The sequence below is a fragment of the Shewanella sp. BF02_Schw genome (assembly GCF_014596695.2).
Lineage (GTDB): Bacteria > Pseudomonadota > Gammaproteobacteria > Enterobacterales > Shewanellaceae > Shewanella.
In genome coordinates this window covers 1,557,129-1,614,799 of sequence record NZ_JABKAW020000001.1, presented here as the reverse complement: position 1 = coordinate 1,614,799, position 57,671 = coordinate 1,557,129, and the positions used below count along the sequence as shown (strand labels likewise).

Genomic DNA, 57,671 nt, shown 5'->3' with positions numbered 1-57,671 from the left:
AGCGTTAGCCATTAGAGATAAGTTCGTTACAACAGGCGCAGATGAGAATGTGTTTCAAATTACCCGCTTATGTCATTTAACCACTTTGTTGGCGCATCCTGCGTTATCAGGAGTCGTTGTTGATAGTCACTGCGGCCGAAAAAATTATATCAGTGACAGATTAGCCGAACGTCAAGGGGCAATTTTACCAATGATCAGTTCAGAATATTTTGATAATCTCATTCAACGTTTATTAACAGAAAAAGCCGTTAGCATTGATACTACCGCATCTGGTGGTAACACGTCGCTGATGACTTTAGATGAAGATAACTAACTATTTTTGAATGTTATGTTTAAACAAAAATTCAAAATATTTATAAATCATCAACTGAAAAGTTGATGATTTATTCCCCTAATGTTTCGGTTTATTTGTCATAACTGATAAAAGTGCTAATGAGTGACAACAGATAATACTTTCGGTGCGAAGCTAACTTGATGGAGTTTATATTGTTTTTTACATTTCATTTTGGCAAAAAATTAAGCCTGATTAAATGAGTGAACGACCAAGCCAACAGGATTAAGCGACCACCCAGCTAAGGTCTATTCGCAGTAGGTTACGGTGATGAATCTATTCTTATTGCGATTAATAAATCTTTATTCAATATCTCCATTCCTCATGTTAATCCACTAGCCATTATTGTTGGTTCGATATCGCACAGAGCTTAAGTCCGTAATGGAGTAAAGTGTTGCTTGGTGTTACGGGAAAATACTTTTCTTACTCTGCTTTTATTTCAGTAAAGAATATTAATACTCGACCATGTCATTTCGTCTTGGTTTAAGGAACGACGTTGAGCTTTATTACTGGGACAACGATCAATCACCTACGCTATACAATATAAAAATTAATACATGTAAGGAATAAGTGCTAGCTGGATTTTTAAATTCAGCATTCAGCGTTCAGAAAAATCAGTATGAATATATCCATTAATAAACTAAAAGGAAATTTAATATGAGCAACATTAATATTGGCATTGATAAAAAAGATAGAAGCGAAATCGCTGAAGGGTTAAAGAAGTTATTAGCCGATACTTATACGCTTTATTTACAGACGCATAACTTTCACTGGAATGTGACTGGGGTGAGGTTTAGGGAGCTGCACTTGATGTTTGAAGAGCAGTATATGGAATTGGCCATTGCTGTAGACGATATAGCCGAACGTGTTCGAACTCTCGATGTTGCTGCGCCAGGCACTTATAAAGAATTTTCCAAGTTAAGTTCAATCCATGAGGTAGATGGTGTTCCCAATGCAACGGAAATGATGGAAGTATTACTCGTTGGTCACGAAAAAATTATACAGACTGCTCGCGATGTTTTAAAAGTGGCCCATCAATCAGACGACGAATCAACGGTATCTCTTGTATCTGATCGAATGCGAATACATGAAAAAACATCGTGGATGTTGAGAGCTTCAAATAAGTAGATTGAGCGTTTCAAACTACCAAGTTTTTGAAATTAAATGGTCAGATTATTAACGTTATTTACTTATTATATATTAACTAAAAAGGATACAGATTGGATGGGCACTTTCTCACGCTTCGCAATTGCTATCGTTCTGCTCCTTGTCGTCATCGGCAGCATCTTCGGCTACAAGTTCTATCAAATTAACCAAATGCAGGCCAAATTCTCTCAGCCACGCCCCGCAACTGTCGTTGAAACTACAGAGGTCGCTAGAGTATCTTGGCAACCGAGTATCCAATCAATCGGTGGCATCAGAGCTATCAACGGCGTCATGATAGCCAATGAATTGCCCGGTGTAGTGACAAAAGTTTTGTTCAAATCGGGTCAATCCGTCAAAAAAGGCGATATCCTGATCCGCCTAAACAGCGATATAGAGCAAGCCGCTCTTACAACACGTCTAGCTGAGGCACAGCTTGCTTCGAAAGCATTTCAACATAACTCAGACTTGATTTCCAAACGGGCTGTGTCACAGTTCGCCTTAGATGAAACAAAGGCTGCGCTGGATGTAGCCAGAGCACGAGTAAAAGAAGCCGAGGCCCAGTTTGGTAAAAAAATACTCACGGCTCCCTTCGACGGCATAGTAGGGCTACGTCTAGCGGATATAGGTGAATATTTATCTGTGGGTACACCTGTCGTTGAAATCAATATGCTTAATCCAATTCTGGTCGAATATACTCTGTCTGAACAGGAACTGGCCAGCGTTGATATTGGTGATCTCGTTGAAGTCACTGTGGCGGCAACTGGCTCAGAGGTATTCAAGGGAACAATTACCGCAATTAATAGCTCTATCACGCCAGAGACACGCACAGTTAAGCTGCGCGCCCAACTTCTAAACCCCCAACAAAGCCTCAAACCGGGTATGTTCGCTACCATTAGAACCATGGCAAAGGGTGAAAGGCAGGTCATTGCAATTCCAAACATAGCACTGTCTTTCAACACCTACGGCGATTTCGCCTATGCATTAACTAAAAATGAAAAAGGCCAGCTGGTCACTGAGCAGCGGACATTGGAAACCGGCGTTACACGGGATGGCATGACTGAAATTAACAAAGGGTTAGAACCCGGTGAACGTATCATTGCCTCTGGTTTGCTGCGCTTGAGGGCTGGTCAGCGAGTGAAAATAAAGCAAGATGACAAGATTGCAGACAGTACAGGAGTTAAATAAACATGCGTTTTACAGACATTTTTATACAACGGCCAGTGCTGTCCATTGTTGTTAGTCTACTAATATTACTGGTTGGGATTCGCTCTATTATGGAGATGGAGATCCGCGAATACCCTGTATTGGAAAACACTAAAGTCACCGTTACTACTGCATATCCAGGCGCCAGCAGTGAATTGATCCAGGGATTCATTACCCAACCTTTGCAGCAGGCTATTGCCGAAGCAAAGGGCATAGACTTTCTGAGCTCATCGAGCATACAAGGTTTTTCAACCATCGAAGCACAGATGGAACTCAACTACGATGCTAATGACGCACTTGCGGAGATTCAATCTAAAGTTGCCAGTCAGCGTAACGAGTTACCTGACGAGGCTCAGGACCCTGTTATCAACTCGACGACGGGAGAAGGTCGTGCGCTCATGTACATCGCTTTCTTTAGCGATACCATGAAAGTCCCACAGATCTCAGATTATCTTGCCCGAGAAGTACAGCCAAAACTACAAGCCCTATCCGGTGTAGCCAAGGCCGAACTGCTGGGGCGTCGCTTTGCGCTGAGAGTCTGGCTCGATCCTCAAAGACTTGCAGCGGTTAATCTCACCTCGACAGATATTGCTCAAACCCTGCGTCAGAACAACTATATTTCAGCAGTTGGGCAAACCAAAGATGAATTCATCAAGATCAATCTCACTACGAATACTGACGTTGGAAACACCAAACAGTTCGAGAATCTGATAATTAAATCGACCGAAGATAGTATCGTTCGTCTCAAGGATATCGCCATGGTAGAGCTCGGATCACAAACCTACGAGAACATAGCACTGTATAAGGGTAAACCCTCAACCTACGTAGCCATTAATCTATCTCCGGGTTCTAATCCACTGTCTGTGGCTGAACGTGTTAAGGAACTCCTGCCGGATATAAAGTCTCAGCTGCCCTCGGGTCTGCAGGTCGAACTCCCCTACGATGCATCAGCATTTATTGATGATTCAATTAATGAGGTGATCAAGACGCTTATCGAGGCAGTGGGTATCGTTCTTGTCATCGTGTTTCTATGCCTAGGATCTCTGCGAGCGGCAATCATTCCCTCAATAGCGGTACCGCTCTCGCTCATCGGTGGAGCCTTCATCATGCTGGTGCTGGGTTTCTCGCTCAATTTGCTTACGCTGCTCTCACTTGTGCTGGCAATAGGCTTGGTCGTCGACGATGCTATTATCATAGTCGAGAACATACACCGGCATATCGTTGATGGTAAATCAAAGAAGGACGCGGCGTTGATCGGTGCTCGAGAAATGGCTAATCCAGTTATCGCCATGACGATAACCTTGGTTGCAGTCTACGCGCCTATTGGTTTCATGGGTGGGCTGGTTGGTTCGCTTTTTACCGAGTTTGCTTTCACGCTTGCTGGTGCCGTCGTCATTTCAGGCATCATTGCCTTGACGTTATCGCCTATGCTGGCCAGTAAGGTTCTCAAACCACATGGACAGTCGACCCGCTTCGAGAGTGCAATTGAAAGTTTGTTCGACCGACTCGCCAATACTTATCAGCGCTCGCTGGCTATCATGGTCAAGGCCGTCTCACCTGTAATTATGTTTGCGGTAGTCGTACTAGTGTCGATCTTTTTTATGATGATGCTAAGCCAGAAAGAGCTTGCACCGACTGAGGACCGTGGCATCATTTTGTTTCAGGGTAAAGGACCGCAGACAGCCACACTCGAATACCTGCAGAAGTATGGCACAGAAATGCAGACAGCCTTCGAGCAGGTACCAGGTTACGACGAGACGTTCATGCTGGTTGGTATGACGAGTCCCAATGCGGTGTTTGGCGGTTTCAAAATGAAGCCTTGGAGCGAACGAGATATATCGCAGTTTGATATCATGCCTCAACTGCAGGCTTCTGTGGCAGGGATTACTGGTTTGAAAACAGCTTTATTCCCAATTCCATCCTTGCCTGGTTCGAGTGGCGGTCTACCCTTTCAGTTTGTGCTAACTTCGGGCAGTGATTTTACTCAACTCGATCAAATAGCAGATGAATTCGTAGGGGCTGCCATGCAGAGTGGCAACTTCACATTCGTGCAGAAATCGATCGACATCGATAAGCCCGTCACCCGAGTAAAGGTCGACCGCGAACGCGTAGCCGATCTCGGTTTGTCGATGCAGGAAATTGGTCAGGCGCTTGGCGGTATGCTTGGCGGCGGGTTTATTAGTCGTTTCAACATGGAGGGGCGCTCGTATGAGGTTATTCCCCAGGTTGAGCGCTACGCGCGCCAAACAGCAACGGCGCTCAACGATTATTTCATCCGCGCCGACTCTGGCGATTTAGTTCCGCTCGGCTCGGTCGTTAGCTTCGAGCATGATGTAGAACCCTCATCCAGAACACAATTCAATCAGCTGAATTCGGTCACGATCGAAGGCATTCCAGCGCCATCAGTGTCGATGGGAGATGCCATCAGTTTCATGAAAACCAAGGCGGTCGATATCCTACCTCGGGGTTTCAGCTATGATTTTAAGGGCGAGTCTAGACAGTTCGAAAATTCTGGCAGTGCGTTAATCGTGACTATCTTTTTATCGCTACTCGTTATCTATCTGGTGCTTGCTGCGCAATTTGAGAGCTGGCGTGATCCTCTTATCATTTTAATATCGGTGCCGATGTCAATTGCAGGGGCAATGGCCTTCATTATGCTTGGTTTTGCATCGATGAATATCTACACACAGGTTGGTCTGATAACATTGATTGGCGTGGTCGCGAAGAACGGTATTCTTATCGTGGAATTTGCCAATACACTTCAGGAAAGGGGACGCAACAAGCGCGACGCGGTAATCGAAGCCGCAGCGATTCGACTTCGCCCTATTATCATGACTTCGCTGGCGCTTATCGTCGCCATGATCCCGCTGTTAATTGCAGCGGGCCCAGGAGCAGAGTCGCGCTTTGCGATTGGTATAACCATTGCTACAGGACTCGGTATCGGTACTTTGTTAACTATGTATGTGTTGCCTGCTTTCTATATCGTCCTGGCGAAGAAGATTGATACTTCAGATCTTGAGGGGCAGGGTAATACCGCTGATCAAACTCCGACTTAAACAACGAACATGTGATTGTCGTACTCATATTTTCGTAGCGTTCAGTTTTGATTGGCGCAGTCACCCTAGATTTGGCTAATCTTATTGATTGAAAACATTGCAAAAGAGGACTTGGAAATGCAGTCTGTTCGTTGCCGAACAGACTGCATTTAGTTTTATGGGTATGATTTTATTGTGCGATTGGGAACATTAAGTAACCAATAATTTCAGTTAAAGTCCAAGACAATTCCGCTTTCTGAAGCTTGTCAGATGACTGATTGCTCATTTATAAATAGAAGGGCTTGCACTGAGCTCTGAGGGGAAACTATGATTAAAACCAACCAAATTAAACCTGATATGCCTGTTGTCTGCTCCGAAGATGGTCAATTTGCTACTGTAGATCATATGGAGGGCACTGATACCCTCAAGCTTAAAAAAGACAAGGGCGGTCAACACCATTACATTCCATTAAGCTGGGTAACCTCAACTGAGGGCGATAAAGTGAAAGTTGATCGTCCAGGAGACCAAGCTATGCAGGAATGGTCTCAAACTCCGCCAACAGGTACAGGACACTAAAGTCGTGTTGTAGTGCTAAACAAAGGTGGCATTGTACTCATGCCATCTTAAGACTTGAGCGGGAACCACGGTTTTATATCCCGCCTTTACTTTTCCCCAACAATTCACGTGAAAATGATAGACATCAAAAACAGTGTTCAAGTTTTAGCTTTCGCGCCGTTCAAAATGGCAGGAGACTTGCGTAATGAGTTTCGCATTCAGCAACTAACATGATAATGGCTGATCTCCGCGACAACATGCCCCGTCCGTCATGGCCAATAAGCATGGCGAAAACAGCAACACGGTTTAATGTGGTCTATTTTGCTGCTCAATATACTGCTTAACAACATTGATAGGCGCAGCCCCCTACGTTTACAGCAATGTAGCTAAGGCTCCATAACGCATTTTCATGTATGCAGGCGCTATGAGTTCAGGGTCATGCAGTTTTTTCCGTAAAGCGTTTTTGTTCAATAAAGTAGTTATAAAACAATCGAACAAACGCAATTTATAGTATTTGTTCGAACTCCTAAAGCCTAAAAATATTTTCTACTCTGAAGATAAATATACTTCTTAGGCGAGATGATGACAGGTGATTAATATGGCAAACGAATCTAAAAATATATTGCAGCGTGGTTTGGAATATATGCACGAACCATTTTCGGGTTTTATTCGAGCGCAGACTACCTCCAGTCTGTTTCTTCTGTTATCGACAATCTTGGCCCTATGGTGGGCAAATTCAGCCTATTCTTCTACCTACTTAGATCTTGTGCACACCCCGATTGGAATATTTTTGGGTGATGTTGAGTTAAGATCTTCACTTAAACACATTATTAATGATGGTTTAATGGTGATATTTTTCTTATTGATTGGACTTGAAATCAAACGCGAGGTGCTAGCCGGAGACCTCGCTAAACCGGAAAATCGGCGCATGTTGATTATTTGTGCCATAGGCGGAATGATTTTACCGGCTACGATCTATACCCGTGATCATTGAAAATGCTTGATTTTGTCCCAAATGGGATCATCATAGCCCCATGAAACAAATTACACTCTCGCCAGAACAAAAAGTAGCATTGGAAACTCGACATAAAAGCTCGAGTGATAGGCGTGAGTGTGATCGCATTAAAGCCATTTTACTACGCGATGAAAATTGGCCAACGCCAATGATTGCCCAAGCGTTACGTATTCACGAAACGACCGTAGTTCGATACATTGATGCCTATGCTCACGACCAAAAACTCACGTGTAATAGTGGCGGCTCCTTAAGTTATCTGAGTCAAGAGCAAACTGAACTATTGATTGCACACCTGTGTGAGGTGACCTACTTGCATAGCCATCAAATAGTCGCTTATATCTCAGAACAATTTCAGATTAAGTACACAGTGTCAGGCCTCAATAAATGGCTGCATAAACATCAGTTCAGCTATAAAAACCCTAAAGGGGTTCCTCACAAATTTGATGAAGACAAACAAACGGCTTTCATTGAATATTATGAGCAACTAAAATCCTCGTTAACCCCTGATGAACCGTTATTATTTATGGATGCGGTTCATCCGACCCAAGCCACAAAAATCACCGCAGGCTGGATAAAAAAAGGCGTTGATAAACCGATAGAAACGACGGGAAGCCGAACCCGTATTAACGTGGTTGGTGCAATCCGACTTGGTCACTTAACAGAAGCGGTCATTGAGCAATATAGCAAAACGGTTAACGGTGCATCCATCATCGATTTTTTAAACCAAATTAGAGCGCGTTACTCAACAAGTGGTGTTATCCATTTGGTGCTTGATGGCGCTGGATACCATCGAAATGCCTTAGTAGTTAAAGAGGCTAAAAATCTGAATATAACATTGCATTACCTGCCGCCTTATAGTCCAAATTTAAACCCAATAGAACGATTGTGGAAGGTAATGAATAAGCATGCGAGGAATGGGCAATACTTCGCAACGACAAAAGAATTCCGACGAAAAATCACTGACTTTTTTAGCATCACCCTCCCCGATATTGCCGATACACTCGGTGATACAATTAATGATAACTTTCAGAAATTAAAACCTGCAGTTTGAATTCACTTGAGTATATACCTTGTTCAATTGGGGACTTGATTCACAGATCGGTTGGGGTATCCCAATGGCAACCGATACCGCGTTTGCGCTAGGTGTACTTACCATAGTGCGAAAATACATACCTGCCAGTCTTTTGGCTTTCATAGTTGGGCTCGCCATCGTTGATGATGTTGGGGCGATACTCGTTATTGCACTATTTTATACCCAGGAAATATCCGTAATCTATCTGTTTAGCGCATGTTCACTTATTACTTTTTTGGCAGTAGCTAACTACGCGGGCGTAAGACAGCCAATTTTCTATATTATCATCGGTATTGCAACCTGGTGGATGATGCTCATGTCTGGTGTTCATGCCACTGTTGCTGGCGTTGCAATCGCATTGACGGTGCCAGCACGGCCGAAGTTGGCGTCGGCAAAGTCGCTTGATAAGGCTAAAACAACAATCAGCTCTCTTCAGCAAGAAATAGAAAAGGTGGACGTTCTTGGTAGTCAGGAGGACCATAAACAGGTACTGGAAGTGCGCGATTTAGCAGAACATGCTGGCACTCCCCTGCGTCGTTGGGAAGATGTACTGCATCTACCTGTAGCACTCTTCATCTTACCGCTGTTTGCATTGACTAATGCTGGCGTAGTGTTTAGTTTTAGTTCGTTTATCGACAGCCTCCAATACCCTGTTGGATTAGGGATTATTTTTGGCCTTGTAGTCGGTAAATTTATTGGCATTTCCGGCGCGTGCTGGCTGGGCCTGCACTACAAAATAGGTAAATTACCCAAGGGAGTTAATATTCAACACATTATTGGTGCTTCACTGATAGCCGGGATAGGCTTCACCATGTCCACATTTATTGCGACACTGGGGTTTGACGGGCAACCTGAACATCTCCATAACGCAAAAACATCCATCTTGGTCGCATCGGTTATGTCTGCATTTTTGGGTGCGTTATATCTTAGATTCATTGGTTCAAACAAACGAAAAAAATGACTCAATGAGTCATCATAAGTCGGTTAACATGAATGATACCGATATTGCAGCATCGTTTACGTTAATAGAAGAGTATTATGTGGTACTTGAGCGGGTTAATACTTTTAGTTTAATGCATCGGGGTTATGGCATTAAAAAATGTTTTTTATTGCCTAGTAATATTCATTCTACTGGTTTACAAAACAGGTATAAATTAATTTTATTATGCTTAGATTATGCTTAGATTATGCTTAGATTATGCTTAGTGTTTACAGCACAAAACGTTTTTGAGTCTCCAAAAAAGCATTACCCGCAGTGATACCGGCAAGATAATCATGTTGTAAATCCATATCAGTACTCCCTAACAATTTACTTTGAAGATTGTCTTCCGCAAAAATTTGAATAATTTCGACATCTTCAGGAGGGTTAGTGATAAAGGCGAGTTCTTTTTGATAAGCTTGCTCATGCTGTACCAAATAATCAATCATTTTTGGGCAATACCCAGACACGTAAATCCATGACTTAAGTTTACGTACCCAAGCAGCCTGAGTATGACAGTCGGCATTCACCGTTCGAATAACCACAATTTTTTTAGCACCACGGCGATAGGATTCTCGCACAGGTAAAGGCTCAGCAAGTCCACCGTCAAGGTAGATGTCTGTTTTATGGTCATCAACGTTTGCTTTGGCCTTATTTGTTGAGCTAAAGGCCTGCCTAGGTGTGAGTTTAACCCCTTGTTTATACAAAAAAGGAAATGCACTCGAGGCTTTAAGTAATTGGCGCCAGTGACTTGTATGACCGTTTGGGCTTAAGAAATAGCCTTGTCTATCGCGTGAATTCGTTGCGCTGAACAATAATTCTCGTTGACCCAATGATTTAGTTGCTGTCGTAAAGTCTAATGCAAAACTACCTTGAATGGTTTTATCAAAGTACCAATCCAAATCAATAGCATTGCCACCTGCTAATCCACGGCCTAGTTTGTAAAAATTATTACGACGTGTTAATTCACCAATTAATCTCTTGGCATAACCTTTCTGACGAGATAAAAAGCTTGTAATATTTTGTGAGCCTGCAGACGCCCCTATAAATAAATCGAAAGGATCAAAATCATTCTCTAACCACGCATCTAATACACCGGCTGTGAATATTCCTCGTTGCCCACCACCTTCTGCAATAAGTGCCATTTTAACACATGACTCTTCACAAGGATTAATTGGGGGGGGTGATGTAATGACTTTCATAGCAGGCCTTTTTATAAAAAATGCTGAATAAAATAACGTCGTAGAACTTGCGATTACATATCTGTTGGCAGTAACAATGACCTCAGGTGTTTAAGCAGTACAGTTCCGAGTTCGCTAACTTAACCGCGCGAACAGAAGGGTCGTACCATGAACGCGAGTCCTGTTAGGATCTTGACATGGTGTTTAACTATAGTGTTTCACGATAGCAGGGCATTCGCTGTGGATTAGATTCAGCGCTTACTCACCGAACAGGAGTTTATGCCTAGGAGCGAATATAGAGGACACAAGCCTACCGCTCCTGTAAGCAGCGGCACAACGCCAATATAGCCCCATATGCCAATTGTGTCGGTGGCAGCAAGTCCAATAAGAACTAGCCCGGCGGTAACGCGGAGCGAGCGATCGAGCATACCTTCATTCGTCTTCATCGTATTTCTCCTTTGTCGAGTCACTGGGCCACTCTGCTAAGTTACAGATAAGATCGAATATCGTTCCAGCCTTACGCGAATCGATTAGATGTCTCTAAGCATAAATCGTAACTGTTCCCGGCGTCTGTTCGCCAGCGCACGCGAGATAATTTTCAGGAATGGTTAAATCGAGCGACATGGCGAATAGGCTAAATTATTTTCTGCTAGGGTTTATCATTTGAGATAACGTTACTTTAAAAAACGGTCAATTGTATTTAACTGGTCAACATTCGTGAGAAAGCAAAAGCCAGAGGGTACGGTGACGCACAGAGTCAAAGTTCGTAGCACAGTATGATGTGTTATTGGATCTTAAATAAACAGTTAACCATTAATAAAATGCTATTAAATTCAGTAACCTATTAATTTTGCTTAATTAAGTGTATTTCGTGAAGCTTATTTTAAACGGAGAGAGATATTTATGGCTGCAATAAAAAAACGCAAAGTTGTCGATCATATCGTAGAGACGATTTATCAATATGGTGTCCGTCATGTCTTTGGCATTCCAGGGGATGCTATTAATGATTTGATGGACGCCATACGCCGCCATGGAGAAATCGAATTTATACAAGTTCGCCATGAAGAAAGCGGGGCATTCGCAGCATCAGCCCAAGCAAAATTAACCGGTAAACTTGCCGTTTGTGTTGGTACTGCTGGAGGTGGGGCCATACATTTGCTCAATGGTCTGTATGACGCTAAGCTCGACCATGCCCCCGTTCTTGCAATAACTGGACAGTTACCACGCAGTGAAATCGGTAATCACTCGCATCAAGAAATTAATTCATCAGCTCTGTTTTCTGATGTGGCTGTGTTTAATCAAACCTTATTTGCCTCTGATCGTGTTCCCGAGATTATTCAGCAAGCGTGTAATAGTGCGCTGATTGAAAAAGGGGTTGCTCATATTGCTTTGCCTGCTGATGTTGCCACTGAGCAAGTTGAAGCTGACATTACGGGTCATCCAATAGCGGGCGCTGAAACGGGACCAACTAAACCTTTAGCATCAGCATTAAACAGTGCAATTAGCTTAATTGAGCAAGCTGAAAAAATTGTTGTTCTAGCGGGTGTTGGGGCTATACCAGCACGTCAACAGTTACTTACTTTGTTGAAAAAATGCAACTCCCCACTTATCAGAACACTAAAAGCCAAAGTACTACTTCCGGATGAGCATGAATATTCCTTAGGAGGGCTTGGCCTACTTGGTACGCGGCCATCTGTTGATGCGATGAATAATTGTGATTTACTTGTGATGCTGGGGACTGATTTTCCCTACAAAGAATATTATCCAGGAAAAGCCAAAGTTATTCAGGTGGATAAAGAAATTCGACATATTGGTCGACGTTGCCCTGTGGATGTATCGATAGTCGGAGATGTAAGTGAAGTACTAGACCAATTAATCGTTGATTTACCTCAAAAAGAAAACGACAACTTTCTTACTGAATGTCGGCGTCAGAAAAGGAGTTGGTCAGAAGAGCAAAGCGAAGCAGAAAACTCGCAAGATATGCCAATAAAACCCCAGTGCCTGGCTCGAACCGTCGGCGAGCTTGCGAACAAAGATGCCATTTTTCTCTGTGACACGGGTACAGTGACCGCATGGGTCGCACGACATCTACCCGTTACTGAACAACAATTATTTACCCTATCAGGCAACTTGGCCACAATGGCATTTAGCATGGCTGGTGCGATAGGCGCGCAATTAAAATTTCCTGAGCGGCAGGTGGTCGTCCTTATTGGTGACGGTGGTTTTAGCATGTTAATGCAAGAGTTTATTACTGCAGTCAATCTAACATTACCCATAAAGGTTATTATTTTTAACAACGCCAAGCTAGGGTTAATTCAACTAGAGCAAGAAAGCAGCGGTTACCCTAATTATAAAACAGCATTAAAAAATCCAGACTTTTCAGAGTTTGCTCGCTTATGCGGTGGTGAAGGTTGGAGTGTAGATCGCCCTGAGCTGCTAGTAAAAGCGTTGGGAGAAGCATTTGCTAGCAAAAATGCCTGTCTGATCGATGTCCATATCGATCCTAATGAACTCGTCATGCCGCCAAAGCTCGAATTGGCTCAAGCGGTAAATTATTCGATTGCTAAAGCTAAGGAGTTTTTAAATTCAAATGACTGATTTAAAAATATGTGGGAACGATTCCGAAATACTATTACCTCAGTTTATGAGTTGTGCAGGCTAGTAGAACTATTGTGCAGGCTAGTAGAAATATATCATCCTCAAGGTGAATATGCCGAAATAGGTCAGTCTTGAAATGGTTAAGAAATGTTGGCTAGACCGTTAGTCGTTAGGGATACATTTTCTCATATTTTGAGGCTACATTTAGTTGATAACACTAAAACGTTTATGTCCACAAATGGGTTAAGGGCTTAACCCATTTGTGCTCATTTAAGTGTTAGTCGATGATATTGTCAGCTCAAAAAAATTCGTTTCAGCGTACAACATCCAATCAGATTATCAACAGAGATAAATCTTACTTTACCTTAACGTTACGTTATTGCCTGCAACACTCGAATAATTCGGAGTTTACTCTATGGCTTGCACCATGCTTGCGGCATAATGGCGTTAAATATTTAACAGAGTCGTTATAATGGATAAGCAGCAAGACAGTTACATGACCGAAGAAACACTAATCGAAGTAGTCGAAAATCAAATCGCCGACGGTGAACCCAAAAAGGTAAAAGAAACCTTGATGCGTTTAGTCATGACAGGTACACCGCGTGACGAAGCTATTCAAATGATGGCTTGCGCGTTGGCTATCGAAGTTTCCGATGTCATGAAAAATGGTTCCTCTTTTAACGAAATACGATATGGCCAGCATTTGAATGCACTACCGAATATGGATTGGATGGAAGATTAATAGCAGCTCATAAATTCGTGTTTTGTTAATCCCGATAAGTGACATTATCGGGGGGCTAATTGAAAAGTCTAAAGAAAGATGTTGGATTTGCACCTTCGATGAGCAGTGTTGGAGCCTGTTTAGATCTCCTAATCGCAACTTACAAGAGACTTAAACGGTTTAAAGCAGTTGGTTTTGTTCGTGCATCAAAAGTACAACCAACTGTGTTAATACGCTTAGTGCGATATTAGCTTGCTGCGTCATTCGTTTGATCACTACAACTATCCTCACACTGGGGGCGGCTATTTAACAAGGAGTGGCAAGCTTAGTCTTTATTATGCTGATTTTGTTCTCTATTTATATAAAAGTAAGTTCACAGGTCAATGTAAACTAACTTACGAAGATTCAAATGGGTTATTAATGCTTAGATTCGAACACTGTAATGTTAAAACTTGTACTCATGAATTACTCGCCTTGGGTCAGGCCGACATGAAAATGTGGTACATTTTTGAGTGGTTAGATAAGCACGAGGAATTACAAAACGGGACTCAAGCAGAAATAATTAAACTTTATGTAAATGATGAATTGGTAGGGTACAGTCTTTTTGAAAACTTTGAAGCCCGTGCAGACAAAGTCACTTGTCATCAAGGCGTGACCTATAAAGAGTTGGGTATTATTCATTTCGTAACAGTCATAGAGCATCGTAATAAAGGTTATGCTACGTTGTTGGCTAATGCGTTGCTTAAAAATATTATTGAACCTATGTTGGCACGTTATAAAGATTTTCATGTTTACGTCATTGCGACGGGTCGAGCGGTCCCATTAATGGAACGGACTGATATCCCTTCAAAATACCAAATCAAGCAATTCTATTCCGATATATCGTTTGAAGAGAAAGTAGTAAATTACCTAAGAAAACAAGAACAAAATGTATTGAATGCAGTTACTTGTGAAATTTAAAATAAACAGCTAACAAGCCAATCTAAAGCATACTTATCATAATACGAATAGTGAGTGTTAGAGCGTATGCGCTAACACGATTTGGTCTAGATACGCTTTGTCTATTCGAAATAAAATGCACCAAACCTCGAAAAACATGATCAGTTTGGGCGGTAAAGTAAGGCTAATCGATTTAAGATTCTTCATCAACATCAAACAATCGCAATGTTTACGCAAAATCACGTTTTAACATTTTTAAGTTCTGTATCTGTATGTAATCATTGGTGTTAACAAGGTTATGTGGCAAACTTAATATTATTGCCGTTTGCAATCGCGCTAGAAGGATCTAGATCTCGTATGAGTATCAATAAAGCCAAGCTTACCGAAACCGATATTATCTCTAAATACATCATGCCAGCTATCAAAAATGCTGGGTGGGATGATATGTCGCAAATTCGCCAAGAGGTGAAATTGCGTGACGGTAAAGTCATTGTGCGTGGTCAATTGGGTGTGCGCAAAACGGTTAAGTCTGCTGATATTGTGCTGTATCACAAACCCAGTATGCCGCTGGCTGTTATTGAGGCTAAAGCCAATAAGCACGAAGTGGGTAAAGGCATGCAACAGGGGCTAGATTATGCCCGTTTACTTGAAGTGCCTTTTATTTTTGCCTCCAATGGCGATGGCTTTATCTTCCATGATAAAACCAAGTTAGGAACACCTGAAGAAAACCAACTTGAATCAGAGATCCGCTTAGAAGACTTTCCATCACCACAAGAATTATGGACTAAGTACTGCGTGTGGAAAGGTTATACCCAAACCCAGTTACCGATTATCAATCAAGAATATCATGATGATGGCACGGGTAAGCAACCTCGTTATTATCAACTGCAAGCCATTAATAAAACCATTGAAGCTATTTCATCCGGTAAAGACCGAGTGTTACTTGTCATGGCGACCGGTACGGGTAAAACCTATACCGCATTTCAAATCATCTGGCGTTTATGGAAGTCCCGCGCTAAAAAACGAATCTTGTTTTTAGCCGACCGTAACATTTTGGTAGACCAAACCCGCATAAACGATTTTCAGCCCTTTGGCACTTCAATGACCAAAATCACTGGACGCACGGTTGATCCTGCATTTGAAATTCATTTAGCCTTATACCAAGCATTAACCGGCCCAGAAGAAAGCCAAAAAGCCTTTAAACAAGTCGACCCAGACTTTTTCGACCTAATCATTATCGACGAGTGTCATCGTGGGAGTGCATCTGAAGACAGCGCCTGGCGTGAAATTTTAGAATATTTCAGCAGCGCGGCTCAAGTTGGCCTTACCGCCACTCCTAAAGAAACAGACCAAGTATCAAACTCCGATTACTTTGGTGAGCCTGTCTATACCTACTCACTCAAAGAAGGGATTGAAGATGGATTCCTAGCACCTTATAAAGTGGTGCGGGTAGATATTGATGTCGATTTACAAGGTTGGCGCCCGACAAAAGGTCAAATCGATAACAACGGTGAAGTGATCGAAGACCGAATTTATAACCAAAAAGACTTCGACCGCACCATGGTGATTGATGAACGCACCCAATTGGTTGCCGAAACCATTACCAACTACTTAAAGCGCACCGACCCGATGGCCAAAACTATCGTGTTTTGTAACGATATTGACCACGCCGATCGCATGCGCCGTGCTATTGCCAATCTTAACCCTGAGCAAATGGCCAAGAATGAAAAGTACGTGATGAAAATAACCGGTGACGATGAGCTTGGCAAAGCGCAGTTAGACAACTTCATTAATCCCAAAAAAGCCTATCCTGTTATTGCCACCACCTCAGAACTAATGTCTACAGGGGTAGATGCCAAAACCTGTAAGTTAGTAGTACTGGATCAAAATATTCAGTCCATGACCAAATTTAAGCAGATTATTGGCCGTGGCACCCGCATTGACGACCGATACGGCAAGCTGTGGTTCACCATTCTCGACTTTAAAAAGGCCACCGAATTATTTGCCGACGAACGCTTTGACGGTACACCAGAAAAAATCATTAGAGTGACGCCTGAAGATATTGAAGATGAAAATGTTGATATTGACTCAGTTGGTGATGAGGTTACGAATGAAAACGGTGCCGATGATAATCAAAACCAACAGGGCGATGAACATCAGGTTGATGAACAAAACACCATAAACGAACCCCAAGGCGATGGCAGCCTTGATGGTGAATGGGACGAAGGTGAAACCCGTAAAATCAGCAAGTACCGCGTGTCAGGCGTGACTGTCAGCAAAGTGGCTGAACGAGTGCAATATTACGACAGCGACGGTAAATTAGTCACCGAATCCTTTAAAGATTACACCCGTAAAACCATGGCGAAGCAGTTTAGCTCACTCGATGAGTTTGTTAAGCGCTGGAATGAATCAGATCGCAAACAAGCGGTAATTGATGAACTGGCACTCGAAGGCATTATTTGGTCTGCTTTAGAGGACGAAGTCGGTAAAGACATGGATCCTTTCGATATGATTTGTCATGTGGTGTACGACCAACCCCCATTAACTCGAAAAGATCGTGCAAACAATGTGCAAAAGCGCAATTACTTCACTAAATATTCCGACACTGCACAAGCCGTACTGCAAAATTTACTGTTAAAATATGCCGATGTCGGCGTGCAAGAAATTGAAAACATGCAAGTGCTTAAAGTTGCCCCGTTTACCGAGTACGGTAATTTGAGTGAGATCGTTAAAAAAGGCTTTGGCGGCAAACAAGAATACGAGCAAGCCATTAGTGAATTAGAAGCGCAGATTTATCAAATTCATCAGCAATCAGCCTAGCATCTGTTCTTTGCATAAGCACTTTGGAACAGCGCTTTGTATTCGTTTTTATATTAGCTCTGTTTGTTAAAAATAAAACACAACATCATTTTATACTGCTGCCAATAACAGCAGCAGTAACCGTTTAAGAGAATACTATGTCTATCAGTTCAGCAATTAAATCCATCCAAGATATTATGCGTAAAGATGCCGGTGTCGATGGTGACGCCCAGCGATTAGGGCAAATGTCTTGGTTACTGTTCTTAAAAGTGTTTGATGCACAAGAACAAGAGTTAGAGCTTGAACTAGACGATTACCGCGAGCCAATTCCAGCTGAATTCTTATGGCGCAACTGGGCGGCAGATAATGAAGGCATTACCGGTGATGAGCTACTTGATTTTGTAAATGATGAGCTATTCCCACAGCTTAAAAACCTCACTGCACCAATAGATAAAAACCCCCGTGGTTTTGTGGTAAAAGCGGCGTTTTCTGATGCGTTTAACTACATGAAAAACGGCACGCTGTTACGTCAGGTGATTAATAAGCTTAATGAAATAGACTTTACTGACTCAAACGAGCGCCACTTGTTTGGTGATTTATACGAGCAAATATTAAAAGACTTACAAAGTGCTGGTAACGCTGGTGAGTTTTATACCCCGCGCGCCATCACTAAGTTTATTGTGGCGGTAACCGATCCCAAATTGGGCGAATCGATTATGGACCCTGCGTGTGGTACTGGCGGATTTTTAGCTTGCGCCTTTGATCACGTTAAAGCCAACTACGTTAAAACAGCAGATGACCATCAAACCCTGCAAAAGCAAATCTTTGGTGTGGAAAAAAAGCAGCTACCGCATTTACTGTGCACCACCAACATGATGCTCCACGGTATTGAAGTGCCAGTGCAAATTAGGCACGGCAACACCTTAAACAAACCGCTTTCAAGTTGGGACGAGCAAGTTGACGTTATCATCACCAACCCGCCATTTGGCGGCACCGAAGAAGACGGCATAGAAAAAAACTTCCCTAGCGAATTCCAAACCCGTGAAACCGCCGACTTGTTTCTACAACTTATTATTGAAGTATTGGCAGCGCCGTCAGCGGGTAAGGAGCCATCAGCGCTTAAAAGTGGAGGTCGAGCAGCAGTTGTATTACCAGACGGCACCTTGTTTGGTGAAGGCGTTAAAACCAAAATCAAAAAAATGTTAATGGACGAATGTAATCTACACACCATAGTGCGTTTACCTAATGGGGTGTTTAATCCCTACACCGGCATTAAAACCAATATTTTATTCTTCACCAAAGGCACGCCAACTAAAGACGTGTGGTTTTACGAGCATCCCTACCCAGCAGGGGTAAAAAATTACAACAAAACCAAACCCATGCGCTTTGAAGAGTTTGAAACAGAGCTTGAATGGTGGGGTAATGAGGCCGACGGCTTTGCATCGCGGGTAGAAAACGAGCAAGCTTGGAAAGTCTCAATCGATGACATTATTGGCCGTAACTATAACCTGGACATTAAAAACCCCCATGTGGGCGAAGTTATCAGCCATGATCCACAAACGTTACTAAGCGATTACGCCAAACAACAAGCGGATATTAAAGCACTACGCGATCAACTAAAAGGTATCTTGTCAGCCGCATTATCGTCACCTTCGGCAGCATCAGACGGTGAGGGCAAGTAATGACTGATTTACCAATACCTACCAACGACGGTCAATCAGAACACAAAGCAAATAATTTGATCACGCAGCATATTGATATTTGGACAACTGCCATTGAGCGAAAATCCTCAGCAGGGCGTGGCACTTCAAATAAGTTTTCATTGTATGGCATCAAAAAACTCCGTGAACTGATTTTAGAACTCGCCGTGCGCGGCAAGTTAGTGCCACAAGATGTTAATGACGAACCAGCTTCAATATTGCTTGAACGTATTGCTGCTGAAAAAGCTCAATTGGTTAAAGACGGTAAGCTTAAAAAACAAAAGCCGTTCCCTGATATTGGTGAAGATGAAAAGCCATTTGAATTGCCGAATGGCTGGGCGTGGACTTGTTTAGCAGAACTTGCAGAAATAGGTCCAAGAAATTCTAGTTTTGATGATGATACAGAAGCTTCTTTTGTGCCAATGCCTCTAATTAGTACCAGTTATAAAGGTGATCATGGTTCTGAAACAAGGTTATGGAAAGAAATAAAAAAAGGATATACACACTTTGCTGATGGTGATATTGGATTAGCAAAAATCACTCCTTGTTTCGAGAACAGTAAAGCAGCTTTTTTTTCTGGATTAATTAACGGTGTCGGAACTGGAACAACGGAGTTACACATTGCCAGGCCAATCGAATCAACAGTAGATCCACTCTTTATCCTTCTATATTTGAAAGCACCGATGTTTCTAAAAGTCGGCGAAACTAAGATGACTGGTACAGCAGGTCAAAAACGAGTGCCTAAAGATTTTTTTGCATATAATCCATTACCATTTGCACCGCTAGATGAGCAACACCGTATCGTCTCCAAAGTCGATGAGTTGATGAGCTTGTGTGATGCCCTTGAAGCGCAAACTGAAACAAGTATTGCGGCGCACCAAACCTTAGTCGAAACCCTGCTGAATGCACTACTACAGCCTAACACTACTCAGTCAGCAGCTAGCCTAGAGCCTGCAGTTATAGGGAGTTTTGCTGACAGCCTTGAGCCTTCACTTAATGATAGTTTTATAGACAGCTGGCAGCGTGTCGCTGAACACTTCGACACGCTTTTCACCACAGAAGCCAGCATCGACACCCTAAAACAAACCATCCTCCAACTCGCCGTCATGGGTAAGTTAGTACAACAAGCCAGCTTCGATGAAATAAATAGTCAAGATTACGAGCCTGCCACCAAACTGCTAGAACGCATCAAAGCTGAAAAAGCCCAGCTGATTAAAAACGGTAAAATCAAAAAGCAAAAGCCATTACCTGCCATCACCGACGAAGAAAAACCGTTTGAACTGCCAAAGGGGTGGGAGTGGTGTCGATTTGATGATACAGCACTCAGTTCGAGTGCTGGCTGGAGCCCTCAATGTATTCCCACCCCCAGAGAGGGAGATAATTGGGGGGTTTTAAAGGTTAGTGCTGTAACTTGGGGACAGTATAATCCAGAAGAAAATAAAGAGCTTCCTCCACATCTTGAACCACGCCTTGAACATGAAGTTCAAGGCGGCGATTTTCTTATCTCAAGGGCTAATACAGCAGATTTAGTTGCGAAAGCAGTAGTTGTTCCTGAACTAGCACCTAAAAATCTAATGATGAGTGACAAAATAATCAGGTTTAAATTACACGGAAGTGTAAGTGGCGAGTATTTAAACTTGATGAATAACAGCCAAGTTTCAAGGGATTATTACAATCGAGTTGCAGGGGGCACAAGTAGCTCCATGAAAAATGTATCAAGAGAGCACATTAGAAGCTTAGTCGTTGCTTTACCACCACTTGAAGAACAACATCACATCGTCGCTAGAGTCGATGAACTAATGGCACTCTGCGACCAAATAAAAACACATTTAAGTGCCGCCCAAACAACTCAACTCCACCTGACCGACGCCATCGTCGAACAGGCTATTTAACAACAGACCTTAACTATTAAGAAATAAAAATATATGGAAATATTAGAGAATTTATTGCGCAGTTTAGATACACAATCGGTAAGTAGTGCCATTTTAGTATTGATGGTTATAGTGTGTGCATTAGGGTTATTTTTTACCAAACAAGCCAAGCAAGTTGAATTCGTCAATTATGTGCCGACCTTATTAACGACTATGGGGATTTTTGGTACGTTTTTAGGCATTGTTTTAGGCTTGTTAGATTTCAATCAGCTTGATATTGAGGCCAGTATTCCGCCTTTACTTGAAGGATTGAAAACCGCATTTATTACCAGTTTGGCGGGTATTTTACTCTCATTGGTATTCAAAACATTATCGACATTTTCTTTCTTAAAACCTAAGCAAGTTGAAGAGAGTCTTTCCCATGCTACGCCTGAAGCGATATTGGGTGCAATGCAGGCGCAAGTGACTGAAACGCGCACTTTAAAAGATGCACTTGTCGGTAATGAAGAATCCACTTTATTTGGGCAACTTAAAATTCTGCGCGGTGACATTAATGACAATGCCAAATTGTCAGTGAAAAATCTGCAAGAACAATCAACCAAGCAGCAGGAAAAGTTTGACGCATTTTCTGAAAAGCTGTGGCTAAAATTGCAAGACTTTGCTGATACTTTATCTAAATCTGCCACTGAGCAAGTTATTGAAGCCCTCAAACAGGTGATTACAGATTTTAATAATAATTTAACTGAGCAGTTTGGCGATAACTTTAAGCAACTTAATGAAGCCGTGATTAAGCTTGTTGAATGGCAAGAAAACTACAAATTACAACTTGAGCAAATGCAGCAGCAATATGCCCAAGGTGTTGAGTCCATATCAGCAACAGAGTCATCGGTTGCGCATATTAGTGAGCAAAGCAAAATCATTCCGGAATCGATGAATGAACTAAAAGGCGTAATGGAAGTAAATCAACATCAACTGGCTGAGCTTGAACGTCATTTAGAAGCCTTTAAATTAATGCGTGATGAAGCGGTTAAAGCAGTACCTGAGATTAGAGCCCAAGTACAAAGCACCGTAGAAGATATATCAGCGGCAGTGACTACGGCCAGTGACCATTACAAAACACTTCTATCTGAGTCGGATGATTATATTAAAGCGCATGTTAAAACATCAAATGATCTACTAGATAAATTTGCCAGCGAAACTGAAAAAGGCATTAACAGTGTTGGTGAACGCCTAATTGAAAGTTCAGATAAAATAGGCAAAGAAATTGACACCGCTGCGACTGAATTTACTAATAATACATCCCGCACAAACGAAAGCTTACAAACAAGTTCTGATTACCTGCAATCACAGACGGAAATTATTAAACAGCATTTACAAGACGCGGTAAGTGATCTTAATAGCACCATGCGAGACATGATTGAAAAGCTAGTAGTTGATGCTAAAGACATGAACTCAACAATGAAAGAAGCCAATAAAAACTTGGTTACTGACACTGAGAATGTCCGTGACACAGTAGTTAAATCAGCAGAAAAATTACAGCAAAGACTTAATGAAGTGATTGATGATGCTGCGACGCAACAGATTAACCAAGCTAAACGCACATTTGATGCCATGGAAGAGCAAATTAAACAACAAGTTGGCTTAACAGGTGAAGCCGTCGATTCACAACTCAAACTGATTGACACTGCCATGCAGCAAGAAATCAATCGTGTGATGAATGAGATGGGTCAAGCATTAGCTCAAGTCAGCGGTAAGTTTGTTGAAGACTACATTAAATTGACTCAAGCAATGAATGAAGTTGTTAATCAGCGAGTAGCCTAATGGATAAAATATTTGGCACGAGTAACGGCGCACAAGACAGCGGTGAACATTGGTTGACTGTGTCTGATTTAATGGCCGGTTTAATGATGGTTTTCTTGTTCATTGCTATCGTTTTTATGATGATAACGCAAAAAGAAAACGACAAAATTAAAGATGTGGCTGTTGCTTACCAAGAAAACCAAGTGGCAATTTATCAAGCTTTGGAAGAAGAGTTTAAAAAAGATCTCGATAAATGGGGCGCTACTATAGACAAGGAAACATTAGCCTTTAACTTTCAATCACCTGATGTGTTATTTGCTAATAATGAAACGCGTTTAAGTGATGCATATAAAGAAATTCTTAACGATTTTTTCCCCAGATATATCAATGTTCTAGCACCATATAGAGAATCGTTAGATGAAATAAGAATAGAAGGGCATACGTCAAGTTTAGGAATTCGTGGTTCATCAGATGCAGAAGCCTATTTCTATAATATGCAACTATCGCAAGGTCGTACCCGATCCGTCTTAGAATATGGATATGCGCTGATGCCAGCTGATGCTGAGTGGATAAAAGCAAACATTGCAGCAGTTGGTTTTTCTTCATCTCGTTTAATTTTGATTGACGGTGTAGAGGATGAAGCAATGTCTCGTCGAGTTTCGTTTAGAGCAATAACGAACGCTGATATTCAAATTAAACGGATATTAGAGGCTCAATAATGAAACTGACGGTTGATTTTAGTGCATTGCATCGCGCTGTTGCGCCACTAGGAAACGTGACTACTCATTTTAATATTACTAGCCGTTCAGCTGAACTTGAGAGTATTGGGAGTCATTTAACTAAAGGATTAATTCTCGGTAAAGATATCCAACTAGACCAAATTGATGGGTCTGATGGGATTTTGAATTATGACGGTCATCAGGTCATGCTTTATATTCCTGATCAGGGCGAAGATATTGAAGTTGTAATGGTAGATGGAAAACAAGGCCGTCGTATCCATGTCGCTGAATGTTCTACATTAGATTTAATGCGAAATACTGGACGATTCAAGAGGTATGACGTTATTAACCGAGTAGATGGTTTGTTTCCTGTATTTGGCTCAGTGCACAGCTATCAAGAGGATATAAGGGGAGAGGCCGCTTTAGGGGTATGCAAAAACTGTTTAAAAATCCTTAATTATAAGGGATATGCAACTCAGAGCTATGCAGCAAAAGAGAAAGTATTTAATCATTTTTCATTTGAGCAGTTTTTTGAAGTGTATAGTTCCTATTTTAAAAGTTTGCCTATTAACAGTGCCAAAGCATCAAGCAATTACACTGCAGATTGGCCTGCTATCTCATCAAAGGTAAGAAGTGATTTAAATTACACTTGCGAACAATGTGGCGTTTATCTAGCAAACGACTCTAAGCTATTGCATACACATCATATTAACGGTAACAAAGCGGATAATAAACTTAGTAATTTAAGGGGGCTTTGTGTTGATTGCCATAAAAAACAACCACATCATGGACATTTGTATGTAAGCAATGATGATGTACTAAAAATAAACCAACTTCGCCGTGAACAGCATAAGTTTGATGTGTTTGATTATAATAATATCCGAGAATGTGCTGACACTGCTTTAGACGGTCTATTGCAAAAGTGTCAATCAATGAGATTACCTGGTGCTGAATTAGGCGTCGTCATCAATGATAAAAGTAATATGATTGCTATCGATTTATGCTGGCCTAGACGTAAGATTGCGGTGTTAATAAACATGTCTAATGCTAAAGCTTTGAGATCACATGGTTGGAATGTGTTTACTGCATTTGAAGCATTAAACAATTTTGAAGTATTTCAGGCACAAGTTAGATAAGAAATTTAGTGTATTTTTGCAAGGTCTGTAAATGTTAAATTCAGAACAAATTCATAAGCTTTTAATTAAGTTAACAGGTTCTCATGATGAAAGTAGCCACCCTTCATATGCATATGAACACCGCCTTGATCAAGATTCTTATATTTATGTTAAACGTAAATCAGATCGTGTTGTTTCAAAGCAACCATTAGTGCTTCATCCAAATATCATTAATTTGAGAGATAAGATTGATTCAATTGAAGGGCTTGATACTGATTGGCTGCCAACTAAAAATACCAGTTTTCGTCGATATCCAAGGCTTAATGGCACATCACAATATGGTTATGGCTTTAACGTTGAAAGTGAAGGTGCTATCCATCAATTACTGTCTTTGATTGGCGTCGCCAATGCGTTTCCTAAAAATAATAACACTAAACAATCAACTAAAGCAGGTGGCAACATGGCTGCATTAAACCAAATTTTGTATGGACCCCCTGGTACTGGTAAAACCTACAATACCATTAACCAAGCACTTGCTATTGTTGATCCAGCTTATTTAACTGAATATGAACATGACCGCCATAAAATCAAAGCCCGTTTTGATGAGCTAGTGACGAAGAATCGTATTGGTTTTGTTACCTTCCATCAAAGCTTTAGCTATGAAGATTTTGTTGAAGGATTAAAGGCTAATAGCGATAACGGTGTACTGTCATATAGTGTTGACCCTGGTGTGTTTAAATCGATATGTGAACGAGCAAGTTCAAGCCATTTACAGGTGGTATCTGTCGATGCTTTTGATGATGCAGTTATACAGCTTCAAGAAAAATATGAAGAAGCTGACGACCGTATAGAAATGGAAACTGTACGTGGAAAGAAGTTTGAAATCGAATATGTTGGTGGCGCTACTTTTAAAATATTCCCACACTCAACTGAAAGCACAGACCCTAAATATGTCGCCTCAATAGCGAATGTGAGAAAGCTTTATCTAACAGGATCGAAACAAGATATCTATAACACCTCCTATGTAGAAGGTTTTTTACTCTACTTGAAGAAACACTTTGGACTAAAAGAATATGTGCCTGAAGTTGCTGACCATGAAACTACGCAACAACCATTTGTCCTTATCATCGATGAAATCAACCGTGGCAATATTTCAAATATCTTTGGTGAGTTAATTACGCTAATCGAGCCGAGTAAACGTTCGGGTTGCGCTGAAGCTTTATCAGTAAAACTGCCTTATTCAAAAGAGTCATTTTCAGTACCTTCAAATCTGCATATTATCGGTACTATGAACACCGCAGATAAATCGCTAGCTCAAGTCGATATAGCGCTGCGTCGTCGCTTTGAATTTGTTGAGATGATGCCACAACATGGCTTACTTTCAGGTATTGCTATTGATGGTATAGATGTAGCGAAGATGCTTAAAACGATTAACCAGCGTATTGAGCTGCTTTATGACCGTGAACATACCATAGGCCATAGCTTCTTTTTACCATTAAAAGATGATCCATCCATTGAGCGTTTGGCACGTATTTTTGAGTTAGAACTTCTTCCTTTATTAGAAGAATACTTTTTTGAAGACTGGGAACGTGTTGGCCAAGTATTGGGTGACCACCTAAAAACCGATGCCAGTTTACAATTTATTGAAGAGAAGTTTACTGATAGCTCAGTATTACAGTTGATGGGTAATGATTGGTCACAAGATGGCATAAGACCTTATCAACGAAATGATGCTGCATTACGTAATCCTGACGCATATAAAGGCATTTATGATGCGCAACAAGGTTAATAATGTCACTGTTAGAGAGTTTGCTTTATTAACTAATGGCGGTAACAACCACAGCATCGATTGCCACTCAATCCCTAAATCAGCGTTTGAGTGGTTATTGGCTAATGGTGTCAGTAATGGCGATAGTCAACGTGAATTGGTTAAAGCTAAGCGATACGGTAAATCTATTGCACTTCAGGTCATTAACTTTGTTGGTGTGCTAGAGACTCCCTGTAAAACGCGTATAGAAATTTTACCTAAGACGTCAACTGATACTTGTGACCCTGTATCAGCCAGAAAAATCTTGTTAAAGATGTTAGCCAGCGTTGAAACGTTAAAGTTAGAAGAGTTTCAACAATCTCAACTCCAACTATTGAAGCAACCGCTTTATGAGCTACTGATTACGCATTTTTTAAAAGCCGTTTCAACGCTTGTACGGCAAGGTATTAGAAATGAGTATCAACGTATTGAGCGTGAATCGCCTTACCTAAAAGGGCAGTTGCAAGTAGCTAAACAACTCCGGCAGCGACCTGGTAAGCAACATCATTTTCATGTTGCTTATGATATCTATAACGCTAATCGCGCTGAAAACCGCTTACTGCACTCGGCATTGAAGCAAGTACTTCATTGGTCTAAGTCGAGCGAAAATCAACGGTTAGCTCGCGAATTACTATTTGTATTTAATGATATAAATTTGTCTACGAATTATGCGTTAGATTTTAGGCAGTGGAAGGATGATAGAGCGCTTGCTCATTACCGGCCTTTAAAGCCATGGTGTGAACTGATTTTGAGTTATCAATCACCTGTAGCAATGGTCGGCAATCATGGTGGTTTGTCTTTCTTATTTCCGATGGAACAATTATTTGAGCGCTATGTAGCCAAGCAGATAAAACGTCAGTTACCTACACATTTAAAGTTAAGAGAGCAGGTGTCTAGCCACTGCTTAACCCACCATAACGGCAATGATTGGTTTAGGCTAAAACCTGACATTGTGGTTTACGATAAATCAAACGTGGTTACTGTGATGGATACCAAGTGGAAGCTACTTGATTCGTCGCTTAACACCACAAAGCATAAGTACAACTTAAGTCAGTCAGATTTGTACCAGTTATTTGCTTATGGTGAAAAGTACCTTAAAGGCCATGGTGATCTGTACTTGATTTATCCTAAGCATATTGGCTTTATTGAACCTCTGGCAAACTTCGAATTTAAACCAGGGTTAAGGCTGAATGTGGTGCCGTATGATCTTGAAACTGATGAGTATTATTTATCTTTAACTTAATATTTCAAATAGATCGCTATATAAAAAAGTTATTATTAACACTGATGTATACCGTCATAAATTAACCAAAGGGATCAAAATGCTTGAGTATATATCAGGTATAGTAAATATATTTTCGCTATGGGATCGATTCAAAAATCGGCTGATTCCATCGCCAGTTGTGACTAACACCGCTCAACGTTTCATTCGATTATTTGAAGCACATGGTATTTCTCGCGCTCAGATACCACGATTCTTCGGACATAATCTTACAATTCATCAAGTAGAAGATGAAACTGAACTTTCAAAAATACTAGACACTAATTTATTAGAAGCCGTAGCTACACTATTTGGAATTCGATTAGAGTGGCTAGAAGGCGGAACTGATGAGCTTTACGAAATTAATCATTTCTACAAACAGCCACAAAAGTTTGGTGAATGGTTAGATTCATTAACGGCAGACACTGACAAGATTAAGATTGATGGATGGTTGCTAACAACTAAATTCAAAACAGATCAATATGATGCTCTTATTTTAATGCGTGAGAAGATAGGAGAGTTGGCTGATGAAAATATTTACCGTTACTATTTCTGCGAGCAATGGATTTATGTTTATTGGAAGTGCCGAGCTGATATAGCTGCTTGTGTTGCTCAAGGCTGGAAACGCAATCAATACGTAACTGGAAGGATGTTAACCCAAAAGGTATTCAATAAAATCATTTCACTAAAGTTTGTACCTGATAGTGAGCTTGAAGGTACCGTTATAGCAAATCAAAGATTCCATGCTGAAGACCTGACGTTAAATCCAAAATTTTTTGTTCAAGGATTATCGGAAGGACAGCTTGGTATCGAAAACGCAGTTACTTTGTGGCTCGAGTACCAACAACTTGGATTTATGGATTCTGGCTTTGGAAATAAGCGAAGTGTGTTTGAGAAATTTCAACATGACCATTTCAAATAAACAGTAATGACTTATCGCAGCAACATAGTCACTCATAATAAAACACACTGACAATCAAACCAAAAACATACCACAGGATTTGAAAAAGTCAGGTGGTAAAAACTAGCATCAAAAAGCGCTCTGATTAGATAGTTGCACTGTAACAGTGCAATCAAATCGTTTATTTTAATATAACCATCTGATTATAAAACTAAAATGCCAAAGTCACGAAGTGAGACAAAACTCATTTGGTATGAGAAACCACAAAAAAAACCGTTAGTTATGATGACACAAATACCCTATTTAACATAATATACATTGTGCGCATACTTATGCGCACATTAGAACTCTAAGTCTTTGTAGGCATTGATTGTTCATTAACAGCCTAATGTTGCTTAATGTGTTGTTTAGCATCGTGCTTAGATTGCATGCTTTAACTTTTTACGGCTTGTGCCTGCCAATTATTTAATCTCAGCAAGATGATTTAACGGTTTGTTGAATGCACTTTGATGTCGTTCAGTTTGTGTGGTGTGTAAATACTGTGATGTGGTGTCGATACTCTCATGACCGGCATCGGCCTGGACATGTGACAATGGGCGTCGGTTGATATTGATGTCATGCGTGATCCCAGTATGGCGAATATTATGCGCACTGAGTTTTCGCATAAGTTGGCTGTCGTGTTCAAAACCATCTTTAGCGGCATTGTCTGCAGCTAAGTTAATCAGTTTGTCTATTTCGTCACGTATGTGGCGAATACCAAGATTGGCATTGATGACTCCAGATTCACGTCCATGGGCTGCTGCTTTGTGACCGACAAATATAGGATGTTGATCGTTGATGTTGGGTAAATCACTGAGACGCAGATAACGTCGATAATCAACTAGTCCAGCCAGCAACGCTTTTGATATAGCAATATTACGTGCTTTGCCGCTTTTAGAAAATGGCACGTGAAAATACCAGATACCAGAATGTGGATCTTGTCTAAACTGGCTCATGATCGGCGCGTAACCTGCGCGTGCACTTATTTCCGATATGCGTAAGTAGCAGCTATATAATAGTGTGATGAGGAATAAACTGCGTTGATGCTGCTCTGGTTGAGTGTCTGCTAATTGGCTTACGGTGCTAATAACATACGACCATTGTAGCTCTGTAAAAGCATGATGATTGTTGTCTTCGTCGATGGTAAATTTACGTTTAATGGAGAATCGGCTGTGTTTAAGCCATAACTGAGCTGGGTTTCGCTCGGTGTATTCTTCGCTAATTAGGTAGCCATAAAATGAGGATAATATTGCTATTTTAGTCTTCAATGCATTATCACTCAGTTGATATGGTAGGCATTTTCCGAGGTGTTTTTTACCGATAAATGGCCGCCATTGTGGGTTTGGCGATCGCTCTGCGGTGGCTTTATCGAGTTTGAATTGCGCTACATTGAAATAGCCTATCAATGTTTGTGGCGGCGATTGGCAGTAATCGATGTATTTAGCGATGTCTTTACGCGTTACCGCGATTGGCGATAATGCGACGACGTCAAAACACCAATGAAGAAATGTGGTTAACTCGCTGCGGTAGGCTTTATAGTTGTTTTCAGACTGCTTTTGCTCAAATAACCAATCGGCACAGTGCTCTATGATGAGCCCTGCATCGGCCACTTTATCTATTGAAATTCGCGTAATGTACTGATTAACGGACGCATTACCTTGTAAAACATGCTCTGCAGCATCAAATAGTGGTAATACTGGTGGCAGTTCATCAATGATATTGTAGGTCATATGATTAAGTCTAGGTTATTGATTATATTGCCTTATTATACTATTTTTTGCTTGATGCCGATAATGTTATTTATCGGCATCAATCGTAGCGATTTTTAATGATGAGTCTTGGATATGTTGATACTGCAATATCTTGGTCTGTTATTAACTGCTGCATACAATAATCTACTGCTGTTATTGGCTTGCACGCCTGCTGGCATTGCTTGTTGTGGCACGTAGACCTTTTTTGGCAGCTCCATAAACACAATTGCCAAACGGTTTGTTTACTTGCCCTGTCTAGGCACTGTAAGTCTGCAGCACATAAATGACCTGCTTTGATTAATTGGGCCACTTTATCTGCATCGATAGACACATTTATTCTGTTCATGTGTGCTCCTTATTTCACGCTACTCTTTTTCATAACGTTATTGCTCTATTCCCTACTCACCCTGGAAAGATGAATGCTGTAGCTTAATAATACATTAATGAGAATAGTTATCAATTGCATTGTAGCTGTTCTAACCACTTCTGTGCTGTTGATCATATATAAGCGCATATAAGGCTCACTTGAAATGTTTAATCGACAAGTGCTGTTGAGCATTAATGCAATATGATGCCAGTACTAGTCATAAGATTTGAAGTGAAATGAAATATACACAGTAGGAGTGAAGTTTTTGACGGGATGACACTGAAACTAACCATAATGACTATTAAATAGGCCTATTTAAGACCTTTGCTATAGTGAAGTGAAATGCCTAAAGCCATTAAATTACCTCTGCCCTAGCCCACAAAGGTATAGTCATCTGCATATATAAGTTAGCGATAACGTTAGTTGTTATCGTTATCGGCTAAGAAATCGTACATTAGTGTACGTGGCTGTTGTTGGTAATCAAATGAAACAAATACTCGCCACACCATATAATTACTGCTGCATGAGCCAAAAATAACTGGACCTTGATAGACATTATCTTTTATTTCGGACAATGAAACTGGGATAATACCCATGAACATGTCGCGACCTTCTATTCTCATTGAAATATTAGTGATCTTTTGATTACTGGAAAGCGTAACTATTAACGGTTTTTCGCTTGGGGTATTGATGGGGTCAATCAGTAAACCGACTTGCAAGTCGGCCACCTTTTTGTAACATTCCCCAACAGAAAACTGACATAACGTTTTATCGATGACTAAATTAGCGTGTTCTTGTGTTTGTGGTTTGTCACAGGCTACTAAAAACATTAACAAAATATTTAAAATGATAATTCGGACAAGTTTGTGCACAATTTTTAACCTTTATAGTTGAGTTAGTAACATTATCTTTCACAGATTGATCTAGATCAACTTTGATGCCTTTTGGTAAGTATCTTTTTTGACTTAGCTCAAGTATCATTACACCGTCTCATGATAGAGAGAATTAACATGAGGTAACACCTTGACATATGGCATTAAAAACAGCATTAAACAGCTGGTTTTATGACCACATGTTAATCTAACTGGTAAAGTTCGCTTTACTAAATATTAAAAGTATAAGTAATAAGCCGTGGAAGCATTATGATGAACCATTCCCAGTCTACAGGCGCTGATTACAACTACACTATTGTCCGCCAATTTGCACTAACCACAGTTTTGTGGGGAATCTTTGGCATGTCAGTGGGTGTATTGATTGCGGCTCAGTTAATCTGGCCGCAACTGAACTTCGACACTCCTTGGTTAACGTATAGTCGTTTACGACCATTACACACCAATGCGGTGATTTTCGCGTTCGGAACATCAGCTCTTTTCGCTACATCCTACTATGTTGTGCAACGCACTTGTCAAATCCGTCTTTTTGCGCCCAAATTGGCCGCATTTACGTTCTGGGGTTGGCAAGCCGTTATTATTGCAGCTGCTATCACTTTACCAATGGGATTTACCCAAGGCAAAGAATATGCAGAATTAGAATGGCCTATCGATATCGCGATTGCGATTATTTGGATTAGCTATGCAATTGTATTCTTTGGCACAATCGCTAAACGAACGACGTCCCACATTTATGTGGCCAACTGGTTCTTTGGTGCCTTTATCATTACTGTTGCAGTACTTCACATTGTTAACTCAATGGCGGTACCAGTAAGCTTATTTAAGTCTTACTCTCTGTACTCCGGTGCAGTCGATGCGATGGTTCAGTGGTGGTACGGTCATAATGCGGTAGGCTTCTTACTTACTGCTGGTTTCTTGGGGATGATGTATTACTTCGTGCCTAAGCAAGCTGGTCGCCCAGTGTATTCGTACCGTTTATCCATTGTCCATTTTTGGGCGTTGATTGCGTTATACATTTGGGCCGGTCCTCACCACTTACATTACACTGCCCTTCCTGACTGGACTCAGTCATTAGGCATGGTAATGTCATTAATTCTATTCGCACCTTCTTGGGGCGGTATGATTAACGGTATTATGACCTTGTCTGGTGCGTGGCATAAGCTGCGTACAGACCCTGTATTACGTTTCTTAGTTGTTTCATTGTCTTTCTACGGTATGTCTACCTTCGAAGGCCCAATGATGGCAATCAAAACAGTTAATGCATTATCTCATTATACTGACTGGACTATTGGTCACGTTCACTCTGGCGCGCTAGGCTGGGTGGCAATGGTGTCTATTGGTTCTTTATATCACTTAATTCCAGTGCTATTTGGTCATGGTCGTATGTACAGCATGAAGCTGGTTAACGTCCATTTCTGGTTAGCGACTATCGGTACTGTTTTATATATCGTTAGTATGTGGATTTCTGGTGTTATGCAAGGTCTTATGTGGCGTGCGGTTAACTCTGATGGAACACTAACTTATAGTTTCGTTGAGAGTTTAGAAGCCTCGTACCCATTCTACTTTGTACGCTTTATTGGTGGTTGTTTCTTCTTAACTGGTATGTTCATTATGGCCTATAACGTTATCAAAACCGTTAAAGCGTCTAAAGATTCATTACCTGCTATTGCAGAAGCTTAAGGAGCAGATTCGATGAAATTTAATCATGAATTAATTGAAAAGAATGTCGGCCTGCTTGCTATCTTCACTGTCATCGCCATTAGTTTTGGTGGTTTGGTGCAGATTACACCACTGATATTTCAGAAAGACACTACTGAAGCCGTTGAAGGTCTTATTCCTTACACTGCTTTGCAGATTGAAGGTCGTGACATTTATGTTCGTGAAGGTTGTTACAACTGTCACAGCCAAATGATCCGTCCTTTACGTGCTGAAACAGAACGTTATGGTCATTATTCTGTTGCTGGCGAGTCTGTTTGGGATCACCCTTTCCAATGGGGTTCTAAGCGTACTGGTCCTGATTTAGCCCGTGTTGGCGGACGTTACAGTGATAGGTGGCACGAAGTGCATTTGCTTAATCCTCGTGACGTTGTACCACAGTCAAACATGCCTGGTTTCCCTTGGTTAGCTGAAAATAAGCTAGACGGCGAACTCACTGGTGACAAGATGACTATTCTGCGTAACCTGCATAAAGGCGGTTACAAAGGTAATGATCTTTACACTGATGAAGAAGTTGCTGGCGCTAAAAAAGCGGTTGAAGGCAAGACAGAAATGCAGGCGCTGATCGCTTATTTGCAATCTTTAGGTCACGCACTCAAATAGGAGGCAATAATGGATTACGGTACTTTTCAAGGTATTTTAACCATAGTTGTTATGGTGACTTTTGTAGGGATTTTCTTCTGGGCTTACAGTAAGCATAGCAAGTCAAAATTTGACGAAGCGGCTAACTTGGTGTTTACAGAAGATGAACTTGCAAAAATGTCAAAAGACTCGGGAGATCAGAAGTAATGATTATGAGTAACTTCTGGAGCATTTGGATTTCTGTACTGACGATTGTGGTCATTGCTGGTTGTTTTATCCTTCTTAAACTGGTTAATAATAATTACACCGGTGTAGAAGAAGGTAAATCAATGGGCCACAGTTTTGATGGTATTGAAGAACTGAACAACCCACTACCAAAGTGGTGGGCGTACATGTTCTATTTAACCATCGTATTCGGTGTGATCTATTTAGCTCTATATCCAGGCCTAGGTAACTACAAAGGTCTGTTTGGTTGGACAAGTTCAAACCAAAGTATTGGTACTGAAAATGGCATTAAAGCTGACTCAGCAGCAGCGCTTGAAGCAGCAAAATCGGAAAACCGTTTATCTCAGTATGACCGCGAAGTGGCACACGCTGAAGAAAAATACGGTCCAATTTTTGCGGCTTATTTAGCGACACCGTTAGAAGAGTTAGTGAAAGATCCTGAAGCATTGAAGGTGGGCGGACGTTTGTTTTTACAAAACTGCTCACAGTGCCATGGCTCTGACGCTCGCGGTTCTAAAGGCTTCCCTAACCTTACCGATGACGATTGGTTATATGGTGGTGATTTAGCCACTATTAAAACTACTCTGATGAACGGTCGTAACGGCATGATGCCTCCAAAAGGTGGTTTACCTATCGAAGACAGCGAGATTAAAGGTCTAGCTGAATACGTGATTAAACTATCTGGTGGCGAACATGACGAAGCGTTAGCTGCTCAAGGTCAAGGTTCATTTATGAAAGGTTGTTTTGCATGCCATGGTATGGATGCAAAAGGCAACAAGTTCATGGGTTCGCCTAACCTGACTGATAATGTTTGGTTATACGGCGGCAGCCGTGGTGTGATTGCTGAATCTATCATTAATGGCCGAGTAGCGGTTATGCCAGCATGGAAAGACATTCTTGGTGAAGAGAAAGTCCATGTCATTACAGCTTATGTTTATAGCTTATCAAACAAATAGTTACTTATAAGTAACATCTAGGCCTCGATATTATCGAGGCCTTTTTTTTAAGTGATTATTAAGCCATTAAGGGGTAAAATAGCCCCCGAATTATTACCACCATTTTAGGACGAATTATGTCGGATCAACTCCCTTGGTATAAACAGTTTTGGCCTTGGTTTTTAATCATTTTGCCAATGTGTGCGGTTATCGCTAGTTTAACTACATTAAAGATTGCTTTAGATAATTCTGACTCATTAGTTGCTGAAGATTATTATAAACAAGGCAAAGCCATTAACATGGATTTGCGTAAGATAAAGTACGCTCAACAGATTGGGATGAAATTTTTAGTTACCGTGGCCGATCAAGAATTAAAAATTACTCAACAAGGCGGTCCTGAATATCGTGCGGCATTGAATGTTCAGTTCTATCATCCAACGATTGAGGAAAAAGATTTCAGCCTTAATGCAACTTCTGATGCTAATTATGTTTATCACATCCCATTAGATGCTGCGATTACCGGCCCTTGGGAAGTGCGCATAGAAGGCTATGATGCTAAGTGGCGTATACAACAACGTATTGATATTAAAGATGACGTTGAATATTGGCTAAATTAATAGTAAATCTATTAAGTCTTTGAATGATGACATATTTAATTAAGCTGGTATAAATAGATGACATCTTGCTTTCATTGCAATGAGCCGGTGCTAACGGGTGAACAGTTTACAACCGTGATTAATGGGCAACCACAACCTATGTGTTGCCCAGGTTGTCAGGCGGTTTCACAAGCGATTATGGATGCTGGCTTAAGCAGCTATTATCAATTTCGTAGTGAGCCAGGCAATCGTCAAACTGCTTTGATCCCTGAGCAATTATCGCAGTACAGTGCTTATGATTTACCTGAAGTTCAACAAGACTTTGTTCATAAACAAGGTGCTATTGATTCAACCTCTTTGTCCATTGATGGTATTACCTGCGCTGCTTGTGCGTGGTTAATTGAACATAAACTCAAACCTATTGCGGGAGTCACTAATGTGTTGGTTAACTCAACCACACAACGCGCGTTAGTGAGTTGGGATAGTCAAATTATTCAGCTCAGCGAAATTTTGCAGATTATCAGTAAAATTGGCTATCAAGCTGCGCCCTACCAAGTTGATGAGCAAGAAAAACAATCAAAAGCAGACAGTCGTAAATTTTTACTCCGCCTAGGACTTGCAGGTTTTGCCACCATGCAGGTGATGATGTTTGCCCTCGCCTTATACACTGGATACTTTACCGACCTAGATGTTGAGTTTCGGGATTATTTTCGTTGGGTTAGCTTAATTTTTGCTACTCCAGTGGTATTGTATTCTGCGCAACCCTTTTATTTCAGTGCGCTTCGTAGTCTATTAAGTGGCAAGCTTAATATGGATGTCTCTGTCTCCATCGCGATTTTAGGTGCTTATGTCGCCAGCTGTGTCGCGACAATTCAGGCCAATGGCGAAGTGTATTTTGAATCAGTATCCATGTTTACCTTCTTCTTATTACTTGGCCGTTATTTTGAACAAACAGCCAGACAAAAAGCCTCCGTCAGTTCGAGTAATTTACATAAACTGGTCCCTTTGACCGCACATTTATACCGTGACGGCGAAATTACAGAGATCGCTGCTAAACAGCTAGTCATTGGCGATATTATTTTGGTCAAACCTGGTGAGGTGATTGCAGCAGATGCTGAGGTGGTTGCAGGCCTATCAAGCGTCAACGAAGCGATGTTAACCGGTGAACAAATGCCAATAGGCAAACAGGTATCTGATACTGTGTATGCTGGAACCATTAATGTAGAACAACCTCTTGAATTAAAAGTCACTGCGTTAGGTCAAGATCAGCTAGTGGCTGAAATTATTCGCTTACAAGAACTTGCATCAAACAACAAACCGGCCATCGCTTTGGTGGCCGACCGTTTAGCTCGATACTTTTCCGCGACCATATTATCGATAGCAGCAATAACTTATTGTGTTTGGTTATTTATTTCTCCTGATGATGCCTTTTGGATCACCTTGTCGGTATTAGTTGCCACTTGTCCGTGTGCCCTCGCCCTTGCTACGCCGACAGCAGTGACATGTGCGACGGCTATTTTTACCAAGTTAGGCGTGATTCCGCGCAAGGCCGGAGTTTTCGAAAAACTGACTAAAATTAATCATGTGGTGTTTGATAAAACGGGAACCTTAACCTGTGGCCATTTATCGATTGGTGAAGTACAAACCTTTGGCAAATATTCTTCAGAGCAAGTCCTATCGATGGCTGCTGCAATTGAACAAGGCTCTTTACACCCCATCGCATTAGCATTTAAGCCTTTTTTTGATAATAAACACTTTGTTGAAAATGTTGACCATCATATTGGATTGGGTATTCGCGCCAGTATCGGCCAACAGCAAGTTTGTATTGGTACGGTACAATTTGTTACCCCAGAGGTAAATATAGCGGCTTCGAAGGCAATAGAAAGTCAGTGGATTTATCTTTCCATCGATAATAATTTGGTCGCTAAAATTGAAATGCTAGATGAGCTAAGAGTTGATAGTTTAGCCACCGTAAATACATTAAAGGCGGCTAACATAACACTCAGTATTGCCAGTGGCGATAATTCGGGTCATGTTGAGTTTTTAGCAAGTAAACTTGGTATTTCTGATGTGCATTCAGGTTTATCGCCGCAAGATAAGTTAGCGTTAGTGAATCAATTACAACAACAGGCCAATGTGGCTATGTTTGGCGATGGTATTAATGACGCGCCAGTGCTCGCCGGAGCAAACTTGTCTGTTGCGATGGGAAGCGGCAGTGCTATTGCTAAAAACAGTGCCGACTTAATTTTACTGGGCGATCACTTATCACGTTTTAATGATGCTATCTTTGTCGCTAAGCAAGCCCAGCGAATAATTCATCAAAATTTGTTATGGGCTTTTGCTTATAACATGATTATTTTGCCATTGGCAGTTACTGGGCATGTTGCTCCTTATATTGCTGCGATTGGCATGTCTGTCAGTTCACTTATTGTGGTGAGCAACAGCTTACGCCTTCTTAGGATAAAGTTATGAGTATCATTTACGTATTAATACCTATTGCGATGTTGTTTGTATTGATAGCAGTCTCTATTTTCTTTTGGGCAGTAAAGTCTGAGCAATTTGATGATTTAGATAGACAAAGCGTGTCTATTTTATTCGATGAAGACGAAAACAGCATGAACAAAAACAGCAGTGCTAAAGCCGACTCTGCTAACGACAGCTCTGCAATTAATGATTTTCCAATTAACAGCTCTCCAATTAACCGTTCTGCTACTACCGATGTTGCCCAACAAAATACAGTTGGTTCTGCTGCTTCATCTACTACTCACACTAAACCAGAGTAAACCCAGTGATTGAATATAATGTTGGTGGTGCATTTATTGTTGGTTTAATGGGCGCTGCACATTGTTTTGGCATGTGCGGTGGATTGATTGGCGCTTTTTCAGCCAATATACCCACCAATGGCCAGACCCGCTTAGGCACGCAACTCACATTTTTGTTTGGCTACAATTTTGGACGTATTTTTAGTTACACAGTAGCGGGTGCGATTGTCGGTGGCAGTGTCTCAGCCCTTGGTCATTTATTTGATGTTGATAGTTATTTAATTTTTTTGCGAATTGTTGCTGGCACCATGATGATTCTTACCGGGCTCTATATTGCTCAGATATGGTTTGGCATTGTACACATTGAAAAAGTCGGCAAAATATTGTGGCGATATTTACAACCGCTGACGCGTAAATTCATACCTATTACTCATCCATTGCAAGCTGTTATGGCTGGTATGGTATGGGGTTGGCTCCCCTGCGGCCTTGTGTACAGTACATTAACTTGGTCAGTTGCATCTGGTAGTGCATTACAAGGTGGCTTAATTATGTTTGCATTTGGTTTAGGGACTTTACCTGCTCTATTCGCTGCAGGATTAGCCGCTAAAACCTTGGCTCAATGGGTACAAAAACGGGCAGTAAGATTATTCAGTGGCGGGCTTTTAGTGTTATTTGGATTGCAAACGCTTTACATCGCTTTTAATCAACTAAACTAGTTTATAACGGTCAAATATGCATTTATTGTCGTTAAGCTAGAGGCTATTTTTAAGCGGCTTCACAGATATTGATCTAATGATTTTTATGTTTAAAATCAATGGTTATAAGTTAAGCTGTTAAGTATGTAGAATCATTTTTAAATACATTTTACTGACAAACTTTGGTATCTACAATGTGTTGAAACGAAGTGAGTTACAACTGTGTTTTAAAATGCCATGATTGCAGCGTCCATTCTCTTCATATAGTAAGTGCGACTCTGATGTTGAAGAGTACCTTATTAATGCAGAATGGTATAACATAGTAACGTCTTCATAAATTGAGATTGGGTATGCCTTCAGATTTGATTAAAGCTCGACGTCCATCTACTACCGGTTGCGCCATTCATTGTCACGACTGCAGTATGGAAGCCCTGTGTATCCCTTTTACGTTAAACAATGATGAGCTTGATAAACTCGACAGCATTATTGAACGTAAAAAACCCATTCAAAAAGGTGACCTTATCTTCAAGTCCGGTGACGTGCTTAAGTCATTGTATGCAATTCGCTCCGGTACAATCAAAAGTTATACCATTACTGAGCAAGGTGATGAGCAAATTACTGGATTCCATTTGGCCGGTGACGTCATTGGTTTTGATGGTATTCATGCACAACGTCATCAAAGCTTTGCCCAAGCCTTAGAAACCTCAATGGTCTGTGAAATCCCCTATGAAACTTTAGATGATTTATCTGGATCTATGCCTAAGTTACGCCAGCAAATTATGCGTTTAATGAGCAATGAAATTATGAGTGATCAAGAGATGATCCTATTGCTTTCAAAGAAAAATGCTGAAGAACGTTTAGCTGCATTTATTAATAACCTGGCTAATCGCTTTGGTAATAGAGGTTTCTCGCCTCATGAATTTCGTCTGACAATGACTCGTGGTGATATCGGCAACTATTTAGGCTTAACAGTTGAGACAATTAGCCGTTTATTAGGTCGGTTTCAAAAGTCTGGTTTAATTGAGGTTAAGGGTAAGTATATTTCTATTATCGATCACTCATCGTTAAGTACCCTTGCTGGAAATGCTCGCATCGCCACTTAAATTTGATATATATGATCTATCTCAAAGTTTATTTATTAGCAAACGGTAATACTATCAATAGGTAATGTAAATAAGAACTCAACAGCTTTGGAGGTTATATGAAGGATTATAAAAAGATATTAGTGGTGATTAATCCTACAACGGATCATCAACCCGCATTGGCACGTGCTGTTGAATTAGCGTCAAAAAGTCAGGCAGAGATAACTGCATTTTTATCCATTTTTGACTTCTCATATGAAATGACTTCAATTTTGTCCAGTCAAGAACGTGAAGCGATGCGTCAAGGTGTTATTGATCAACGTGTCGCTTGGTTAGAAAATGCCATAGATGGTTTTAGTAAATTCAATATAAAAATTAATACCGAAGTTGTGTGGCATAACCGCCCTTTCGAAAGTGTGATTAATCATGCGATGAAAGGCAATTATGATTTAATTGTTAAAAGCACCCACGTACACGACAAATTAAAAGCTGTAATTTTTACACCTACAGATTGGCATTTAATGCGTAAATCTCCGGTTCCTGTTTTATTAGTCAAAGAACACGATTGGCCAGTGGCTGGAAAAATTGTTTGTGCGGTTAATGTGGTGAGTGAAGATGAAGATCATCAAACGCTTAATGGCAAAATCATTAATCATGCACTCGATTTAGCCAAAAAATTCTCTGCTAGTGTTCACCTAGTCAATGGTTACCCTGGTACGCCAGTAAATTTGGCCATTGAACTGCCCGACTTTGATGCCAATGTGTATAACAACACAGTGCGGATGCAACATGAGCAACGAGTACAGTATTTAGCTCAAGCCTATAATATTCCGCTTGAAAATTGCCATGTTGAAGAAGGTTTGCCTGAAGATGTGATTCCAGAAATGGCTGCTAAATTAGATGCCGAATTAGTGGTCCTTGGTACAGTTGGTCGTACTGGTTTTTCAGCGGCATTAATTGGTAATACTGCTGAACATGTCATCGACAGCATTAATTGCGATTTGTTAGCGATTAAACCTGATGGATATAAATCACCTTTAGAAGATTAGTCTCCAATAGAATAGGTTAACTACTTTACCCTGACCTCGAATACTGGAATAATACGCGCCCTGAAACACTTGGTTACTGGGCGCATTTTTTATGTCTGAAGTTGATACAATCGCTAAACAAAATATTACTCGTATGAATAAACTGCAAAAGCGTCTACGACATGAAGTCGGTTCAGCCATTGCAGACTACAATATGATCGAAGATGGTGATCGCGTTATGTGCTGCCTTTCCGGCGGTAAAGACAGCTACACCATGCTGGATATTTTATTAACCCTTCAACAACGTGCCCCTATCAAATTTGAAATTGTGGCCGTTAACCTAGACCAAAAGCAACCAGGTTTTCCTGAGCATGTGCTGCCTGCTTACTTAGATAAATTAGGCGTGGCTTATCATATTCTCGAAAAAGATACCTACTCTATCGTTAAAGAAAAGATACCTGAAGGCAAAACGACATGTTCACTTTGCTCTCGTTTACGTCGTGGTACTCTTTATGGATTTGCCCAACATATTGGCGCCACAAAAATTGCTTTAGGTCATCATCGCGACGATATTATTGAAACCATGTTTTTGAATATGTTTTATGCTGGCAAACAAAAAGCCATGCCGCCTAAACTATTGTCTGATGACGGCGCCAATATGGTCATTCGTCCATTGGCCTATTGCCGTGAGAAAGATATTGAAGAATATTCGACCCTAAAATCATTTCCTATCATTCCTTGTAACTTATGTGGCTCACAAGAAAATTTAAAACGTGGCGCAGTCAAAGACATGTTACAAATGTGGGATAAGCAACATCCTGGGCGTATTGAAACTATTTTTACTGCAATGCAAAATACCTCACCATCACAAGGTGTTGATCGCGAACATTTTGATTTTAAATCATTAAAGCGTAACCCAGATGCCGTAAATACTGGTGACGTAGCTGATGCCGACTTACCTGCTTTTGATTTTGTCGATATCAGTAATAATGGTCACATCAATTTAGACATTAGTAATCGAATCGATGTGGTGGCGACATTTAAGCCATAATAAATAGACTAGCTGTTAATAGATAAACAAAAGGCGTTGATATCAACGCCTTTCTTTTATTATTTATCCCGAGTTCAGATTACTGGGTTACGAGAGGACTCACAACACTGGGTTTGTGGGTAAATGAAATGTTTTTTATCTGATTGATTTGTTCGAGTGTTAAAGTGTATTTTTCGCCAGCTATTGATTCTACATTATCAACAACAACCTTAACTGTTATGCCATCTGCTTGTATTTCAGCAAACTCAAACGTGAGTCCATTAATCGGTTTTCTAAAATACTTCATTGGAAAACCTTGTAATCCATCAAGTAATTTATTCATGTCATCGGTTAATGCTAATAGTTCTGTTTGAGTAAAATGTTGTTTAGTTTCTTTAGCGCGAACTTGCATGGCAATCCCACACTGTGCTGCATCACCCACCACATTAATATTGACTAAGCCGCGGTCTGATTTCAGCTGTGGATCGTAAGGAATAAATAAACGTTGTTGTTTAGTATATGTTAACGGGAACTGTTCTTTTTCAGTGGTAATACTGCCTGACACTATGATGCAATCAGGTGTGATAGGAACACTAAAGGCTAGCTCAACTAAAGGATAGTTTTGCTTATTCACTTGCTTTAATCGATCATAAAAGCCGTTGTACTCTAAAGAAACCGTCTCAGCAAAACTGCTATTCACTATAAAAATAGTCGATATAAAAATAAATCCGTTAAGTAGCGTACGATTACGCATTAGCTTTGTTCCCTTGTAAATATGGCTTATTGTGTTTAAGCATTTCGAGGAGTTCATCAATGTACTCATCTTTTCGTTCTGAATAATTCATTAACCCATAAACTAATTTCTCGGCTGTTGGTTTAACTTTTTGAGCCCGTAAATCGGCACGAATAGAACGAAATAAACGATACGCGGAATTGGTGTTTAAATTGATCATGTAAGCAATAATGGAATCTTTGGGTGAATCAAATACTGCAACCTCATGGATTTTTCCATCAGCTCGCGCTAATGGCACTAAACCACAGCCTTCAATAAAACACCATTGACCAAAGAAGTTAAACCCGTCGACAGCAAAACGTGAACTGCCCCAACCGCTTTCATTGGCAGCTTGAACTAATACCATATCAACCGGAATAATATCGATACGCTTTAATAATGGCATTAAGGTTATGCGAGTAATTGCTTTAACATCATATTGATATTTTTCAAGAATGGTTGTTAGCCTATCACTATCATTTTCACTCAGTCCTAAGCCATTATCAATTTGCTCAATAACAGCCAGTAAAAATTGACGATCGTGAATAATAATCTGATTTTGTGCTTCAATGGCCGGACGTAAAAAATCAAAAAATATTTGCTTTTTAGTGGCAATATCTTCTATTTCAGCAAATAACGGCACCTTACCTAGATCAATATTATTCAGCTGACGTTCACCAGGTGCTACAGATATCTGGCTAGTGTTAGGAAAAATAAAGAGTCGCATCGCCAACAAAGCAACAACGGCTAAGCCTAACGCAAAAGTCACTTGACCCACATTGCCTATCTTCAACAGTACCTGCCTTATCAAAAATTCATTTCAACTTATAAATCCCGCTAATTATAACCTTAATAAACGATAGGATACAGTAAACCACTTTTGTAGAGTCTGTGCTTATCCGTTATTGATCACGATACGTTAAGTCAGCGTCTACAAAAACTAAAATTAATTACACTTTCATGACCATATCCAGTTAAAATCATTATACGTGTTTACGGGGCAGTCATTTATGACTGTGAATCGTCTTATTCAACAACTCAAGGATTTGAGAACACATTATGTTGAATCAAAAGTTCAATAATTATCATCATGTGGTAGCCATCGGTGGCGGACATGGATTAGGCAGAATTCTTTCCTCATTATCTTTTTTAGGTCCGAGATTAACGGGAATTGTTGCAACGACTGATAACGGTGGTTCTACTGGTAGGCTTAGGCAAGATCAACAAACTATTGCTTGGGGGGATTTACGTAATTGTCTTTCCCATCTTGCACATCGTCCATCGTTAGGTTCAATGTTATTTGATCATCGTTTTACGGGTGACAATGAACTTTCGGGACATAATTTAGGTAACGTAGTATTACACGCACTTGATCAACTTTGTGTAAGACCACTTGAAGCGGTTAATTTAATTCGTGGCTTACTTAAAATTGAGACACAAATTATTCCAATGTCGGAAGCTTCTACTCATCTTGTGGCACTTACCCACTGTGGTAATAAAGTGTTTGGTGAACTTAATGTCGATGGCATGAAGGAAGCGCCGATTGCATTATCATTAGAACCTGAAGTTGAAGCGACATTAGAGGCTTGTAGTGCACTAGCAAATGCTGATTTAATTATTATCGGCCCAGGGAGTTTTTTAACCAGTATACTGCCACCTTTATTGCTGCCACAAATAGCCAAGAGCATTCGTGAGTCGAACGCACATGTTATGTTAATTGATAATTTAACCGCTGAGTATTCACCTGCAAGCACGTTTAGTATTGAAGATAAAATTGCTTGGTTTAACCAGGTAATAGGCAAAGAAGTGATTGCTGATGTTATTCAGCATGGAAATGAAATTAAGTTGTCTCATTCCAACATTAACGGTGTTCGTTTTAATCACTTTCCATTAATCAGCCAACATCATCCAGGGTTACATGACAAAACAGCATTAGCAGAAGCGATTAGCCAAGTTTGTGACTTACACCTTAAGCCGATTGATTTGGCTGAATACCCTCATTGCAATATGACATAAAACTTATCGATATTGGCTATAGTCATATCGAAGCTCATAGTGTTTAATATTCATTATGAATTCTGTTGATGGAGCATACTGCTCGCAGAAGTGATTTGATGGAGTTAAACATTTGGCTAACGTGCAACTTTGTGAAATATGAAAATTGAAATGGTCAACACAAAAATGGCTGCATAATGCAGCCATTTTTATATCCCAATAGCTAAGACTAAATCACTTGAGCTATGGCTTTACACACCGCTGGGATATTATTTTTCGTTAACCCAGCCACACTAATACGACCAGAACCGACAATGTAAATAGCGAACTCATCTTTTAAACGAGCAACTTGGCTTTTGTTCAGACCAGAAAAACTAAACATACCGTTTTGACGAGAGATGAAGCTGAAATCTTGTTCGACACCTTCAGCTTTTAGACTTTCGACAAATAAACTGCGCATTTCAGCAATGCGTTCACGCATTAGCGTCAATTCTATTTCCCATTCTTGGCGCAGTGCAGCATCCGCTAAAATGGTACTAACAATCAATCCGCCATGTGCCGGAGGATTAGAATAATTTGCGCGGATAGTTTTTTTAATTTGGCTAAAGCTTTTTACTGCATCATCTTGATTTTCAGCAACGATGGTTACCGCACCAACGCGTTCGTTATATAAACCGAAGTTTTTAGAAAAAGAGTTTGCAATTAATAACTCTGGTACTACAGCAGCAACTGTACGTAGACCTTGTGCATCTTCATCTAGACCAGCACCAAAACCTTGGTAAGCAAAATCAAATAACGGTAACAATGATTTTTCTAAACAAACCTTGGCGACGAGTGTCCATTGTTCAATCGATAAATCGATACCCGTTGGGTTATGACAGCAACCATGAAGTAAAACCACATCACCGGCATCCGCATTGGCTAAATCAACTAACATTGAATCGAAATCCATATCGTGTGTTTCAGCTTTGTAATAACGGTATTCTTTAACGGTTAATCCTGCGGTTTCAAAAATATTCTGGTGATTAGCCCAAGTAGGATTACTAACCCAAATGGTTGTTGATTTGGTATTTCGGACTAGAAATTCTGATGCAACCCGTAATGCCCCAGTTCCACCGGGTGCTTGAGCTGTTACAGCTCGTTTATCCGATATAATTTGGCTCTCAGGCCCAAAGAGTAATTCTTGAACCACTTGATTGTAAGCTTGTACACCTTCAATACCGAGGTAATTCTTGGTCTTTTCGGTTTCAAGTAAAATAGCTTCAGCTTTTTTTACAGAAGATAATATCGGCGTTTGCCCTGCTTCATCTTTATAAATGCCGACACCTAAGTTGACTTTGTGTGAGCGAGTATCTGCTTTGAAAGCATCTGTTAAGCCTAAGATCGGGTCTGCTGGCGCAAGCGTGACTTGAGAAAAGATCATTACAACTATCCTAAGTGAGGTGAAGAGACTAATTTTGTTTAGTTATACCATTGTATGCCGACAGTGAGTAGTGAGATTTTTAATAGTTGAGATAATTTTATGATAAAGTGAACATTCCTCAAATTTATGTACACGATAATGGTTATTTCGTTAGTTATCCTGTCACTTCCTGCCATTAGTATTATCTCCCCACCAGAACAGGGAACACTACTCTGACTGCTAATTGCTTTTTATTTGGTGAGTAACGTTAGATTCATTTTTAATCGCTAAGTGATTTAGCGTTACTTCTGTCAGAAGATAGTAAAATGAAAGTTTCGATATGATATGGGTGACAATCATCTGATGACTATCAGACAATATCTTGTTCTGTAGTTAATATTACATTACAAAAAAACAGTTATAGAATTGCGAGGACTTTATTAAGTCCATCTTGTCGTTTAACGGATATAAAAAAAGGAACCCGAAGGTTCCTCTTTTTAAAGCGACTAAACTAATTACTTAGTTAACGCTTCTTTTGCTTTTTCAACTAAAGTTGCAAAAACAACTTTGTCGAAAACAGCGATGTCAGCCAAAATCTTACGATCGATTTCAATAGACGCCTTTTTCAAGCCGTTAATGAAACGGCTGTAAGACAGACCATTTTGACGAGACGCTGCATTAATACGTGCAATCCATAACTGACGGAATTGACGTTTTTTCTGACGACGGTCACGGTAAGCATATTGACCAGCTTTAGTTACTGCCTGAACAGCAACACGGTAAGTACGGCTACGAGCGCCATAATAACCTTTAGCTAATTTTAAAACTTTCTTGTGACGAGCACGTGCGGTTACACCACGCTTAACTCTTGGCATTTTCTAAACTCCTAAATTAAGCGTATGGTAGTTGACGCGCGATTGCTGGAACGTCAGATTTAGCAACTAAACATTTAGCACGTAAGTGACGCTTACGCTTAGTGCTTTTCTTGGTCAAAATGTGACGTAAGTGTGCTTGCTTGCGCTTGAAACCATTAGCGGTTTTCTTAAAACGCTTCGCTACACCCTTGTCTGTTTTCATTTTAGGCATTTCTAAAACTCCGCATTGGGACGTTAATAAACGTAAGGCGAGCAAAAGCCTCAAGAGACTTTTGCTACTTTAGGGTTGCCCTACTATTTCTTTTTAGGTGCTAGCACCATAATTGCTTGTCGACCTTCCATTTTCGGGAAAGATTCAACAACCGCATACTCTTCCAAATCAGCCTTGATACGGTTCAAAAGATCCATACCTAGGTTTTGGTGTGCCATTTCGCGACCACGGAAACGCAGCGTAATTTTCGCTTTGTCACCATCTTCTAGAAAACGAATCAGGTTGCGTAGTTTTACCTGATAGTCGTTTTCATCAGTGCCAGGACGGAATTTAATTTCCTTAACCTGGACCTGTTTCTGCTTCTTCTTTTGTTCTTTTTGAGCTTTCGCTTTATCAAAAAGGAACTTACCGTAGTCCATTATGCGACAGACAGGTGGCTCAGCATTGGGACTGATCTCTACAAGATCAACTCCGGCTTCATCTGCAACGTTCTGAGCTTCTTTTATACTTAATATACCAATTGGTTCACCATCTAAACCTGATAAACGGACTTCAGGTACACCAGTGATTTCATCATTGATTCTATTAGGGGCTGGCTGTCGCCCTGCTGTTCTTTTGATCTTTATGACCTATTCCTCCAACAATTTGAGACTACGGAGCGAAATCTGTTGACGTATCATCGCGGCGAAATCTTCTAGTTTTAACTTGCCTAAATCGATACCGTCACGCGTACGCACCGCTACTTCCTTATTTTCCATTTCTTGATCACCAACGACCAATAAATAAGGCACACGTCTTAGGGTGTGTTCGCGTATTTTAAAGCCTATTTTCTCATTCCTCAAGTCAAAAGATGCTCGAATACCCTGTTCTTTGAAGAATTTAACGATTTCTTCAACATAATCAGCTTGTTTATCGGTAATGTTCATTACAACAACTTGCATTGGAGCAAGCCATGTTGGGAATTTACCGGCGTATTCTTCTATCAATATACCTATGAAACGTTCTAAAGAACCTAAAATAGCACGATGGATCATTACTGGCGTCTGGCGACTGTTGTCTTCTGCGACATAAGTGGCACCCAAACGAGTCGGTAATGCATAATCGAGTTGTACTGTACCACATTGCCATGCACGATCTAAACAGTCATGCAAAGTAAATTCGATTTTTGGACCATAAAAAGCGCCTTCACCCGGTAATATTTCATATTTAATATTATTATTGGCAAGAGCTTGCTTTAAAGCGTCTTCAGCTCGGTCCCACATATCGTCATCACCAATACGCTTTTCAGGGCGAGTTGACAGTTTAACCACGATATTATCGAAACCAAATGTAGCGTATGTGTCGTATACCATTTGGATACATGCACTGACTTCATCCTGCACTTGATCATCAGTACAAAAAACATGAGCGTCGTCTTGAGTAAAGCCACGTACACGCATAAGACCATGAAGTGAACCTGATGGTTCGTTACGATGACAACAACCAAACTCTGCCATACGTAATGGTAAGTCGCGATAAGATTTTAACCCTTGGTTGAAAATCTGTACATGACCTGGACAGTTCATTGGCTTAATCGCGTATTCACGGTTTTCGCTGTTAGTGGTGAACATGGCTTCTGCGTATTTATCCCAGTGGCCAGAACGTTCCCATAAAACTCGGTCCATCATTAGAGGGCCTTTCACTTCTTGATAAGTGTATTGACCTAACTTTTGACGAATGAATTTCTCAAGTTCTAAAAATATGCTCCAACCATCGTTATGCCAAAACACCATTCCTGGCGCTTCTTCTTGCATATGGTACAAATCTAGTTGCTTACCAATTTTACGGTGATCACGCTTAGCCGCTTCTTCTAAACGCACTAAATGCGTTTTAAGGGCTTTTTTGTCAGCCCATGCTGTGCCGTATATACGTTGCAGCATTTTGTTATCAGAGTTACCACGCCAATACGCACCAGCAACGCTCATTAACTTAAAGTTTTGACAAAAACGCATGTTTGGCACATGTGGACCACGACACATGTCGATGTATTCTTCGTGGTGATAAAGCGCTGGTGTTGCGTCTTTACTGATGTTTTCATCTAAAATAGCTATTTTGTATTCTTCACCGCGTTCGCTAAAAGCATCACGAGCGTCTTGCCAAGATACAACTTTTTTAACCACATCGTAGTTAGTTTTAGCTAACGAAAGCATACGCTTTTCTAAGGCTTCTATATCCTCATGCGTCAGCTTATGATCTAAGTCGATGTCGTAATAAAATCCGTTGTCGATAACCGGGCCGATTGCCATTTTGGTTTCAGGCCACATTTGTTTGATCGCGTGACCTAATAAATGCGCACAAGAATGGCGAAGGATTTCAACACCCTCTTCGTCTTTGGCCGTGATGATAGCTAACTCTGAGTCTGCAGTGATTAAGTCAGTTGCATCTTTTAATTCACCGTTTACGCGGCCAGCAATACACGCTTTTGCTAAACCAGGGCCGATGTCTAATGCAACATCAAGAGTCGATACAGGATTGGCAAACTCACGTTTGCTGCCATCAGGCAATGTAATAATAGGCATTAAAAATTCCTTTTCCAGTGGTGACCCACACGTAGGGCCACATGGTAATTAAGTATGTTCTTTTTGAACGAGAGCACGTTAATGAAATCAAGACAGTACAGGAGTCTTAGTTACCCAAAAACGCAAGTCTCTATTCTATGTGATAAGCGGATTATTGCGCAACCATGGTGCGATGAATAACTGCAATATATGAGGTATTCAACAACATTCATTGCTTAAGATAACTGTATTGGTCAGCAGTGAATATGACTTTAGCCCACCTTTATTGTGTCTTGCATTTAGAGGATGTTTGTTGTTATAAAGATGACTATTTAGTAATGATTAACTATATTGATTACATTAAATACTGATTATTAAACAAAAAAACATAAAAATAGACTTTAATCTTATTTGTGAGTGAATAATATTGATTTGTATCTAAATCATGCTTAGGGATGACCCAAAATATAAAATGCTCACTATACTTACTGAAATGAGTCAGTGAGGAGTACTAGCAATGAGATTACTTTCGCGTGCCATTTGTTGCCCCCATTGCGGGCATCATCAATATGTCACTTTAGATGCAAGTTCTGGAGATCAAGAATATTACGACGACTGCCGTATTTGTTGTAATCCAATACACATTCGAATGCACCTAGATGATAACCGCCGAACAATTGAACTTCATATCGATTCTGACGATGAACAAATTTATTAATGCCTAGCTCGCCTGCTTAATCTTCAAAGCAGGCAAGTTAATATAGATAATTATTTTAGGTGATTATGTTGGGTGATTATGTTGGGTGATTAAGCGAGTTGCTTTTTAGCAAGAATTCGCTCCACAGTATCAACAATAACCTGTGTTTGACTGTCTATTTCGATATTAATCTTGTCGCCAACGTTATAATGATTCAAATTAGTTAACTTTAAGGTTTCTGGAATTAAATGCAGTACAAAACCACTGTCACTGACTTTACCTACCGTTAAGCTACAACCGTTTATTCCCACAAATCCTTTATAAAAGATGTAGTTCATCCATTGTGAGTCAACCTGTAATTCAATATTGTAATGCTCGTCGGTGTTACTGACAGCCTTAACCGTGGCCAGAGTATGTACATGGCCAGATAAAATATGCCCACCGATCTCAGTTCCAAACGTTAACGAGCGCTCAATATTAACCATGTCACCGACACTGGTATTACCTAGGTTAGTTACGGCTAATGTTTCTTCCATTACATCAAAAAAAACCTTATCATTTAGTATCTTGGTTACGGTAAGGCAAACCCCATTATTAGCTACGCTAGCACCTGTCACTAATCCTTGGGTTAACGGTGGTGTCATTGCGACTTCAAAGGTTTTAAGACCTGCAGCATTGTTAATCGATACCACTTCACAAGTGGCTTGAACTATACCAGTAAACATAATTCTCTCGTTCCGTTATAGGTTTTTTAATGAATAATACAGGTTTTCAAATTTCACGCTTGATAAAATTAGCGCTTCCTGTGCTGATAGCTCAAGTGACTCAAACCATGATGGGTTTTATTGACACAGTGATGGCTGGTAGAGTGAGTGCAGTAGATATGGCTGCCGTAGCTGTTGGCACCAGTCTGTGGTTACCTGCAATCTTATTTGTTCAAGGCTTGTTAATGTCCTTTACCCCTGTATTTTCACAGCATCATGGGGCTAATAATCAACAAATCATTCCATCACTCATTTTTCAGGCGGGTTATATTGCCATAATAGGTGGTATTGGGGTGATGTTATTTCTCGCATCTTCAACATATTTGCTCGACTTTATGCATTTAGAGCCAAAACTGCATTTATTAACAGTAGGTTACATAGATGCCATTTTGTGGGGTGCCCCAGCCTTCGTGTTGTATCAAGTATTACGTGGTTGCAGTGAGGGGATTTCTTATACCATGCCGACAATGGTGATAGGCTTCATTGGGTTAGCAGTCAATATACCCGCTAATTACGTGTTTATTTATGGTGGTTTTGGTATTCCTGCTATGGGTGGTGCTGGTTGTGGTGTTGCAACTGCATTAGTCTTTTGGGCCATGTTAGCTGCGATGATTATTTACATGTTAGTTGATAAAACATTTAAACAGCTCGCGCCATTTAAGCATTTTTACCGTCCTCATTTAGCCAGTATGTGGTCTATGACTAAATTGGGTATGCCAATTGCGATGGCATTATTTTTTGAGGTCAGCCTGTTTGCTATTATCGCGTTATTTTTAGCTCCATTAGGCGCTAATGTTGTTGCAAGCCATCAGATTGCCCTTAACTTCTCGTCAATTGTCTTTATGCTGCCACTATCTATAGGTATTGCTGTCTCGATACGAATTGGTTATTACCTTGGCCGTGGGCAACCAGAAATATCGGCTTTAGTCGCAAAAGTGGGTTTATGGTTATCATTCACCCTAGCCATTTTTACCGCCCTATTAACCGTCACCTTTAAGCATCAAATCGCCTTGTTGTATAACGATAACCCTGAAGTGGTCGCTTTGGCTGGTAGTTTAATGATGTTAGCTGCGTTTTATCAGATATCAGATTCAATTCAAGTAGTCGCCGCTGGAGCATTACGTGGTTATAAAGATACTCGAAGTGCTTTCTATATCACCTTGTTTTCATATTGGGTGATTGGTATTACTACAGGTTACATTTTAGGTTATACCAATTTTATTTTTGAACCTATGGGCGCACACGGATTTTGGATTGGATTAATTGCTGGCTTAACTTCGGCAGCAATTTTGTTTGCTATTAGATTGAAATACATTCAAAAGAAAGGATTTGAGTTTCAACAGATTGGCGAATCTAATTGATTTTTTGAAGTTTAAGCGACTCACATTGCTTAAGCTTGAATCAAGTTGCACAGCAAATCACCATTTAGACATATAAATGTTTTTTTTGCTTGCATGCAACAGCCTATCCCCATTAAGATAGCGTCCGCTTTGAAGCAAAAGATTTTAAAGTGCAACGTTAAACAATACACCCGTAGCTCAGCTAGTAAAAAAGAGTAGCACTACCCTCTTTTACAACGCCGGCGGTAGGGATTGGTGGTTCAATACACCAGAACATAGAAAGCAAGATATTATACACCCGTAGCTCAGCTGGTTAGAGCACTACCTTGACATGGTAGGGGTCGGTGGTTCGAGTCCACTCGGGTGTACCACTCTTCTCAAAGAGTCTAAACATTGGAATTGTAATAAAAGTAAACAATACACCCGTAGCTCAGCTGGTTAGAGCACTACCTTGACATGGTAGGGGTCGGTGGTTCGAGTCCACTCGGGTGTACCATTTCTCTTATACAAGAGAATACGGCCAGCGAAAGCTGGTTTTTTTGTGTCTAAAATTAATAGTTAATATTCACAAGCTAATAAACCCATAGCTCAGCTGGTTAGATCACTACCCTCTCTTAGTTAACGGCGGCGGTAGGGGTCGGTATTCATGTGGTAAAGCGAAGTCCACTCGGGTGTACCATTTCTTGCAGTAACTCCTCGTTTTAAAAACCTTTTTTTATTACCAAACTCTCTACGTAAAAATTTATCTGCGCCAAATCGCATTAACCTCGTGCCAAGCAGTTATTTTTCGTGTCTAGAAGTCTTACAAATTAATTCATTTCAAATTTAGCCTATAAGATAGTTAAAACTCAAAAAAATAGGCAAAAAACACCAAAATGACGTTTTGTGTCCATTTCGTGCCAAACATGTTGGCACAAGTGATTTTTGAACCTGAAATGAATGACAACTACAACTTCCATTACTGGCACGATGAATAATTTACAGTCACACAAGCCAGTTGACGTACTTTCAATCAACACCTGATGTACACCAAGTAGATAAATGTACTTTTTCAAAATGGCTTGTTCTTTTCAACCACAGCTCTGATCCGCCAACTCAGGGCAAGCGACTTAACTCTACTATTTGGTTAATTTGAACACCTGCGGTTTTCTATTTAGATTGTGAAATTTAGTGCCGTAGCAAATGGTAACCGTATTAGTCACCATTCTTTTACCGCAATTATTCGCAGCAAGTCCGCAGGCAAAGGCAAAACAGAAGGGAACGCTTAGAGAATAGTGATCAAATATTTTTGCGACCCAAGGTACATTTACCCCTCCAATTACCAGTAACAGCCCAGTAACCAATGACACAGTCATACTGTCACGCCATAGGAGTAATGCTTTGTGGGCATCTTTTATTAGTGGGTCATTTTGTAATGGTTGATAGATATGTTGATACCATACTTGATTTTGCTGCTCTGCAGATGCATCTGAGATTAGGGAATATTAATATTCGAACGTAAAACCAAATTGAGTCAGTTTTTCATAAACATGCACATCAAATCGATACAATGACGCTGCTCTGTGGGCAACATTACGTTGCTTCTCATTACAGTCAATTAATAAATTCATCTTTAATATTTTTCGGCGAAAATTGGGTTTGTCTAATGTCACACCGAGAATAGATTCATATAAATCTTGTAGTTGTAATAAGGTAAATTTTTCAGGTAACAAACTAAAACCGATCGGTTCATGTCTGACTTTGTATTTTAAGTGATTAAGGCAACTGGCCAAAATATTATCATGGTCAAACATCAGTTTAGGGACTTGTCTTACATCAAACCATTCACATTCTATGGCATTTGGACCATGCGATAAATTGGTTTCGTCAAAGCGGACCAACGAATAAAACGCAATGGTAATAATTCGTCTGGCTGGGTAACGGTCAACATCACCGAAGGCACCTAGTTGGTCTAAATATAAGTTTTCGACCCCGGCTGTGTTTTTTACAACTCGCGATGCCGCAGTCTCGAGGTTTTCGTCACTGCGAACCCAGTGACCGACTAAGCCCCATTTATTGGTTGCTAGGCCTTTATTGTATTTAATCAATAAGACTTTAAGTTTGCTGTCATGAAGGGTAAAAATAAGATTATCAACGGTTAAGTTACTAATACAATCAGCAGGGATGGTTTCTTCATCAATAACTTCGTTTATAAAATTCACAGGTAAGATCCAATTTAATATAGCGAGCTTGGTTGTACATACACACTCTGGAGATTGCCGTTGAACAACTGTGTAGTAGTAAAAAAGTCATATTCAACAGACGTTGATAATCACTTTACTCACCAAAAACATAATTGTAAATGCATGAAACAAAATCAATTTCTACTGCACATCACCAATGCACAATATTACAACAATACTTATCATCGTTGTGGCTTAGATGCGTTTTATCAACGATCACCACAAATTAACCTGCTTAAATTATTGATTGTATTTGTATTTTTCGTAAACAAACACTTCATCATCCGTAGAATAGGTCATTGCTAGACAATTGATTTACTCGACTCTCTTTGAATAATTTCAAATTCGAGAATATGACGCAACTGACTGTTTTTTAGTCCTGAAAAGTCTTTGTTTTTATTTGAGGTAAATAAGCTGACAGCTAACGTTGCCATTTCATCAATAGGCTGTCTTACCGTGGTAATGTTTGGCCACACGACCGTTGCGAGGGTTGTATCATCAAAGCCAACAACCGATAAATCATTTGGCACATTAATCCCCTGGATTTGTGCAATAGACATCACCGCAGCAGCCATATCATCGTTAGCTGCAAAAATAGCACTGGGTTTATCGTGACGAAAAAGTTATATCTTTTAATTTCAAATAACACTAATCGATTTCTAGATTTGAACAAATTCACATAATCAATAACACATAATCAATGACACATACGATGATGACGTGTGGATGATTTGTTAATGTTAGCCTCATCTCTCATGATGAAAAGACGGTGTAATGCTGATGATAGCGCTTTAGAAGTGCTTGAAATAAGGACAATTGGAGGCTTATTCAGTTTTCGCAAACCAGGCTGGCCAGTACTGAATTGGGGATATGTTTTGCATTAAGACTTTTAGTCTCGGTTAGTGGCTCCGATGATATGGTGATAGTCGACAGTGTTCCGTGATTGGCTAAGTTATTTAACGAAAATTAATTGCCGAGGGCGCTAAACGTTGCAAAGTTAACTAAGGGTCGCTAGCAAAATGAGTTAACTATTTTGATATTTTTGCATGCTTAGAAGTGTTTATGTTGATATCGCTAAACAACTCACTATTTACCGATTTATGTCCTTACTGGATAAGCCAATCCGACTAGACATCGGATTGGCAATTAGCGCTAGAACGGAGCGTCGATGTCAACAATGGCGATAAGTTTGTGGTTAACAAACTCCTTGATGCCGAGACCGACTAGCTCGCGGCCGTAACCTGAACGTTTAACACCACCGAATGGTAAATCCGCCTTAGCCATTGTCGGGTGATTGACGAAGACCATACCTGTGGATATTCGTTTCGCCACTTCTGCACCATGGATTGGGTTGGCAGTAAATACCGAACCGCCCAGACCGAACGGTGAATCATTGGCTATATGGACCGCGTCATCTTCATCTTTGGCGCGAAACATCATAGAAACAGGACCGAAGAATTCCCAATAACGTGCGGGGTTGTCTTCTGCAATTTCAGTCAAAATGGTCGGCTGAACAAAATTGCCTGAATCAGGGACAATTGGCCCAACCTCAGTTGCGGTAGCACCGTAAGAAACCGCCTGGCGAATCTTATCCTTGATTTCATCGGCTGCCGCCCTAGATGAAAGTGGCGCTAGCGTTGTGCTTGGCTCGAACGGATCACCCGCTTTGAGATTCGCAGTACCACCAATATATCCTTCAAGGAACCGATCATACACCTCATCCACAATGATCATTCGTTTTGATGACACACAGACCTGACCACCATTCCAATGTCGTCCTAGAACCGCCCAGTTAATTGTTTTCTGCATATCTGCATCGGCTAGAACAACTAATGCATCAGCACCGCCAAGTTCAAGAGTCGATTTCTTTAATGCCTTGCCTGCCTGGGCAGCAACGACTGCACCGGCCCTTTCCGACCCTGTTAATGCTACGCCCTGAACGCGCGGATCGTTAATGATCGTTTCTATCTGCGACCTTGTAGCGTATAGATTTTTGAACACGCCTTGAGGTAAACCAGCATCGAGCATTAATTTTTCGAATGCAGCCGCGGCCTGCGGAACGTTAGACGCATGCTTGAGCAACAGTGTATTACCAGCAGATATTTGTGGTGCAGCGATACGAACAACCTGATAGAAAGGAAAGTTCCATGGTTCAATCGCCAATAATACACCCAGCGGCTCACACAAAATTTCCGCATCAGCGTCGGCAACCGGTAGCTTTTGTGGAGCCAGCAATTTCTGTGCATTATTTGCATAGTAGTCGAAGATATCTGCTGACAACGCTATTTCTGCTTTGGCTTCGGATATAAGTTTACCCATCTCAATGGTGAGCAGATTGGCATAATAATCAACGTCACGGCGTAATAATTCGGCGGCGGCGTGCATTATGCGCGCACGATCAGTAAACCCA

Annotated in this window: 49 protein-coding genes, 2 tRNA genes and 2 pseudogenes (2 of these 53 cut by a window edge); 37 read left to right on the top strand and 16 right to left on the bottom strand. The window is 40.6% G+C overall.

The window, feature by feature from the left end; translation table 11 throughout:
• The 9 genes from putA to HNW13_RS07115 form a co-directional block, all read left to right on the top strand.
• A protein-coding gene (gene putA / locus HNW13_RS07155; protein WP_192114901.1) for a bifunctional proline dehydrogenase/L-glutamate gamma-semialdehyde dehydrogenase PutA crosses the window boundary here: on the top strand, positions 1-313 show its final stretch. The gene continues 3,521 nt to the left of window position 1, outside the view; 313 of the gene's 3,834 nt are visible here — the last part of the coding sequence; its start codon lies beyond the left edge, outside the window; the stop codon is at positions 311-313.
• 675 nt (positions 314-988) lie between these two features.
• A complete protein-coding gene (locus HNW13_RS07150) occupies positions 989-1,459 on the top strand; it encodes a Dps family protein (protein ID WP_182744429.1) in 471 nt (156 codons plus the stop codon).
• Positions 1,460-1,495: 36 nt separating this feature from the next.
• The gene (locus tag HNW13_RS07145; protein WP_243756183.1) at positions 1,496-2,662 is read left to right on the top strand and encodes an efflux RND transporter periplasmic adaptor subunit; all 1,167 of its coding nucleotides are present in this window, start codon (positions 1,496-1,498) and stop codon (positions 2,660-2,662) included.
• Between the two features lie 2 nt (positions 2,663-2,664).
• Positions 2,665-5,736 carry an efflux RND transporter permease subunit gene (locus HNW13_RS07140; protein WP_192114902.1) on the top strand — a complete coding sequence of 1,024 codons (3,072 nt, stop codon included), beginning with the start codon at positions 2,665-2,667 and terminating at the stop codon, positions 5,734-5,736.
• A gap of 306 nt (positions 5,737-6,042) precedes the next feature.
• The gene (locus HNW13_RS07135) at positions 6,043-6,291 is read left to right on the top strand and encodes a DUF2171 domain-containing protein (protein WP_192114903.1); all 249 of its coding nucleotides are present in this window, start codon (positions 6,043-6,045) and stop codon (positions 6,289-6,291) included.
• Between the two features lie 577 nt (positions 6,292-6,868).
• Positions 6,869-7,264, top strand: coding sequence for a Na+/H+ antiporter NhaA (locus HNW13_RS07130; protein WP_192114904.1), 396 nt, complete (start codon positions 6,869-6,871; stop codon positions 7,262-7,264).
• Positions 7,265-7,304: 40 nt separating this feature from the next.
• Positions 7,305-8,336: an IS630 family transposase gene (locus tag HNW13_RS07125; RefSeq protein ID WP_124013279.1), complete on the top strand. Its 1,032-nt coding sequence runs from the start codon at positions 7,305-7,307 to the stop codon at positions 8,334-8,336.
• Between the two features lie 19 nt (positions 8,337-8,355).
• Positions 8,356-9,318: a Na+/H+ antiporter NhaA gene (gene nhaA, locus HNW13_RS07120; protein ID WP_279575195.1), complete on the top strand. Its 963-nt coding sequence runs from the start codon at positions 8,356-8,358 to the stop codon at positions 9,316-9,318.
• Between the two features lie 4 nt (positions 9,319-9,322).
• Positions 9,323-9,541 carry a hypothetical protein gene (locus HNW13_RS07115; RefSeq protein ID WP_192114905.1) on the top strand — a complete coding sequence of 73 codons (219 nt, stop codon included), beginning with the start codon at positions 9,323-9,325 and terminating at the stop codon, positions 9,539-9,541.
• Positions 9,542-9,566: 25 nt separating this feature from the next.
• On the opposite strand, the gene HNW13_RS07110 is transcribed toward HNW13_RS07115, so the two are convergent.
• Positions 9,567-10,538 (bottom strand): patatin family protein, encoded by a 972-nt coding sequence (locus HNW13_RS07110; protein ID WP_192114906.1) that lies wholly within the window; start codon positions 10,536-10,538, stop codon positions 9,567-9,569.
• Positions 10,539-10,768: 230 nt separating this feature from the next.
• Complete coding sequence (locus HNW13_RS07105) at positions 10,769-10,963, bottom strand: DUF2892 domain-containing protein (RefSeq protein WP_101088290.1); 195 nt, start codon at positions 10,961-10,963, stop codon at positions 10,769-10,771.
• Positions 10,964-11,420: 457 nt separating this feature from the next.
• On the opposite strand from HNW13_RS07105, the gene HNW13_RS07100 reads away from it, so the two are divergent.
• From HNW13_RS07100 to HNW13_RS07045, 12 genes are all read left to right on the top strand, one after another.
• Entirely contained in the window at positions 11,421-13,115 is a 1,695-nt protein-coding gene (locus HNW13_RS07100; protein ID WP_182745392.1) for a thiamine pyrophosphate-dependent enzyme, read from the top strand.
• A 472-nt stretch (positions 13,116-13,587) separates the two neighbouring features.
• Positions 13,588-13,857: a hypothetical protein gene (locus HNW13_RS07095; protein WP_182745393.1), complete on the top strand. Its 270-nt coding sequence runs from the start codon at positions 13,588-13,590 to the stop codon at positions 13,855-13,857.
• Positions 13,858-14,256: 399 nt separating this feature from the next.
• Complete coding sequence (locus HNW13_RS07090) at positions 14,257-14,796, top strand: GNAT family N-acetyltransferase (protein ID WP_192114907.1); 540 nt, start codon at positions 14,257-14,259, stop codon at positions 14,794-14,796.
• A 336-nt stretch (positions 14,797-15,132) separates the two neighbouring features.
• Positions 15,133-17,595, top strand: a complete 2,463-nt coding sequence (locus tag HNW13_RS07085; protein WP_192114908.1) for a DEAD/DEAH box helicase family protein — start codon at positions 15,133-15,135, stop codon at positions 17,593-17,595.
• A 137-nt stretch (positions 17,596-17,732) separates the two neighbouring features.
• Positions 17,733-19,256 (top strand): type I restriction-modification system subunit M, encoded by a 1,524-nt coding sequence (locus HNW13_RS07080; RefSeq protein ID WP_192114909.1) that lies wholly within the window; start codon positions 17,733-17,735, stop codon positions 19,254-19,256.
• The gene (locus HNW13_RS07075) at positions 19,256-21,166 is read left to right on the top strand and encodes a restriction endonuclease subunit S (protein WP_192114910.1); all 1,911 of its coding nucleotides are present in this window, start codon (positions 19,256-19,258) and stop codon (positions 21,164-21,166) included. The genes HNW13_RS07080 and HNW13_RS07075 overlap by 1 nt, the downstream gene beginning before the upstream one ends.
• 33 nt (positions 21,167-21,199) lie before the next feature.
• Complete coding sequence (locus HNW13_RS07070; protein ID WP_192114911.1) at positions 21,200-22,966, top strand: MotA/TolQ/ExbB proton channel family protein; 1,767 nt, start codon at positions 21,200-21,202, stop codon at positions 22,964-22,966.
• A complete protein-coding gene (locus HNW13_RS07065; RefSeq protein WP_192114912.1) occupies positions 22,966-23,664 on the top strand; it encodes an OmpA family protein in 699 nt (232 codons plus the stop codon). Before HNW13_RS07070 ends, HNW13_RS07065 begins: the two co-directional genes overlap by 1 nt.
• A complete protein-coding gene (locus HNW13_RS07060; protein WP_192114913.1) occupies positions 23,664-24,800 on the top strand; it encodes an HNH endonuclease in 1,137 nt (378 codons plus the stop codon). Before HNW13_RS07065 ends, HNW13_RS07060 begins: the two co-directional genes overlap by 1 nt.
• Positions 24,801-24,831: 31 nt before the next feature.
• Complete coding sequence (locus HNW13_RS07055) at positions 24,832-26,568, top strand: AAA family ATPase (RefSeq protein ID WP_192114914.1); 1,737 nt, start codon at positions 24,832-24,834, stop codon at positions 26,566-26,568.
• The gene (locus HNW13_RS07050; protein ID WP_192114915.1) at positions 26,549-27,829 is read left to right on the top strand and encodes an McrC family protein; all 1,281 of its coding nucleotides are present in this window, start codon (positions 26,549-26,551) and stop codon (positions 27,827-27,829) included. The genes HNW13_RS07055 and HNW13_RS07050 overlap by 20 nt, the downstream gene beginning before the upstream one ends.
• 79 nt (positions 27,830-27,908) lie before the next feature.
• Positions 27,909-28,769 (top strand): hypothetical protein, encoded by an 861-nt coding sequence (locus tag HNW13_RS07045; RefSeq protein WP_192114916.1) that lies wholly within the window; start codon positions 27,909-27,911, stop codon positions 28,767-28,769.
• A 440-nt stretch (positions 28,770-29,209) separates the two neighbouring features.
• Here HNW13_RS07045 and HNW13_RS07040 read toward each other — a convergent pair whose 3' ends face one another.
• The 3 genes from HNW13_RS07040 to HNW13_RS07030 form a co-directional block, all read right to left on the bottom strand.
• The gene (locus tag HNW13_RS07040) at positions 29,210-30,517 is read right to left on the bottom strand and encodes a site-specific integrase (RefSeq protein WP_192114917.1); all 1,308 of its coding nucleotides are present in this window, start codon (positions 30,515-30,517) and stop codon (positions 29,210-29,212) included.
• Between the two features lie 79 nt (positions 30,518-30,596).
• Positions 30,597-30,884 (bottom strand): hypothetical protein, encoded by a 288-nt coding sequence (locus tag HNW13_RS07035; RefSeq protein WP_101088285.1) that lies wholly within the window; start codon positions 30,882-30,884, stop codon positions 30,597-30,599.
• A 440-nt stretch (positions 30,885-31,324) separates the two neighbouring features.
• Positions 31,325-31,777, bottom strand: a complete 453-nt coding sequence (locus HNW13_RS07030) for a hypothetical protein (protein ID WP_101088284.1) — start codon at positions 31,775-31,777, stop codon at positions 31,325-31,327.
• A 270-nt stretch (positions 31,778-32,047) separates the two neighbouring features.
• Here HNW13_RS07030 and ccoN point away from each other — a divergent pair, with 270 nt between their 5' ends.
• The 11 genes and pseudogenes from ccoN to ttcA all read left to right on the top strand — a co-directional run bounded on the left by ccoN (position 32,048) and on the right by ttcA (position 42,467).
• Positions 32,048-33,475, top strand: coding sequence for a cytochrome-c oxidase, cbb3-type subunit I (gene ccoN / locus HNW13_RS07025; RefSeq protein WP_192114918.1), 1,428 nt, complete (start codon positions 32,048-32,050; stop codon positions 33,473-33,475).
• 12 nt (positions 33,476-33,487) lie between these two features.
• Complete coding sequence (gene ccoO / locus HNW13_RS07020) at positions 33,488-34,114, top strand: cytochrome-c oxidase, cbb3-type subunit II (protein ID WP_101088282.1); 627 nt, start codon at positions 33,488-33,490, stop codon at positions 34,112-34,114.
• 9 nt (positions 34,115-34,123) lie between these two features.
• The gene (locus HNW13_RS07015; RefSeq protein ID WP_011637473.1) at positions 34,124-34,300 is read left to right on the top strand and encodes a cbb3-type cytochrome c oxidase subunit 3; all 177 of its coding nucleotides are present in this window, start codon (positions 34,124-34,126) and stop codon (positions 34,298-34,300) included.
• Between the two features lie 5 nt (positions 34,301-34,305).
• The gene (gene ccoP, locus HNW13_RS07010; protein WP_192114919.1) at positions 34,306-35,274 is read left to right on the top strand and encodes a cytochrome-c oxidase, cbb3-type subunit III; all 969 of its coding nucleotides are present in this window, start codon (positions 34,306-34,308) and stop codon (positions 35,272-35,274) included.
• A 116-nt stretch (positions 35,275-35,390) separates the two neighbouring features.
• Positions 35,391-35,870: a FixH family protein gene (locus HNW13_RS07005; protein ID WP_192114920.1), complete on the top strand. Its 480-nt coding sequence runs from the start codon at positions 35,391-35,393 to the stop codon at positions 35,868-35,870.
• 57 nt (positions 35,871-35,927) lie between these two features.
• On the top strand, positions 35,928-38,321 hold the full coding sequence (locus tag HNW13_RS07000; RefSeq protein WP_192114921.1) for a heavy metal translocating P-type ATPase: 2,394 nt from the start codon (positions 35,928-35,930) through the stop codon (positions 38,319-38,321).
• Positions 38,318-38,458, top strand: a pseudogene (gene ccoS, locus HNW13_RS23475) (cbb3-type cytochrome oxidase assembly protein CcoS); the annotation flags it as partial. The gene HNW13_RS07000 and the pseudogene ccoS, both read left to right, overlap by 4 nt.
• A gap of 179 nt (positions 38,459-38,637) precedes the next feature.
• On the top strand, positions 38,638-39,327 hold the full coding sequence (locus HNW13_RS06990) for a sulfite exporter TauE/SafE family protein (RefSeq protein WP_192114923.1): 690 nt from the start codon (positions 38,638-38,640) through the stop codon (positions 39,325-39,327).
• Between the two features lie 329 nt (positions 39,328-39,656).
• Entirely contained in the window at positions 39,657-40,409 is a 753-nt protein-coding gene (etrA, locus tag HNW13_RS06985; RefSeq protein WP_101088277.1) for an electron transport transcriptional regulator EtrA, read from the top strand.
• A gap of 98 nt (positions 40,410-40,507) precedes the next feature.
• Positions 40,508-41,437 (top strand): universal stress protein UspE, encoded by a 930-nt coding sequence (uspE, locus tag HNW13_RS06980; protein ID WP_162023119.1) that lies wholly within the window; start codon positions 40,508-40,510, stop codon positions 41,435-41,437.
• A 91-nt stretch (positions 41,438-41,528) separates the two neighbouring features.
• Positions 41,529-42,467 (top strand): tRNA 2-thiocytidine(32) synthetase TtcA, encoded by a 939-nt coding sequence (gene ttcA / locus HNW13_RS06975; RefSeq protein WP_101088275.1) that lies wholly within the window; start codon positions 41,529-41,531, stop codon positions 42,465-42,467.
• Between the two features lie 79 nt (positions 42,468-42,546).
• Here ttcA and HNW13_RS06970 read toward each other — a convergent pair whose 3' ends face one another.
• A complete protein-coding gene (locus HNW13_RS06970) occupies positions 42,547-43,200 on the bottom strand; it encodes a DUF2987 domain-containing protein (RefSeq protein ID WP_192114924.1) in 654 nt (217 codons plus the stop codon).
• A complete protein-coding gene (locus HNW13_RS06965) occupies positions 43,193-44,011 on the bottom strand; it encodes a glucosaminidase domain-containing protein (protein ID WP_101088273.1) in 819 nt (272 codons plus the stop codon). Before HNW13_RS06965 ends, HNW13_RS06970 begins: the two co-directional genes overlap by 8 nt.
• Positions 44,012-44,277: 266 nt before the next feature.
• Here HNW13_RS06965 and yvcK point away from each other — a divergent pair, with 266 nt between their 5' ends.
• Positions 44,278-45,234, top strand: a complete 957-nt coding sequence (yvcK, locus tag HNW13_RS06960) for a uridine diphosphate-N-acetylglucosamine-binding protein YvcK (protein WP_192114925.1) — start codon at positions 44,278-44,280, stop codon at positions 45,232-45,234.
• A 208-nt stretch (positions 45,235-45,442) separates the two neighbouring features.
• Here yvcK and HNW13_RS06955 read toward each other — a convergent pair whose 3' ends face one another.
• The 5 genes from HNW13_RS06955 to thrS all read right to left on the bottom strand — a co-directional run bounded on the left by HNW13_RS06955 (position 45,443) and on the right by thrS (position 50,259).
• A complete protein-coding gene (locus HNW13_RS06955) occupies positions 45,443-46,636 on the bottom strand; it encodes an amino acid aminotransferase (RefSeq protein ID WP_182744483.1) in 1,194 nt (397 codons plus the stop codon).
• 494 nt (positions 46,637-47,130) lie between these two features.
• On the bottom strand, positions 47,131-47,490 hold the full coding sequence (gene rplT, locus HNW13_RS06950; protein ID WP_011637486.1) for a 50S ribosomal protein L20: 360 nt from the start codon (positions 47,488-47,490) through the stop codon (positions 47,131-47,133).
• Positions 47,491-47,506: 16 nt separating this feature from the next.
• Positions 47,507-47,701, bottom strand: coding sequence for a 50S ribosomal protein L35 (gene rpmI, locus HNW13_RS06945; RefSeq protein WP_011496149.1), 195 nt, complete (start codon positions 47,699-47,701; stop codon positions 47,507-47,509).
• An 83-nt stretch (positions 47,702-47,784) separates the two neighbouring features.
• Entirely contained in the window at positions 47,785-48,327 is a 543-nt protein-coding gene (gene infC, locus HNW13_RS06940; protein WP_081430133.1) for a translation initiation factor IF-3, read from the bottom strand.
• Positions 48,328-48,330: 3 nt separating this feature from the next.
• Positions 48,331-50,259 carry a threonine--tRNA ligase gene (gene thrS / locus HNW13_RS06935; RefSeq protein WP_162023125.1) on the bottom strand — a complete coding sequence of 643 codons (1,929 nt, stop codon included), beginning with the start codon at positions 50,257-50,259 and terminating at the stop codon, positions 48,331-48,333.
• Positions 50,260-50,755: 496 nt separating this feature from the next.
• On the opposite strand from thrS, the gene HNW13_RS06930 reads away from it, so the two are divergent.
• Entirely contained in the window at positions 50,756-50,956 is a 201-nt protein-coding gene (locus HNW13_RS06930; protein WP_101088269.1) for a CPXCG motif-containing cysteine-rich protein, read from the top strand.
• Between the two features lie 89 nt (positions 50,957-51,045).
• On the opposite strand, the gene HNW13_RS06925 is transcribed toward HNW13_RS06930, so the two are convergent.
• A complete protein-coding gene (locus tag HNW13_RS06925; RefSeq protein ID WP_101088268.1) occupies positions 51,046-51,660 on the bottom strand; it encodes a riboflavin synthase subunit alpha in 615 nt (204 codons plus the stop codon).
• 29 nt (positions 51,661-51,689) lie between these two features.
• Between HNW13_RS06925 and HNW13_RS06920 the strand changes: the two genes are divergently transcribed.
• The 3 genes from HNW13_RS06920 to HNW13_RS06910 all read left to right on the top strand — a co-directional run bounded on the left by HNW13_RS06920 (position 51,690) and on the right by HNW13_RS06910 (position 53,535).
• The gene (locus tag HNW13_RS06920; protein WP_192114926.1) at positions 51,690-53,060 is read left to right on the top strand and encodes an MATE family efflux transporter; all 1,371 of its coding nucleotides are present in this window, start codon (positions 51,690-51,692) and stop codon (positions 53,058-53,060) included.
• Positions 53,061-53,333: 273 nt separating this feature from the next.
• A tRNA-Val gene (locus HNW13_RS06915) sits at positions 53,334-53,410 on the top strand.
• A gap of 48 nt (positions 53,411-53,458) precedes the next feature.
• Positions 53,459-53,535 (top strand) — tRNA-Val (locus HNW13_RS06910).
• A 988-nt stretch (positions 53,536-54,523) separates the two neighbouring features.
• Here the strand turns inward: HNW13_RS06910 and HNW13_RS06905 are convergent.
• From HNW13_RS06905 to HNW13_RS06895, 3 genes and pseudogenes are all read right to left on the bottom strand, one after another.
• Positions 54,524-55,240, bottom strand: coding sequence for an NUDIX domain-containing protein (locus tag HNW13_RS06905; protein WP_310734201.1), 717 nt, complete (start codon positions 55,238-55,240; stop codon positions 54,524-54,526).
• Between the two features lie 323 nt (positions 55,241-55,563).
• A pseudogene (locus HNW13_RS06900) lies at positions 55,564-55,863 on the bottom strand (substrate-binding domain-containing protein); the annotation flags it as partial.
• Between the two features lie 550 nt (positions 55,864-56,413).
• Positions 56,414-57,671: the 3' portion of an NAD-dependent succinate-semialdehyde dehydrogenase gene (locus tag HNW13_RS06895; RefSeq protein ID WP_192114928.1), read on the bottom strand. It continues 125 nt past the right edge of the window; 1,258 of the gene's 1,383 nt are visible here — the last part of the coding sequence; its start codon lies beyond the right edge, outside the window; it ends in the stop codon at positions 56,414-56,416.

Excerpts from the sequence above, each read along its gene's own strand:
- HNW13_RS07150 (WP_182744429.1), top strand. The coding sequence starts at position 989 with ATGAGCAACATTAATATTGGCATTGATAAAAAAGATAGAAGCGAAATC.
- HNW13_RS07145 (WP_243756183.1), top strand. The coding sequence starts at position 1,496 with ATGGTCAGATTATTAACGTTATTTACTTATTATATATTAACTAAAAAG.
- HNW13_RS07140 (WP_192114902.1), top strand. The coding sequence starts at position 2,665 with ATGCGTTTTACAGACATTTTTATACAACGGCCAGTGCTGTCCATTGTT.
- HNW13_RS07135 (WP_192114903.1), top strand. The coding sequence starts at position 6,043 with ATGATTAAAACCAACCAAATTAAACCTGATATGCCTGTTGTCTGCTCC.
- HNW13_RS07130 (WP_192114904.1), top strand. The coding sequence starts at position 6,869 with ATGGCAAACGAATCTAAAAATATATTGCAGCGTGGTTTGGAATATATG.
- HNW13_RS07125 (WP_124013279.1), top strand. The coding sequence starts at position 7,305 with ATGAAACAAATTACACTCTCGCCAGAACAAAAAGTAGCATTGGAAACT.
- HNW13_RS07115 (WP_192114905.1), top strand. The coding sequence starts at position 9,323 with ATGAGTCATCATAAGTCGGTTAACATGAATGATACCGATATTGCAGCA.
- HNW13_RS07110 (WP_192114906.1), bottom strand. The coding sequence starts at position 10,538 with ATGAAAGTCATTACATCACCCCCCCCAATTAATCCTTGTGAAGAGTCA.
- HNW13_RS07105 (WP_101088290.1), bottom strand. The coding sequence starts at position 10,963 with ATGAAGACGAATGAAGGTATGCTCGATCGCTCGCTCCGCGTTACCGCC.
- HNW13_RS07100 (WP_182745392.1), top strand. The coding sequence starts at position 11,421 with ATGGCTGCAATAAAAAAACGCAAAGTTGTCGATCATATCGTAGAGACG.
- HNW13_RS07095 (WP_182745393.1), top strand. The coding sequence starts at position 13,588 with ATGGATAAGCAGCAAGACAGTTACATGACCGAAGAAACACTAATCGAA.
- HNW13_RS07090 (WP_192114907.1), top strand. The coding sequence starts at position 14,257 with ATGCTTAGATTCGAACACTGTAATGTTAAAACTTGTACTCATGAATTA.
- HNW13_RS07085 (WP_192114908.1), top strand. The coding sequence starts at position 15,133 with ATGAGTATCAATAAAGCCAAGCTTACCGAAACCGATATTATCTCTAAA.
- HNW13_RS07080 (WP_192114909.1), top strand. The coding sequence starts at position 17,733 with ATGTCTATCAGTTCAGCAATTAAATCCATCCAAGATATTATGCGTAAA.
- HNW13_RS07075 (WP_192114910.1), top strand. The coding sequence starts at position 19,256 with ATGACTGATTTACCAATACCTACCAACGACGGTCAATCAGAACACAAA.
- HNW13_RS07070 (WP_192114911.1), top strand. The coding sequence starts at position 21,200 with ATGGAAATATTAGAGAATTTATTGCGCAGTTTAGATACACAATCGGTA.
- HNW13_RS07065 (WP_192114912.1), top strand. The coding sequence starts at position 22,966 with ATGGATAAAATATTTGGCACGAGTAACGGCGCACAAGACAGCGGTGAA.
- HNW13_RS07060 (WP_192114913.1), top strand. The coding sequence starts at position 23,664 with ATGAAACTGACGGTTGATTTTAGTGCATTGCATCGCGCTGTTGCGCCA.
- HNW13_RS07055 (WP_192114914.1), top strand. The coding sequence starts at position 24,832 with ATGTTAAATTCAGAACAAATTCATAAGCTTTTAATTAAGTTAACAGGT.
- HNW13_RS07050 (WP_192114915.1), top strand. The coding sequence starts at position 26,549 with ATGATGCGCAACAAGGTTAATAATGTCACTGTTAGAGAGTTTGCTTTA.
- HNW13_RS07045 (WP_192114916.1), top strand. The coding sequence starts at position 27,909 with ATGCTTGAGTATATATCAGGTATAGTAAATATATTTTCGCTATGGGAT.
- HNW13_RS07040 (WP_192114917.1), bottom strand. The coding sequence starts at position 30,517 with ATGACCTACAATATCATTGATGAACTGCCACCAGTATTACCACTATTT.
- HNW13_RS07035 (WP_101088285.1), bottom strand. The coding sequence starts at position 30,884 with ATGAACAGAATAAATGTGTCTATCGATGCAGATAAAGTGGCCCAATTA.
- ccoN (WP_192114918.1), top strand. The coding sequence starts at position 32,048 with ATGATGAACCATTCCCAGTCTACAGGCGCTGATTACAACTACACTATT.
- ccoO (WP_101088282.1), top strand. The coding sequence starts at position 33,488 with ATGAAATTTAATCATGAATTAATTGAAAAGAATGTCGGCCTGCTTGCT.
- HNW13_RS07015 (WP_011637473.1), top strand. The coding sequence starts at position 34,124 with ATGGATTACGGTACTTTTCAAGGTATTTTAACCATAGTTGTTATGGTG.
- ccoP (WP_192114919.1), top strand. The coding sequence starts at position 34,306 with ATGAGTAACTTCTGGAGCATTTGGATTTCTGTACTGACGATTGTGGTC.
- HNW13_RS07005 (WP_192114920.1), top strand. The coding sequence starts at position 35,391 with ATGTCGGATCAACTCCCTTGGTATAAACAGTTTTGGCCTTGGTTTTTA.
- HNW13_RS07000 (WP_192114921.1), top strand. The coding sequence starts at position 35,928 with ATGACATCTTGCTTTCATTGCAATGAGCCGGTGCTAACGGGTGAACAG.
- etrA (WP_101088277.1), top strand. The coding sequence starts at position 39,657 with ATGCCTTCAGATTTGATTAAAGCTCGACGTCCATCTACTACCGGTTGC.
- uspE (WP_162023119.1), top strand. The coding sequence starts at position 40,508 with ATGAAGGATTATAAAAAGATATTAGTGGTGATTAATCCTACAACGGAT.
- ttcA (WP_101088275.1), top strand. The coding sequence starts at position 41,529 with ATGTCTGAAGTTGATACAATCGCTAAACAAAATATTACTCGTATGAAT.
- HNW13_RS06970 (WP_192114924.1), bottom strand. The coding sequence starts at position 43,200 with ATGCGTAATCGTACGCTACTTAACGGATTTATTTTTATATCGACTATT.
- yvcK (WP_192114925.1), top strand. The coding sequence starts at position 44,278 with ATGTTGAATCAAAAGTTCAATAATTATCATCATGTGGTAGCCATCGGT.
- HNW13_RS06955 (WP_182744483.1), bottom strand. The coding sequence starts at position 46,636 with ATGATCTTTTCTCAAGTCACGCTTGCGCCAGCAGACCCGATCTTAGGC.
- rplT (WP_011637486.1), bottom strand. The coding sequence starts at position 47,490 with ATGCCAAGAGTTAAGCGTGGTGTAACCGCACGTGCTCGTCACAAGAAA.
- rpmI (WP_011496149.1), bottom strand. The coding sequence starts at position 47,701 with ATGCCTAAAATGAAAACAGACAAGGGTGTAGCGAAGCGTTTTAAGAAA.
- thrS (WP_162023125.1), bottom strand. The coding sequence starts at position 50,259 with ATGCCTATTATTACATTGCCTGATGGCAGCAAACGTGAGTTTGCCAAT.
- HNW13_RS06930 (WP_101088269.1), top strand. The coding sequence starts at position 50,756 with ATGAGATTACTTTCGCGTGCCATTTGTTGCCCCCATTGCGGGCATCAT.
- HNW13_RS06925 (WP_101088268.1), bottom strand. The coding sequence starts at position 51,660 with ATGTTTACTGGTATAGTTCAAGCCACTTGTGAAGTGGTATCGATTAAC.
- HNW13_RS06920 (WP_192114926.1), top strand. The coding sequence starts at position 51,690 with ATGAATAATACAGGTTTTCAAATTTCACGCTTGATAAAATTAGCGCTT.